Source organism: Flavobacterium sharifuzzamanii (genome assembly GCF_003254585.1).
Classification (GTDB): domain Bacteria; phylum Bacteroidota; class Bacteroidia; order Flavobacteriales; family Flavobacteriaceae; genus Flavobacterium; species Flavobacterium sharifuzzamanii.
The window spans coordinates 461,374-519,044 of sequence record NZ_QJGZ01000042.1; the positions used below are offsets into that span (position 1 = coordinate 461,374).

General features: G+C 33.4%; 51 protein-coding genes and 2 tRNA genes (1 of these 53 running past the window's edge). 29 read left to right on the plus strand and 24 right to left on the minus strand.

What is annotated here, in order from left to right; translation table 11 throughout:
- From trpA to DMA14_RS21740, 6 genes are all read left to right on the plus strand, one after another.
- A protein-coding gene (trpA, locus tag DMA14_RS21715) for a tryptophan synthase subunit alpha (RefSeq protein ID WP_111426575.1) crosses the window boundary here: on the plus strand, positions 1-722 show its 3' portion. 40 nt of this gene lie to the left of the window's left edge; the window shows 722 of its 762 coding nt (coding positions 41-762); its start codon lies off the left edge, out of view; it ends in the stop codon at positions 720-722.
- A 10-nt stretch (positions 723-732) separates the two neighbouring features.
- Complete coding sequence (locus DMA14_RS21720) at positions 733-1,089, plus strand: lipocalin family protein (RefSeq protein WP_111426576.1); 357 nt, start codon at positions 733-735, stop codon at positions 1,087-1,089.
- Positions 1,090-1,385: 296 nt separating this feature from the next.
- The gene (locus DMA14_RS21725; RefSeq protein ID WP_111426577.1) at positions 1,386-2,015 is read left to right on the plus strand and encodes a TetR/AcrR family transcriptional regulator; all 630 of its coding nucleotides are present in this window, start codon (positions 1,386-1,388) and stop codon (positions 2,013-2,015) included.
- Positions 2,005-3,324 (plus strand): TolC family protein, encoded by a 1,320-nt coding sequence (locus DMA14_RS21730; RefSeq protein ID WP_111426578.1) that lies wholly within the window; start codon positions 2,005-2,007, stop codon positions 3,322-3,324. Before DMA14_RS21725 ends, DMA14_RS21730 begins: the two co-directional genes overlap by 11 nt.
- A gap of 12 nt (positions 3,325-3,336) precedes the next feature.
- On the plus strand, positions 3,337-4,416 hold the full coding sequence (locus DMA14_RS21735; protein WP_111426579.1) for an HlyD family secretion protein: 1,080 nt from the start codon (positions 3,337-3,339) through the stop codon (positions 4,414-4,416).
- Between the two features lie 5 nt (positions 4,417-4,421).
- Positions 4,422-6,008 carry an MDR family MFS transporter gene (locus tag DMA14_RS21740; RefSeq protein WP_111426580.1) on the plus strand — a complete coding sequence of 529 codons (1,587 nt, stop codon included), beginning with the start codon at positions 4,422-4,424 and terminating at the stop codon, positions 6,006-6,008.
- Positions 6,009-6,255: 247 nt separating this feature from the next.
- Here the strand turns inward: DMA14_RS21740 and yaaA are convergent, their stop codons facing one another.
- On the minus strand, positions 6,256-7,014 hold the full coding sequence (gene yaaA, locus DMA14_RS21745) for a peroxide stress protein YaaA (RefSeq protein WP_111426581.1): 759 nt from the start codon (positions 7,012-7,014) through the stop codon (positions 6,256-6,258).
- Positions 7,015-7,419: 405 nt separating this feature from the next.
- Here yaaA and DMA14_RS21750 point away from each other — a divergent pair, with 405 nt between their 5' ends.
- Both DMA14_RS21750 and DMA14_RS21755 read left to right on the plus strand, forming a co-directional pair.
- The gene (locus DMA14_RS21750) at positions 7,420-8,910 is read left to right on the plus strand and encodes a CCA tRNA nucleotidyltransferase (protein WP_238990022.1); all 1,491 of its coding nucleotides are present in this window, start codon (positions 7,420-7,422) and stop codon (positions 8,908-8,910) included.
- Between the two features lie 15 nt (positions 8,911-8,925).
- Positions 8,926-9,951, plus strand: a complete 1,026-nt coding sequence (locus tag DMA14_RS21755) for a COX15/CtaA family protein (protein ID WP_111426582.1) — start codon at positions 8,926-8,928, stop codon at positions 9,949-9,951.
- 357 nt (positions 9,952-10,308) lie between these two features.
- Here the strand turns inward: DMA14_RS21755 and DMA14_RS21760 are convergent, their stop codons facing one another.
- The 9 genes from DMA14_RS21760 to DMA14_RS21800 all read right to left on the minus strand — a co-directional run bounded on the left by DMA14_RS21760 (position 10,309) and on the right by DMA14_RS21800 (position 17,470).
- Entirely contained in the window at positions 10,309-11,073 is a 765-nt protein-coding gene (locus DMA14_RS21760; RefSeq protein ID WP_111426583.1) for a LytR/AlgR family response regulator transcription factor, read from the minus strand.
- Between the two features lie 40 nt (positions 11,074-11,113).
- Positions 11,114-11,500, minus strand: coding sequence for a 2TM domain-containing protein (locus DMA14_RS21765; RefSeq protein ID WP_111426584.1), 387 nt, complete (start codon positions 11,498-11,500; stop codon positions 11,114-11,116).
- A 13-nt stretch (positions 11,501-11,513) separates the two neighbouring features.
- Entirely contained in the window at positions 11,514-11,831 is a 318-nt protein-coding gene (locus DMA14_RS21770) for a 2TM domain-containing protein (RefSeq protein WP_111426585.1), read from the minus strand.
- A complete protein-coding gene (locus tag DMA14_RS21775; RefSeq protein WP_111426586.1) occupies positions 11,822-12,151 on the minus strand; it encodes a 2TM domain-containing protein in 330 nt (109 codons plus the stop codon). Before DMA14_RS21775 ends, DMA14_RS21770 begins: the two co-directional genes overlap by 10 nt.
- The gene (locus DMA14_RS21780; RefSeq protein ID WP_111426587.1) at positions 12,132-12,455 is read right to left on the minus strand and encodes a 2TM domain-containing protein; all 324 of its coding nucleotides are present in this window, start codon (positions 12,453-12,455) and stop codon (positions 12,132-12,134) included. The genes DMA14_RS21775 and DMA14_RS21780 overlap by 20 nt, the downstream gene beginning before the upstream one ends.
- Positions 12,455-13,792: a 2TM domain-containing protein gene (locus DMA14_RS21785; RefSeq protein ID WP_111426588.1), complete on the minus strand. Its 1,338-nt coding sequence runs from the start codon at positions 13,790-13,792 to the stop codon at positions 12,455-12,457. The genes DMA14_RS21780 and DMA14_RS21785 overlap by 1 nt, the downstream gene beginning before the upstream one ends.
- Positions 13,793-13,811: 19 nt before the next feature.
- On the minus strand, positions 13,812-14,432 hold the full coding sequence (locus DMA14_RS21790) for a hypothetical protein (protein ID WP_111426589.1): 621 nt from the start codon (positions 14,430-14,432) through the stop codon (positions 13,812-13,814).
- 49 nt (positions 14,433-14,481) lie between these two features.
- Positions 14,482-14,889, minus strand: coding sequence for a DUF2141 domain-containing protein (locus DMA14_RS21795; protein WP_203418354.1), 408 nt, complete (start codon positions 14,887-14,889; stop codon positions 14,482-14,484).
- A gap of 415 nt (positions 14,890-15,304) precedes the next feature.
- Positions 15,305-17,470, minus strand: coding sequence for a TonB-dependent receptor (locus tag DMA14_RS21800; RefSeq protein ID WP_111426591.1), 2,166 nt, complete (start codon positions 17,468-17,470; stop codon positions 15,305-15,307).
- Between the two features lie 143 nt (positions 17,471-17,613).
- Between DMA14_RS21800 and DMA14_RS21805 the strand changes: the two genes are divergently transcribed.
- The 9 genes from DMA14_RS21805 to DMA14_RS21845 all read left to right on the plus strand — a co-directional run bounded on the left by DMA14_RS21805 (position 17,614) and on the right by DMA14_RS21845 (position 24,310).
- A complete protein-coding gene (locus tag DMA14_RS21805) occupies positions 17,614-18,072 on the plus strand; it encodes a DinB family protein (protein ID WP_111378292.1) in 459 nt (152 codons plus the stop codon).
- A 159-nt stretch (positions 18,073-18,231) separates the two neighbouring features.
- Positions 18,232-18,690, plus strand: coding sequence for a YciI family protein (locus DMA14_RS21810; RefSeq protein WP_111426592.1), 459 nt, complete (start codon positions 18,232-18,234; stop codon positions 18,688-18,690).
- 3 nt (positions 18,691-18,693) lie between these two features.
- Positions 18,694-19,269, plus strand: a complete 576-nt coding sequence (locus DMA14_RS21815; RefSeq protein WP_111426593.1) for a sugar O-acetyltransferase — start codon at positions 18,694-18,696, stop codon at positions 19,267-19,269.
- On the plus strand, positions 19,269-19,658 hold the full coding sequence (gloA2, locus tag DMA14_RS21820) for an SMU1112c/YaeR family gloxylase I-like metalloprotein (RefSeq protein ID WP_111426594.1): 390 nt from the start codon (positions 19,269-19,271) through the stop codon (positions 19,656-19,658). Before DMA14_RS21815 ends, gloA2 begins: the two co-directional genes overlap by 1 nt.
- Positions 19,659-20,009: 351 nt before the next feature.
- Positions 20,010-21,293 (plus strand): chloride channel protein, encoded by a 1,284-nt coding sequence (locus DMA14_RS21825; RefSeq protein ID WP_238990024.1) that lies wholly within the window; start codon positions 20,010-20,012, stop codon positions 21,291-21,293.
- A gap of 88 nt (positions 21,294-21,381) precedes the next feature.
- Positions 21,382-21,981 (plus strand): HPP family protein, encoded by a 600-nt coding sequence (locus tag DMA14_RS21830; protein ID WP_111426595.1) that lies wholly within the window; start codon positions 21,382-21,384, stop codon positions 21,979-21,981.
- A 211-nt stretch (positions 21,982-22,192) separates the two neighbouring features.
- Entirely contained in the window at positions 22,193-22,735 is a 543-nt protein-coding gene (locus tag DMA14_RS21835; protein WP_111378299.1) for an IS1096 element passenger TnpR family protein, read from the plus strand.
- Positions 22,736-22,848: 113 nt separating this feature from the next.
- Entirely contained in the window at positions 22,849-23,208 is a 360-nt protein-coding gene (locus DMA14_RS21840) for a four helix bundle protein (protein WP_111426596.1), read from the plus strand.
- Positions 23,209-23,251: 43 nt separating this feature from the next.
- Complete coding sequence (locus DMA14_RS21845) at positions 23,252-24,310, plus strand: nucleoid-associated protein (RefSeq protein WP_035647713.1); 1,059 nt, start codon at positions 23,252-23,254, stop codon at positions 24,308-24,310.
- 83 nt (positions 24,311-24,393) lie between these two features.
- On the opposite strand, the gene DMA14_RS21850 is transcribed toward DMA14_RS21845, so the two are convergent.
- Both DMA14_RS21850 and DMA14_RS21855 read right to left on the minus strand, forming a co-directional pair.
- Complete coding sequence (locus DMA14_RS21850) at positions 24,394-24,975, minus strand: TetR/AcrR family transcriptional regulator (protein WP_111426597.1); 582 nt, start codon at positions 24,973-24,975, stop codon at positions 24,394-24,396.
- A 71-nt stretch (positions 24,976-25,046) separates the two neighbouring features.
- The gene (locus DMA14_RS21855; protein ID WP_111426598.1) at positions 25,047-25,799 is read right to left on the minus strand and encodes an SDR family oxidoreductase; all 753 of its coding nucleotides are present in this window, start codon (positions 25,797-25,799) and stop codon (positions 25,047-25,049) included.
- Positions 25,800-26,025: 226 nt separating this feature from the next.
- Here DMA14_RS21855 and DMA14_RS21860 point away from each other — a divergent pair, with 226 nt between their 5' ends.
- Positions 26,026-28,395: a GAF domain-containing protein gene (locus DMA14_RS21860; RefSeq protein WP_111426599.1), complete on the plus strand. Its 2,370-nt coding sequence runs from the start codon at positions 26,026-26,028 to the stop codon at positions 28,393-28,395.
- 170 nt (positions 28,396-28,565) lie between these two features.
- Here DMA14_RS21860 and DMA14_RS21865 read toward each other — a convergent pair whose 3' ends face one another.
- Complete coding sequence (locus DMA14_RS21865; RefSeq protein WP_111426600.1) at positions 28,566-29,753, minus strand: Pycsar system effector family protein; 1,188 nt, start codon at positions 29,751-29,753, stop codon at positions 28,566-28,568.
- A gap of 26 nt (positions 29,754-29,779) precedes the next feature.
- On the opposite strand from DMA14_RS21865, the gene DMA14_RS21870 reads away from it, so the two are divergent.
- Complete coding sequence (locus DMA14_RS21870; protein WP_111426601.1) at positions 29,780-33,511, plus strand: metallophosphoesterase; 3,732 nt, start codon at positions 29,780-29,782, stop codon at positions 33,509-33,511.
- Positions 33,512-33,655: 144 nt separating this feature from the next.
- On the opposite strand, the gene DMA14_RS21875 is transcribed toward DMA14_RS21870, so the two are convergent.
- Both DMA14_RS21875 and DMA14_RS21880 read right to left on the minus strand, forming a co-directional pair.
- Positions 33,656-34,519, minus strand: coding sequence for an SdiA-regulated domain-containing protein (locus tag DMA14_RS21875; protein WP_111426602.1), 864 nt, complete (start codon positions 34,517-34,519; stop codon positions 33,656-33,658).
- 125 nt (positions 34,520-34,644) lie between these two features.
- Positions 34,645-35,697, minus strand: a complete 1,053-nt coding sequence (locus DMA14_RS21880; protein ID WP_111426603.1) for a hypothetical protein — start codon at positions 35,695-35,697, stop codon at positions 34,645-34,647.
- 106 nt (positions 35,698-35,803) lie between these two features.
- On the opposite strand from DMA14_RS21880, the gene DMA14_RS21885 reads away from it, so the two are divergent.
- The 3 genes from DMA14_RS21885 to DMA14_RS21895 are packed head-to-tail and all read left to right on the plus strand — an operon-like array spanning position 35,804 to position 39,923.
- Positions 35,804-36,715, plus strand: coding sequence for an ABC transporter ATP-binding protein (locus DMA14_RS21885; RefSeq protein WP_111426604.1), 912 nt, complete (start codon positions 35,804-35,806; stop codon positions 36,713-36,715).
- Between the two features lie 3 nt (positions 36,716-36,718).
- Positions 36,719-37,555, plus strand: a complete 837-nt coding sequence (locus DMA14_RS21890; protein ID WP_111426605.1) for an ABC transporter permease — start codon at positions 36,719-36,721, stop codon at positions 37,553-37,555.
- A 13-nt stretch (positions 37,556-37,568) separates the two neighbouring features.
- A complete protein-coding gene (locus DMA14_RS21895) occupies positions 37,569-39,923 on the plus strand; it encodes a T9SS type B sorting domain-containing protein (RefSeq protein WP_203418356.1) in 2,355 nt (784 codons plus the stop codon).
- Between the two features lie 147 nt (positions 39,924-40,070).
- Here DMA14_RS21895 and typA read toward each other — a convergent pair whose 3' ends face one another.
- Positions 40,071-41,867 carry a translational GTPase TypA gene (gene typA, locus DMA14_RS21900; RefSeq protein WP_111378311.1) on the minus strand — a complete coding sequence of 599 codons (1,797 nt, stop codon included), beginning with the start codon at positions 41,865-41,867 and terminating at the stop codon, positions 40,071-40,073.
- A gap of 168 nt (positions 41,868-42,035) precedes the next feature.
- Here typA and DMA14_RS21905 point away from each other — a divergent pair, with 168 nt between their 5' ends.
- Both DMA14_RS21905 and DMA14_RS21910 read left to right on the plus strand, forming a co-directional pair.
- A complete protein-coding gene (locus tag DMA14_RS21905; RefSeq protein WP_111426606.1) occupies positions 42,036-43,745 on the plus strand; it encodes a PAS domain-containing sensor histidine kinase in 1,710 nt (569 codons plus the stop codon).
- 5 nt (positions 43,746-43,750) lie between these two features.
- Entirely contained in the window at positions 43,751-44,158 is a 408-nt protein-coding gene (locus DMA14_RS21910) for a response regulator (protein ID WP_111378313.1), read from the plus strand.
- 224 nt (positions 44,159-44,382) lie between these two features.
- On the opposite strand, the gene rpsT is transcribed toward DMA14_RS21910, so the two are convergent.
- The 4 genes from rpsT to proS all read right to left on the minus strand — a co-directional run bounded on the left by rpsT (position 44,383) and on the right by proS (position 46,534).
- Positions 44,383-44,634, minus strand: a complete 252-nt coding sequence (gene rpsT / locus DMA14_RS21915) for a 30S ribosomal protein S20 (RefSeq protein ID WP_073417115.1) — start codon at positions 44,632-44,634, stop codon at positions 44,383-44,385.
- A gap of 154 nt (positions 44,635-44,788) precedes the next feature.
- Positions 44,789-44,860, minus strand: a tRNA-Glu gene (locus DMA14_RS21920).
- 45 nt (positions 44,861-44,905) lie between these two features.
- Positions 44,906-44,977 (minus strand) — tRNA-Glu (locus DMA14_RS21925).
- Between the two features lie 78 nt (positions 44,978-45,055).
- Entirely contained in the window at positions 45,056-46,534 is a 1,479-nt protein-coding gene (proS, locus tag DMA14_RS21930; protein WP_111426607.1) for a proline--tRNA ligase, read from the minus strand.
- A gap of 102 nt (positions 46,535-46,636) precedes the next feature.
- Here proS and DMA14_RS22810 point away from each other — a divergent pair, with 102 nt between their 5' ends.
- From DMA14_RS22810 to DMA14_RS21955, 5 genes are all read left to right on the plus strand, one after another.
- Positions 46,637-47,641 carry a hypothetical protein gene (locus DMA14_RS22810; RefSeq protein ID WP_157957754.1) on the plus strand — a complete coding sequence of 335 codons (1,005 nt, stop codon included), beginning with the start codon at positions 46,637-46,639 and terminating at the stop codon, positions 47,639-47,641.
- Between the two features lie 42 nt (positions 47,642-47,683).
- Positions 47,684-49,267 (plus strand): OmpP1/FadL family transporter, encoded by a 1,584-nt coding sequence (locus tag DMA14_RS21940; protein WP_111426609.1) that lies wholly within the window; start codon positions 47,684-47,686, stop codon positions 49,265-49,267.
- A 209-nt stretch (positions 49,268-49,476) separates the two neighbouring features.
- Positions 49,477-50,790 carry a 30S ribosomal protein S12 methylthiotransferase RimO gene (rimO, locus tag DMA14_RS21945; protein ID WP_111426610.1) on the plus strand — a complete coding sequence of 438 codons (1,314 nt, stop codon included), beginning with the start codon at positions 49,477-49,479 and terminating at the stop codon, positions 50,788-50,790.
- Between the two features lie 42 nt (positions 50,791-50,832).
- Positions 50,833-51,390, plus strand: a complete 558-nt coding sequence (locus DMA14_RS21950) for a hypothetical protein (RefSeq protein WP_111426766.1) — start codon at positions 50,833-50,835, stop codon at positions 51,388-51,390.
- A gap of 28 nt (positions 51,391-51,418) precedes the next feature.
- Positions 51,419-52,324: an N-acetylmuramoyl-L-alanine amidase gene (locus DMA14_RS21955; RefSeq protein WP_111426611.1), complete on the plus strand. Its 906-nt coding sequence runs from the start codon at positions 51,419-51,421 to the stop codon at positions 52,322-52,324.
- A gap of 307 nt (positions 52,325-52,631) precedes the next feature.
- On the opposite strand, the gene DMA14_RS21960 is transcribed toward DMA14_RS21955, so the two are convergent.
- From DMA14_RS21960 to DMA14_RS21975, 4 genes are all read right to left on the minus strand, one after another.
- The gene (locus DMA14_RS21960; RefSeq protein ID WP_111426612.1) at positions 52,632-53,723 is read right to left on the minus strand and encodes an outer membrane beta-barrel protein; all 1,092 of its coding nucleotides are present in this window, start codon (positions 53,721-53,723) and stop codon (positions 52,632-52,634) included.
- 597 nt (positions 53,724-54,320) lie between these two features.
- Entirely contained in the window at positions 54,321-55,286 is a 966-nt protein-coding gene (locus tag DMA14_RS21965) for a glycoside hydrolase family 5 protein (RefSeq protein ID WP_111426613.1), read from the minus strand.
- A 12-nt stretch (positions 55,287-55,298) separates the two neighbouring features.
- Positions 55,299-56,531: a glycoside hydrolase family 27 protein gene (locus DMA14_RS21970; RefSeq protein WP_111426767.1), complete on the minus strand. Its 1,233-nt coding sequence runs from the start codon at positions 56,529-56,531 to the stop codon at positions 55,299-55,301.
- Positions 56,532-56,622: 91 nt separating this feature from the next.
- Positions 56,623-57,660, minus strand: a complete 1,038-nt coding sequence (locus DMA14_RS21975; protein ID WP_111426614.1) for an IPT/TIG domain-containing protein — start codon at positions 57,658-57,660, stop codon at positions 56,623-56,625.
- Positions 57,661-57,671: the final 11 nt, after the last annotated feature.

The window sequence follows — 57,671 nt, forward strand, 5'->3', positions numbered from 1 at the left end:
TCCTTTCGATTTACTTTTCTGCAGGATATCCGAACTTAAATGATACTGTGCAGATTATTCAGGATTTAGAGAAAAACGGAGTTGATTTAATCGAAATCGGACTCCCTTTTAGCGATCCTTTGGCTGATGGACCAACCATTCAGGCGAGTTCTACTCAGGCGCTTCATAACGGAATGACAACTCAAATTCTTTTTGATCAGCTGAAAAACATTCGCGAAAGCGTAAAAATTCCGTTGATTATCATGGGATATTTTAATCCGATGTTACAATACGGAGTTGAAGCTTTTTGCCAGAAATGCGCTGAAATTGGAATTGACGGTTTAATTATTCCTGACCTTCCGGTTGATGTTTATGCTGACGAATACAAAGCGATTTTTGAAAAATATGGTTTGATCAATGTTTTCTTAATTACGCCTCAAACTTCAGACGAACGTATTCGTTTTATTGACAGCGTTTCAAACGGATTTATCTATATGGTAAGTTCTGCAAGTGTTACAGGATCTCAATCTGGTTTTGGAGATGTTCAGGAAAGCTATTTTGAAAGAATCTCTAATCTTAATTTGAAAAACCCTCAAATTGTAGGTTTCGGAATTTCAAATAAAGAAACTTTTAATCAGGCAACTAAATATGCCAAAGGTGCAATTATTGGAAGTGCTTTTATCAAACATTTGAGTGAAAAAGGAAGCGGAAAAATTGAGGAATTTGTTGGAGAAATTCGATAAATAGATTTAAATGAAAGTTGTAAAATATTCAGTAGCAATAATTCTTCTCATTTCAATAATTTCATGTCAAAAAGTCCAAACCGAAAAACTTATCGGAAGTTGGAAGATGAAGGATTTAGTAAATACGACTGGAAAAAATATAGAAGACAAAACGACTTTTACAAAAGATAGTTTATTGATTTTTGAATTAATATCGAATGGAAAAACTATTGACAAAGAAGTTGCTAATTATAGTTTAAAAAACAATATAATTACTGTAAAATTTAAGAATCAAAATCCATACGATTTTAAGGTCTTAAAACTGAATAATTCAGAAATGGAATTATTAAATCTCAAAGAAAAAAGAGCTTATAGGTATGTAAAATAAATATTAGAAATCTAATTTGTCATTTCGACGAAGGAGAAATCTTCGTTGCAAAATCGACAAAGATAGGATTTCACTTTACGGAGCTACTTGTAGAGATTTCTCCTTCGTCGAAATGACAAGATTGTGAAAAAAAGCCTGAAAAATAGAGTTTTCAGGCTTTTTTATTTTAACTAATTCAAGCACTATTTAACATAAATTATCGAAAACGCTTTATGTTAATATTATGTTAAAATAAAATTAAACAAGCGTTTAAATTAAACAAGTGTTTAATTTTGCATCCGATTAGAAACAATACCATGTCACACATCGAATTGAACGATAAAAAAATTCAGATTCTAAATGTTGCGGAAAGACTTTTTTCTGAGAAAGGATTTGAAGGTACATCGATAAGGGATATCTCCAAAGAGGCCAAAATTAACATTGCCATGGTCTCTTATTATTTCGGTTCAAAAGAAAGGCTTTTGGAAGCTCTTATTTTTCACAAAACCGTTGATTTAAAACTACAACTCGAAAATTTATTACAAGAAGACATCGAACCCCTTGAAAAAGTCAATAAATTAATCGAAATTTACATCAACAGAATTTGCCTTAACAAAGGGATTTACAGGGTTTTACATTTTGAACTTTATAATAAGAAGAGAGAAAAAAGCCTTCAAGCTTTTACTGAACTTAAAAAAGGAAATTTAAAATCGGTTGAAAGCATTATCAAACAAGGTCAAGCCCAAGGAGTTTTTAGAAAAGATGTTAATATCCAACTCATTACACCTACGATTATCGGAACCTTTTTTCACTTTCACATGAATCGCTCTTTCTTCGAAGAAATATTTGATTTGAAAACCGACGAAATGTTTAACAATTACATTAAAAACGATCTTACAAAGCACATTCAACAAACTATAAAAGCGCTACTTGTTTATGAAAATTAGTCAATTAATGCTCTTTGGAGTTTTCTTCATCGGAATATCTTCAATGGAAGCACAAGAGAAAACAAGTTTAACCTTGGGTGAGGCCGTACAAATGGCTTGGGAAAAGAGTAACGAAGTTACACTTGCCAATACTAAGGTAAACACAAAAAAATACGAATTAAAAACCGTAAAAAACAATCAATACCCAGATCTTAAAGTTTCTGGTCAATATCAGCGTCTTACAAAAGCATCGATTGATATGCCTAATCAAGGTGAAAGTGCTTCATTAGCTTCTCCAGACAGAGCAATGCTTGGAATGGCGAACTTAAGTCTTCCTATTTTTGCTGGATTTAAAATTCAAAACAGCATTGATGCATATGAAGGAATGTACGAAGCAGAAACTGCTAATGCTGAAAAAACTAAAGAAGATGTTGCTTTAAAAGCAATCACTTATTACACAGCATTATACAAGGCTCAAAAAACATTAGATGTTTTAAACGAAAATCAAAAAAGCGCAAAACAGCGTGTTACTGATTTCACAGAGTTGGAGAAAAACGGAATTATCCCGAGAAACGATTTATTGAAAGCGCAATTATTAGTTTCTAAAACGCAATTATCTATTGATGAAGCTAATAATAACATCAATAATATCAACTTCTATTTGACTACTTTGCTGAAATTAGATCCAAATGTAAAAATTCAGGTAAATGAAGAGGATTTCTTTAATCTTAAAACAAGCAATTCTATAACATCTGATGCTGTTGCACTTGAAAGCAGAAAAGATTTAGAAGCAATAAGATTACAAGGCAAAGCTTCAGAAGCTAATGTAAAAATTGCAAAAGCTGGATATTATCCTTCAATTTCACTTTTAGGCGGTTATACTGCATTTGACTTAAAAGACATTGTAACTGTAAAATATGCGATGAACTTTGGAATCGGATTATCTTATGATTTATCAGGAATTCTAAAAAATAATGTTCACGTAAAAGAAGCAGAAAGCAGAGCTTTGGAAGTGAAAAATACCGAAGCAATTATTACAGACCGCATTAAAGTAGAGGTTCAAAAATCTATTGAAGATTATGACCTAGCAATTAATCAAAGTGTAGTGTATGAAGAAGCATTACAGCAAGCAGCAGAAAACTACAGATTAGTAAAAGATAAATTTGACAATGGTTTATCTGACACTAATGATTTAGTAGAAGCAGATGTAGAGCATTTAAATGCCAAAATTCAAACTGCTTTATCTAAAGCAACCATTATTCAAAAATATTACGAATTACTTTCAGTATCAGGACAATTATCACAATCATTCAATCTTTCTAAAATATAATCGATAGCTCTCATGGAAAAGAAAAAAACAAATAAAAAATTCATCATCATACTTGCAGTTCTGATTTTAGGAGGCGGAACTTACGGAATATCTAAATACCTACACGGTCAAGCTCACGAAGAAACTGATGATGCTCAAATCGAGAAAAAAATGAACCCGATTATCCCGAGAGTTTCAGGATATATCAGCAAAGTTTATGTGAAAGATAATGATTATGTAAAAAAAGGAGATACTTTATTTACTATTGACAAGAGAGATTATCAATTAAAGATTGATGAAGCTAATGCTGCTTTATTAGGTGCTGAAGGTCAGTACGAAGCTGCAAAAGCGGATATTGGAAGTGCAAATGCAAGCATCTCAGTTTCTGATGCTCAAATGAAATCTGCAACAGGTTCTATCGAAAGTGCAAAAATTAGATTGAGACAGCTTACAAACGATTATAACCGTTACAATAACTTGTACAAAACTCATACAATTACAAAACAGCAGTATGAGCAAGCTTTGACAGCAAAAGAAGAAGCTGAAAATCAAGTACGTGTTTTAGAGCAACAGCAAAAAGCTAGTTCTTATCAAAAATCGGTTATTCAGTCAAAATCTAAAGTTTCTGACAAACAGACAGAAGTTGCCGCAGCAAACATCAAAAAAGCAAAAACAATGCTTGATGTGGCTCACTTAAACCTTTCTTATACTGTAGTTACTGCTGCAATTGACGGTCAGGTTTCTAAAGTTGATATTCAGCCAGGACAATTAGTTCAGCCAGGACAATCTTTATTTTATATCATCAACAATAATGAAGCTTGGGTTGTAGCTAACTTCAAAGAAACACAATTGAACAAAATGGTTGTGGGACAAAAAGTAAGCTTAAAAGTAGATGCATATCCAAACTATGAGTTTAAAGGAACTGTATCTTCTTTCTCTCCAGCAACAGGTTCTCGTTTTTCATTATTGCCTCCTGATAACGCAACAGGAAACTTCGTAAAAACAATTCAGAGATTACCAGTAAAAATTACCATAGACGAATCTAACGATCCTGAAAAAGTGAAACTTTTAAGACCAGGTATGAACGTTGACGTAGATGTACATTTGAAATAAAATAAATGGCTACAGCAGTACAAGACGACGATTTAGTAGAATACGGTTTCAGACGTGTTATCATTACGATTACAGCAGTGCTTTGTGCACTGTTGGAAATTGTAGATACTACGATTGTAAACGTAGCGCTGACAGACATGCGCGGAAGTCTTGGTGCAACCTTGACCGATGTGGCATGGGTAATTACAGCATACGCAATTGCGAATGTTATTGTAATTCCGATGACGAGCTGGCTATCGCAGCAATTTGGAAGACGTAATTATTTTGTGGCTTCCATTATAATATTTACAGTCTGTTCTTTTTTGTGTGGTAATGCCACAAATATTTGGGAACTTGTAGCTTTCCGTTTCGTACAAGGTATGGGTGGAGGAGCTTTACTAGTAACAGCCCAAACAATTATTACAGAAAGTTACCCAGTAGCAAAACGTGGAATGGCGCAAGCTATTTATGGTATGGGTGTAATTGTTGGTCCAACTCTAGGTCCGCCCTTGGGAGGATATTTAGTAGATAATTATTCTTGGCCTTATATTTTCTATATCAATATTCCGTTAGGAATTATTGCAACTATTTTGGCTTTAACATTTGTTAGAAGTCCTAAATATGGAGAAAAATTAAAAGCCAATCAGGTTGACTGGTGGGGAATTATATTGTTGACTGCCTTTATCGGTTCTTTACAGTTTGTATTAGAACACGGACAGCAAGATGACTGGTTTAATGATTCAACAATCGTGACCCTAAGTGTTGTAACTGTTCTTGGATTGGTTCTCTTTATTTGGAGAGAGCTTACCTACGAATATCCAATTGTAAACCTAAGTGTTTTAAAAGACGGAAACTTAAGAATTGGAACCATAATGTGTTTTATTCTTGGATTTGGTCTTTACGGTTCAACATTGATTATACCAATTTACACGCAATCTATTTTAGGATGGACAGCAACAGATGCCGGATTATTATTGATTCCGGGGTCTATTACAACGGCGATTATGATGCCTTTTGTTGGTAATATGATTCAGAAAGGTGTGCCACAGGGTTATATGGTTGGAGTAGGATTTTTAATTTTCTTCTTCTTTACCTTTATGATGTACAGCCGTATGACGCCTGACACGGGAGTTGAACACATGTATTGGCCATTAATTTTGAGAGGAATTGGTTTAGGATTGCTTTTCGTTCCTATTACAACACTTTCGCTTTCAACTTTAAAAGGAAAACAAATTGGTGAAGGAGCTGCATTCACGGGAATGATGCGTCAATTAGGCGGATCTTTCGGTATCGCAATTATCACTACTTTTATCACTCGTTTCAGCCAGTCTCACCGAGTAGATTTAATTAATAACCTAGACCCTGCCAAATTTGACGTGCAGCAGCGCATTGCAGGAATGCAGCACGCGTTTATGGCAAAAGGATATAGCGCCGATGTCGCTTTGAAAAAAGCATATCAAGCCATAGAATATTCAGTAATGAAACAAAGTACTGTAATGGCTTATATGGATATTTTCCTTTATCTAGGAATTATGTTTTTATGTTGCATACCGATTATTCTCTTTATCAAAAAAGGGAAGAACAAAATTAGTGCAGCCGACGCAATGCATTAATGATAATAGATTTATAATACGCAGAAACGCCGAATTCATCATTTAGAATTCGGCGTTTATTTTTTTTAAGACATTTTATTTAACCGCAAAGAGCGCAAAGAATTTTATTTCTAAGAAGCGTTAAAAAACGCAAAGTTCGCAAAGCTTTGTAAAAAAACTTTGTGAACTTTGCGTAAAACTTTGCGCTCTTTGCGGTTAAAAAAATCTTAGAACCTCAGCAACTTAGAATCTTAGCAACTTTAAAAATCTATCTTGTAAAAACCAAGTGATTTCCTTTAGAAAGATTCGCATCAAACTGATATCCTTCGTAATTGAAACCTTTTAAATCATCTATAGTCTCAGCATTAGTATCAATAATATAACGTACCATCATACCTCTCGCCTTTTTGGCAAAGAAACTGATCATTTTTAGTTTTCCGTCTTTATAATCTTTAAAGTCTGGCGTAATTACAGGAACTTTTAAAGCTTTAACATCAACTGCAGAAAAATATTCATTACTCGCTAAATTCACGAATAATTCTCCTTTTTTTAATTCTTTGTTTAAAGCTTTAGTAACAACAGGCTTCCAGAATTCGTGCAGATTTTTATATTCACCAACTGGCATTTTGGTTCCCATTTCCAAACGATAAGCTTGCATTAAATCAAGTGGTTTTAATAGTCCGTAAAGACCCGATAAAATTCTCAGTTTATCTTGCAAAACATCAAGTTTTTCTAATGGAATAGTATATGCATCTAAACCGGTATACACATCGCCATCAAAAGTATAAACAGCTGGGCGTGCATTTTCTGCTGTAAATGGTGTTTTCCATTCTTGATTGCGTTTCCAATTTAAATCGGCTAGTTTGTCTGAAATAGACATTAATTCTGATAATTCAGCTGGCTTTTTTGTTTTTACTACTTTATGAACCACTCTTGCTTCTTTTAAGAATGAAGGTTCAGTATATTGAGATGTTGGTAATTCTTTTTCGAAATTCAATGATTTCGCTGGAGATATAACAATTTTCATGTGTGCTTTTTTCTATGATTCAAAAATACAAATTGAATTTCTAAAAATTATTGTTTGTAATTGATTTGTTCTATTGTTCTATTTCTTTTTAGCCACGAATTGCACAAATTTCCACGAATTATTTATTTGACTTAGATTGCGAAGATTTTTTGCCACAGATTAAAATGATTTACACAGATTTTCTTAATCTATTACTATTTTTTTCTGCGACTAATTGCACAAATTTTCGCTAATTAAAAATCTTTTTAATCCTTTTAATCTGTGGCAGAAAAATAAACTCGTGGAAATTCGTGCAATTCGTGGCAAACCTTTCCCAATTCATAAAAATCGATGCTACAAAATGTGAAATTGTTCAAAAAAGTAAGCTCTAGATTATAATAGGCATTTTCTATGTTGTAAATTTGCATGCATTTTATTTCTACTAAAATTAAAAAATGCTTTTATTCAAAAATTAGTGAATTCGTGGCGATACAAACAAACTATAAAACTGCTTTACAAAACAAAATCTTCGATGTTATTTCGAAAGCTTCTCAGGAATTAAACGTTGACTCTTATGTGATAGGAGGATTCGTTCGTGATTTGCTTTTAAACCGAGGTTCTAAAAAAGACATTGATGTTGTTGCAGTTGGAAGCGGCATCGAATTGGCTCTTAAAGTTTCAGATTTACTTCCGAACAAACCAAAAGTTCAGGTTTTTAAAACATACGGAACCGCAATGCTTCGTTTTGAAGATACCGATATCGAATTTGTTGGTGCACGAAAAGAATCTTATACTCGAGATAGTCGAAATCCGATTGTTGAAAATGGAACTTTGCAAGACGACCAAAATCGTCGTGATTTTACCATCAATGCCTTAGCACTTTCTTTAAACCAAAATAATTTCGGAGATCTTTTAGACCCGTTTGACGGATTAACCGATTTAGAAAACAAAACGATCAAAACGCCTTTGGATCCAGATATTACGTATTCTGATGATCCTTTGAGAATGCTTCGCGCAATTCGTTTTGCCACTCAATTGAATTTCGAAATTGAAGAAAATTCACTAAACGCCATAACAAAAAATGCTGAACGCATTAAAATTATTTCTGGCGAAAGAATCGTTGATGAGTTAAACAAAATTCTCATGACCGATAAACCTTCAACAGGATTTTTACTTTTATACAAAACAGGACTTTTAGATTTAATCTTACCAGAATTAACAGCGTTGAATCAGGTGGAAGAAATTGAAGGTCATACACATAAAAACAATTTCTATCATACGTTGGAAGTTGTTGACAACATCTGCCCAAATACAGACGATGTTTGGTTAAGATGGTCGGCATTACTTCATGATATTGGAAAAGCACCAACAAAACGTTTTACAAAAAAACAAGGATGGACTTTTCACGGACACGAATTCTTGGGCGGAAAAATGGCAAAGAAAATCTTTGAACGTTTGCATATGCCGTTGAACCATAAAATGAAGTTCGTTCAGAAAATGGTTATTATGAGTTCACGTCCGATTGTTTTGGCGCAGGATATTGTGACTGACAGCGCGGTTCGCCGTTTGGTTTTTGATGCTGGTGAAGATGTAGAAAACTTGATGACTTTGTGCGAAGCGGATATTACAACCAAAAATCCGTCAAAATTCAAGAAATATCATAAAAATTTTGAACTCGTACGCAAGAAGATTGTTGAAGTAGAAGAACGCGATCATGTTCGTAATTTTCAGCCACCAATTACTGGAGAAGAAATTATGGAAATATTTGATTTAAAGCCTTCTCGTGAAATCGGAATTTTAAAAGAAGCAGTAAAGGAAGCTATTTTGGAAGGCGTTATACCGAATGAATATCAGGCCGCTTATGATTTTGTAATTAAGAGAGCTGAAAAATTAGGCTTAAAAAAAGTTGAGAAATAAGTATTATTTAATAAAATGAAAAAAGAGAATAAATCAGTAATTATTTGGTTACTATCAGGCTGTGTTTTATTATTTTTAATGGTTGTTGTAGGCGGTATTACCCGTTTAACCAATTCAGGTTTATCTATGACTGATTGGCATTTGGTAACCGATACCTTTCCACCTTTAACAGAAGCAAAATGGCAGGCTGCTTTTGACGAATATAAAAAATTTCCTGAGTATCAGAAAATCAATATTCACAATGATTTTCAGTTAGCCGATTATAAATTCATCTATTTCTGGGAATGGTTTCACCGATTTATTGGCCGTATTATTGGCTTGGTTTTCTTTGTACCGTTTGTTTACTTTTTAGCCAAAAAGAAATTAGATACTCCAACGATTAAAAAATGCGTAGTTCTTTTGGCAATGGGAGCTTTCCAAGGATTTTTAGGTTGGTTTATGGTAAGAAGCGGATTAATTGATAATCCAGATGTAAGCCACTTCAGACTTTCTCTACACTTAACATTTGCTTTCATAACATTTGCTTATACTCTTTGGGTAGCGCTAGATTTGATTTATCCAGAACGAAATATCAACAAGATTTTACCTCTAAGAAATATTGCGCGCTATGCTTTGGCAGCTCTTCTTATCCAGATTATTTATGGCGGATTTGTTGCTGGACTAAATGCTGGATTAATTCATAATCATTGGCCTTTAATGAGCGACGGAGAATTTATTCACGAATCGGTTTTTATTGAGCAGTCTTCTTTAATAAAAAACTTAATTGAAGGAAAAAGCGGTGTTCAGTTTGTACACAGAACTTTTGCTTATGTTGTCGTTGGTATTATTCTTTTCCTTTTCTTCAAAAGCAAAAAATATACGCTTACTCACACTCAAGCAAACGGAATCAAAACTTTAGTTGTTTTTGTTTTTATTCAGTTTTTATTGGGAGTTTTCACTTTATTATATAGTGTGCCATTGGCTTTAGGATTAATTCACCAAATTATGGCGTTCTTCCTTTTAAGTGCCATGACGTATACTTTGCACAGATTAAGCAAATAAGATTGAAATATATTAAAACATGAAAAGGCTGTCTCAAAAAGACAGCTTTTTTTTTGGAAGGAATATTATTTTTAAAATTTATTTTATATGAAAAACCCCAGCGGGGTGAAATATTTATAGAATTACATTAAGACAAATAAAAAGAGCTCTGGAGGAGCGACATATATGTAGACTTTACAAAAATATGTCGCTCCTCTGGAGCTTTATGTTGTACACGTTTATATTTTGCTATAAATATTTCGCTTCTCTGAAGCTTAAAAAAAGCTATCCTTTTGAGATAGCCTTTTTTATTATGATATCGATTTTAATCCGAAAAAATTAAAATCTGATGAATTTCTATTTTTATTATTTGGATTTTTATCCCAACCAAGCTTTAAAATCCTGCACTTTTTCTCGGCTTACAATTACCTCATCGTCTTTGTAACTTGGCAAAATAACCTTTAATCTCGAATTGGTATACACCTGAATTTCTTTAATTGCTTTTAGCGGAACTATAAATTTTCTGCTTACGCGAAAGAAATCTTTTTTGTCCAGTTCTTGTTCTAAGATTTCCAAAGTCGAATCGATCAGATAATCACGATTGTCATACGTATGAATATAAGTTCCTTTATTTTCGCTGAAAAAACATTCAATTTCTTCTGTAGTAATTACTTTTAAGTGCTGACCAATTTTAACTGTAAATCTCTTTTTATACGTTTTTTCAAAAGGATTGGACAGCATCTGACGAATCTGTTCAAAATCTAATTGCAGATTTGAACTTTCTGCAGCTTTTGGAAGACGGGATTTAAATTTTGAAACTGCCACTTCAAGATCATCTTCGTCAATAGGTTTTAAAAGATAATCAATACTATTTAATTTGAAAGCTTTTAAAGCGTACTCATCATACGCCGTAGTAAAAATGATAGCGCTTTTGATATCTATTTTTTCAAAAATCTCAAATGATAAACCGTCAGACAACTGGATATCCAAAAAAATCAAATCTGGATGCGGATTATTTTCAAACCATTGAACCGATTCTTCAACTGAGTGAAGCATGGTTTCTACAGTTACATCTAACTTTTCAAGTTTTCTTTGCAGCAATCTTGCTGCTGGTTTTTCGTCTTCTATAATTAATGTGATCATTTACTATAATGTGAAATTTGAAAAAATTATGAAGTCAAAGTTACTCCCATTTATTTTTATTTGCAGTATCTTTTTCCATGTATTTTTGGATTTTTCTTTTCTCCCAATCTGCACCAAAAAACCAATCAGCGCCAAAAACAGATAGTGCGTGAGCTAACAAGCCAATTCCCCAAAAAAATGCAGTCGAATAGGTATGCAATTCTGTTAAACCACTTAAATCCATCACCATTAGACCTGCAGATTTGTCACGAGTCAAACTTGATACAATAATGATAATATTTACAATGATGAAAATTTTCAAATGCGAGTAAAACCTTTTAAGTCTTTTTACCCTTCTATAAGCTGCATTGTAATTTGGATCGTCTGTATACTCTCCAAAATGCTGTCTTGTATAATCCTCGTACATTTCTCTTCTAAAACGTCCCATAGCTATATTTTAATTATTTCCACTTGTTTTTATTCTGTTTTTCCTTCTCCATAAACTCCTTGATTTTTCTTTCTTCCCATTCCTTGCCCATTCCTGGAAAAACCTCAAAAACTTTTAATCCATGAAAAACAACGCCAACTCCCCACCACAATAATGGCCAGAAAAACCATAAATAACTTGGTGATGTATATAAATTTATAAAAACCAAAATTGCATTTACTAATATGTACGCTAGAAGATTTCCGTAAAACCCTTTAATATTTTCAACCTTTTTTTTGGCTTGGATATATTTTTCCTCGTCGCTTAAATTCCTTTCCATAACTATTCCCATTTTTGTTTTTTATACTTTTTTTCTAAAATACTTTTTAGTTTTCTTTCTTCCCATTCTTGCCCAAAAATCTTGTAAGAAGCAAACAAATCTATTGCAGAACCCACAATTACAGCGGTCCAAATAATTACAATTATCCAATTGATATATTTAATTGGAAAAAATTGCAATGGCAGATTGGTATATTCTTTTAGAAGAAAAATTATCAGTGCAATGGTATAAATGAACAAATGCTTGTAAAAAGATTTCAGCTGAATTACTTTTTTTGTGGCTAATTCTTCTAGCATTACTTGTTCCTGATCATTATTCAAATTTGTTTCCATGACTACTTTCTAAACGTTGCTGATTTTCTTTTTCTAGAATTTCTCTTATTTTTTTCTCTTCCCATTTCTTATTGAAGAAAGGCGGAAGACTAAAAACTTTCAATCCATGCAAAACAATTGCTATTCCCCAGCCCATTACAGACCATATCCACCATAGATATTCCGGAGAAGTCATATAATTTACAACAATCACAATCGGGTTACATAAAACGTAGACAGTCAAATGCTCATAAAATCCTCTTATCTCTTTTACTTTTTTCTGAGCATCATAATAACGATCCGCTTCTGTGAAATCTTTTTCCATTACTTCCACGTTTTTTGCTTGTTGTCTTTTTCCAAAATCTCGCGAATTTTTCTTTCTTCCCAATCAGAGCTATATCCAAAAACTTTAAAAGCATGCATCGCAACTCCAAACCCCCAACCTAAAGCCGAAAACCAAAACCATTGAAATCCTGGTGAAAATTTTAAATTAATAAAGATCAAAAACGGAATTACACAGCAATATGAAATGATATTCCCATAAAATCCTTTCAGTTCTTCTACTCTTTTTTTAGCTCTATAATAAGCTTTTGCTTCATCGGTATATTCTGCACTCATTTCCATAACGGCAATTTGTTTTGTTAAAATTGGAATTCTAACTGTGAAATTCTTTCCATCCTCTTCAATCTTCACTTTTCTATCTGTTATAATTCCGTATCTGTTTACAATATTCTGCAGTCCGACACCTTGCCTATCCTGCAAAACTTCTTTTTTCTGAAGATCATTCTGAATTGCCAGATAATCTTTATCAATAAAAATTCTAATATGAAGCGGTTTTTGCTCGCTTACCACATTATGCTTTACGGTATTCTCCAGTAAAAGCTGTAAAGAAAGCGGTACTACTTTGGCCTCTGGATTGATGTTTTCTGTTGGCAATTCGTAAAACAAACTATTTTCGAAACGCATTTTCAGAAGATTCATATAGGTTTTTGCAAACGACAACTCGTCTTCAACCGAAACCAATTCTTTGTCTTTCTGTTCTAAAACATATCGGTAAATTTTAGACAATGAAGTAGTAAAACGCTGTGCATTATCTGGATTTTCTTCTATTAAAGAACTAAGAACATTTAAACTATTAAAAAGAAAATGCGGGTCGATCTGGTTTTTTAAGCTTTCGAATTTGGCATTTGCCGTACCCGCGATAATCTTTTGTTGTGTTACCTTGTTTTCCTGATAGAGTTTATAAAAATTAAGTCCGTGAAAAAACAGTAGAACAATAAAAGTCATTACTGCAGATTCTATGTAATTTTCAGCCTTTTCATTTGCTAAAAAACCAATAATTGTCTTATTCTCGATTATTACACTTGTAAACAAACGCAATACTCCAATTACAATCATCGATACTAAAAAAGAACTTGCAAAACCAATAAGTATTCTCTTTACTGAATATGGATTTTCTCTGAAGACCCTATCTAAAAAATCAAAAAGAACGACGTTTACGATATACAAAACCACACTGTAAAGCATGCAGTACAAGAAATAAATGTAAAGATTCTTATTAAAGACTGCTGTTCCTAAAGAAGCAAACCGAATTAGAAAAGAGAACAAAAAAACTATTCCTCCAACTAAGCATGCTTTTAACAAATTGGGTTTTAATATCATCATATTATAAACTACTGAATTATTTACAAGTTTTTTGAATTTCTAATGCTCTGTCCAATCCCCATTTTGGAGCGTAAGGCGTAGCTGGTTTAAAAGTATTAAAAAGTTCAATAGATTTATCAACTTGCGCGCACAAAGGTTTTGTATCTACTCCTGTCCATTTTGCTCCTCCTATTTGATAATCTGCTTCACCAAAAACTGCTCTCGGATTATTTGGATCTAATGCTTTAGCTTTTGCGTAAGCTTCCATCACTTTAGCAGAATATTTCATTCCGTTTGTCATCGGGTCTGCTACAACATATCCTGTGTAGATTAGCGCCTGCATTACATATAGTTCTGAGTTGGCTTGGTCTTTAATCAATTCGATATCTAATGCATCTTGCGCTTTTGTCAATAACAAATCGATTTTTGCTTTGTCTTTTTCTGTAAAAACGGCGGTTGCGTTGATCATAGCAACATAATAATTAGGCAAATAACTGTTTTTTTCAGCTGCCGCAATTCTTTCAAATAAAGCCGAAGCTTCAGTATTTTTCCCTTCTTTCCAAAGTCCGAACGCTTTATTCATTCCTTGTTCAAATTGCGTTTGTGCTGAACTTATTACTACTACAAATAGTGCGATTAAAGTGATGATTTTTTTCATTTTATAAGTTATTTAATGGTTTGTTTATATAGATTAGTTATTTGTTTATTTAGAATACAATTTCAATTTTTGAGTCTTTATTGACAATAAATTTAGCATCACTATACAAAGGAGGCCCCATAAATCCTTTTGCATTGTTTGAAGCTGCATATTCTTCTATTGGCATTCCCATTGAGTTTCTGTCAAGCTTTCCGTTGATGTTCTCATCATGATAGGTTGAAATTGCATATTCTCCAGCAGGAAGGTTATCAAAAGTTACAACCGCTTTATTGTCTTTAATTTCGGAAGCCAAACTTTTGTAAGTTGTTTTAAGGAAAGTTCCGTCTGAATTGTATAATCCTACTTTAACCACTCCTGTGTCATTTTTTAAGCCTGAAACAGCAACAGTTAATTTCACATTCTGTGCAGACATTAAACTGCAGATAAATAAGATAGTTATTGTAATAATTTTGGTCATGATTTCTTTTTTTAAGGTTCTGAGTTACTAAGGTTCTAAGTTTTTTTATTGATGATTAAAACTCTTTTTTTTAAGGTTCAAAGGTTCAGAGTTGCAAAGGTTCAGAGGTTTGTTTTTCTTATTACTAGTATTCAAAAAACTTTGAACCTTTGTCGCTTTGTTTCTTTGTTCCTTTTAATTTACACTTCAAAAGTATGCTGGTTTTTAGTCTTTTAAAATTAAATGATACTGAGTTGTTGATTTTGGTTACTGAATTGTTTTTTTCCGAGGTGCAGAGGGTCAGAGTTGCAAAGGCTCAAAGGTTTTTTCTTTCTAGATTCTGAAGAACAAATACAAAGATTTTAATATTTAAAACTTTTAACCATTCGAAGAAACCTCTGAACCTTTGCACCTTTGCACCTTTGTTCCTGAAAAACTACAAGTTTTTTAGCTGATTCTCATTCTTATTCTGGCTAATCGTCCAAAAGAAACCGATGAAAAAGAATCTGTCTGCTGTTGGAACCACGGCTTGTCTTTGATAAACACCGCTTGCATCTGGATTTTTTGCATAATCGTATCCGAAAATATTTTGAGTTCCTAAAACATTCGAAACTGAGAAATAAAGGATTTTTTGCGTTGTTAATAAATACGCCCAGCTGAAGCTTAAACTATTATACGATTTTGTTTTTCCGTTCATAAACTGTGTCTGATTCGGATCGTTGTACGGACGTCCTGAACTAAAGCTGTTTGTTAAACTAGCCTGAGATTTCCAATCTGTAATAAAATATTTTGCTACAACAGATAAGTTATGATTGGCAATAAAACTTGGAGTCGCCATGTTTGGGAAGTTTTTATATTGTCTTTCTGAATCGATATAAGAATATGAAATCCAATATTCTAGGTTTTTGTGCAAATTGCTGTCTCTCCAAAATAAATCCAATCCTTTTGCGTAACCAGATCCGTTGTTATTGAAAACCGAATTGTATTGAATATCTCTTGTGTTGTATTGTACTAAATTGCTGTAATCCTTATAATAAACCTCTGCTCTAAGTGTTTGACCTATTCTTGTAAACGTATAATTAAAAATATAATGACTTGCTTTTTCGCTTTCAAACTGATGGTATTTAGAAAATTTAATATAATCTACAACTGGTGTTTGAGAATAATCTCCATAAGCAAACGAGAACTGACTGTTTTTTGAAGCTTTATATCCTAATGAAGCTCTTGGCGCAATATTGTTTTCGTTTAAAAGACTGTTGTTTGAATATCTTAAACCAACTTTTAAAGCTAGTTTTTTAGAAAATAAAATATCCCCTTCTGTGTAAGCCGCAAAAATGTTAGAATCATATCCATTTGTAACATTAAGCGAAATATTATCGGCTACGTTTTCATCGTATTTTGTAATGAAATAATCACTTCCGAAAGACAATTTAAAAAAGTTTGAAAATTTCTTGCTTAATTTCAGCTTCAGCTGAGCGGCATTTTCTTGGTTTTCGATTCCGGTAATATCATATTTCAGTTTGTTTTTGCTGTAACCATAGCTCACTCCAGAAGTAATCTGCCATCCAGTTCCAAAACTTCCTTTGTAAGACGAATTCAAATAGAAGTTATTATTGTTCATGTCAGTTCGAATCGGATTTTCGAAATTGACGTTTTTCTGATTCAAATCAAACTTTTCAGAATCAAAAGAAGCATACAGCTTAAATATTCCGTTTGTAAAATTATATCTATAAACCGTCTCACCTCCAAGAGATTGATACGGATTATTCCACTCTACGTTTTGCGGAATAACAGCTTGATAAGGTGCTAAATTCACATACATCATATTTACACTAAGTGAACTTTTTTTGAATTTCTGTGTATTTCCTAAACTCAAACCAACCGTCATAAGCCCAATATCAGTTTTATCATGGTCTTCTTCGTCTTGTGTATTTAAAAGCAAAACACTTGACAAAGCTTCACCATATTCCGCAGAATAACCACCTGTAGAAAATGCGATTCCGCTAAACAAAAAAGGAGAAAAACGGCTTCTTGTAGGTAAGTTATTTGTAGTTGCGCCATAAGGCTGCGCTACACGGATTCCGTCAACAAAAGTCTGCGTTTCGCTTGCTTCACCTCCACGAACAAACAAACGTCCGTCTTCACCAACCGTTTGAGTTCCTGGTAAAGTCTGCAAAGCTGCAACAATATTTCCTGCAGAACCTGCCGTAGTTACAATATCTAAAGGTTTTAAAACCGAAACTCTCGATTTCTCTCCAGATTCCATAGTTCCAGCTGTAATAATAACGGCATCCAAATTATTAATATTCTCTGTTAATTTTACCGTTTGATTTTTATAATTAGCAACATCAATTTCTTGTTTGTAAGTTTCAAAAAGTAAAAAGCTTACTACTAAAAATTTATTTCCTGTTTCTGTAGTTTCAAAAGAAAAATCTCCAGTTTCAGAACTTGTTGCTCCGTCATAAGTTCCGTCAATATAAATATTAGCGCCAGCAACAGGTTTTCCTTTTGGGTCTACTACTTTTCCTGAAATCGTATTTTGAGCAAAAATTAAAGCCGTAAAAAATAAAAAGCTAATAGTAAAAAATAATTTGGTTTTCATGTCATCTTTGGTTTTTGATGAAGCAAATGTATTTTAACAATTCATGTTAAAAAATATATAATAACCCAATTGTAGATTTTCGAGGATGAGTTGTAAAATACTAATTTGTATCTTAGCTAACGTGTTTCTAAAAACTATTAACTATGTCAGAAAGTAAAAGAGTTTCGAATTTATATCAATCCATTTATAATGGAAATCCATGGCTTGAAGTTACCTTGGCAGATACTTTAAAAGATGTAACTGCAGCTCAGGCTTATAAAAAAATCAATCCTAACTTAAACACGATTTGGGAAATTGTCAATCACCTAATACAATGGAGAAGAAACATATTAAAGCGTGTTCAAGGAGAAATAATTACAACTCCCGATCATAATTATTTTGTGCCAATTTTAGATTCATCTGAACCCGCTTGGGAACAATCGCTGCAAAGTCTGGCAAAATCTCAGGAATTATGGAGTGCTTGTCTGAGTGATTTTAATGATGAGGATTTTGAGAAAATAGATCTAAATAATAATCATAATTTTTATGAAGATATTCACGGAATCATTCAGCATGACGTTTATCATTTAGGACAAATTGTTATTTTGAAAAAACTGCTTTAATTTTAGTTCTAACACATAGAAACATAGGTTTTGTAACTCAAAAAGAATATTTAGAAATCTAGATTTCACACATAGCTCTATGTGGAAATCTAAAAATGAAATGCCTTTACTACGTTTAAAAGCTATGTTTCTATGTGCTAAAATAAAAAATCATCGACTATGAAGAATATACTTTTTATGCTCGCATTATTATTGTTCAGTAGCATCGGCTTTTCACAAGAAACCGAAGTGAAATACGATGAAGCTCTAGCCAAATCTCTCCATGCCGACGAATACGGAATGAAGAAATATGTTTTTTGTCTTTTAAAATCTGGAAGCAATACAACCGCTTCTAAAGAAGAAACCAAAAAACTTTTTGAAGGTCATATGGCAAATATTGGAAAATTGGCCAAAGAAGGAAAACTCGCTGTTGCTGGACCTTTCATGAAAAACGACCGAAATTATCGTGGTATTTATATTTTTAATGTAGAAACCGTAGAAGAAGCCAAAGCTCTTGTTGCCACCGATCCTGCAATAAAAGCCAATTTGCTTGAAGCTGAATTAACGCCTTGGTATTGCACTGCAGCTTTGCAGGAAATTCCGAAAATGCATGAAAAAATTGCCAAGACGAAAATGTAAAATATGAAAACAGAAAAAGAAAAAATGATCTCTGGCGAATATTATAATGCCTTTGATCCTGAATTATTAAAAGGTCGTCGTGCGGCAAAAAACCTTTTACACAGCTTAAATGTAAAAGAATATAGAGTCACCAAAAAAGCAAAAGAGATTCTAAAAGAATTGATTCCGAACGCTGGATCTGGTCTTTATATTGAACCTCCTTTTCATTGTGATTACGGTTATAATATTTTTGCTGGCGAAAATGTTTATTTTAATGTGAATTGTGTGGTTTTGGATTGTGCGCCTGTAACCATCGGATCAAATGTGTTTATTGCACCGAATGTTCAGATTTATACCGCATCTCATCCGCTTGACGCTGAACTAAGAAAAACATTGGAAAATGCATATCCTGTAACAATTGGAGACGATTGCTGGATTGGCGGAAACTCTGTTATCTGCCCTGGCGTAACAATCGGAAAAGGTTGTGTTATTGGTGCTGGATCTGTCGTTACAAAAGATATTCCCGACAATTCGCTTGCTGTTGGAAATCCTGCAAAAGTTATTCGAAAATTAAATCAAGAACCTGAACCAAAAAAATAATGCTTACCCTTAACAAAGTTCATCATATTGCCATTTTATGTTCCGATTATGAAAAATCGAAATATTTCTACACTCAGATTTTAGGCTTAACAATTATTCGTGAAATTTACCGCGCAGAACGCCAATCTTATAAATTGGATTTGGCTTTGAATGGCTCTTATGTTGTCGAATTATTTTCATTTCCAAATCCGCCGCAAAGACCTTCAAGACCTGAGGCGGTTGGTTTAAGACATTTGGCTTTTGAAGTCATTAATCTGGAAGAAACAATTGCTTTTTTAACTTCAAAAAATATAGAATCAGAACCGATAAGAATTGATGAAACAACCGAAAAACGTTTCACTTTTATTGCTGATCCAGATTTGTTACCGATTGAGTTTTATGAACGTTAGGCTTTTTTTTTGCCACTAAGGCACTAAGACTCTAAGTTTTTTTTTCTCATTTTTTGTCATTTCGACGAAGGAGAAATCTCCACGAGAAGCTCTGCAAAGATTGGCGATTTTGATTGCGGAGTTACTTGTGGAGATTTCTCCTTCGTCGAAATGACAAACTGCCTGTTTAATCGTTGCCTTAAATAAAAAACCTTTGCGCCTTTGCGTCTTTGTGGCAAAAACAACATCGACAGAATTTTCCTATTTATATCCATTTTAACACACTAAAATAAAGATTTCCTAGAAAAAACCGAATTTGATACTTAATTTTGTAATCCGCAGAAAAAAAAATGCGGAATTCTCAAACTTATAATGATGAACAAAACGGCGCAAATCAAAAAAAATCATCAATTAATCAAACTCCGAAAATTAGTTATTGTTTCTATCTTAATTGGCTTTCTTTCTGCCTTTCTCGGAATTTCACTAAAAAAAATAACTGAATATTATGAAGAAATCTTCTTTCACGAAGTTTCAGTTCATCCCATATTTTATATCATATTCCCGGTTTTCGGTTTGTCGGTAATTTATTTCTTGAGGCAATACCTTTTTAAGAAAAAAGAAAACAAAGGAATCAAAGAAGTTTTTGAAAGCACTGCATCAAAATCTAAAAATCTGCCATCTTATAAAATTCCATCACATTTCATAAACGGATTACTAACTGTTATTTTTGGAGGTTCTACTGGAATCGAAGTTTCAACTGTTGTCGCTACAGCAACTATTGGTTCTGTTGCTCACGAAAAGGAAAATGTTTTCCGTCAATACAAAACCGAATTAATCTGTGCGGGTGTTGCGGCGGGAGTCACGGCTCTTTTCAGCAGTCCGATTGCGGGAGTTTTATTTGCTTTCGAAGTAATTTCTAGAAAAGTAACGCGAGCATTTATCATTTCAAATTTAATTGCCGTTTCTATCGCTTTTGGTTTGTTGACCATTTTAAAAGAAGAGCCATTATTTGCGGTTTCAATTACAACATGGAATTTAAAAGCGATTCCGTATTTTATTCTTTTAGGAATTTTAGCCGGAATGAATTCTGTTTATTTAACTCGTTGTGTTTTATTCTTCAAATCTCAATTTGGAAAAATCGATACGCATTATTATAAAATCATTTTAGGATCTGCTGTTTTAAGCCTTTCGTTATTCTTTTTTCCACAATTATACGGAGAAGGCTATCACGCTATTAAAGGAATTTTTGGAAATGCACACCAAGCCCAATTGACCATTACTTTAGCGCTGACTTTTATTGGAATTTTAATTCTAAAACCAATTGTAACTTCCATCACATTAGCTTCTGGCGGTGACGGCGGTGTTTTTGCGCCAAGTTTATTTATTGGAGCATTTTTAGGATTATTGCTGGCATCTATCTTAAACAGCTTTTTTCATGTAAATGTAATTCCGGTTAACTTTATGATTATCGGAATGGCTGCTGTTCTTAGCGCAAGTATTCATGCCCCTTTTACAGCGATATTCTTGGTTTGCGGTTTAACAAACGATTATACCTTGTTTTTTCCAATTCTTGTAGTTTGTTTAATTTCAAAATACACTGCAAAAACAATTTATCCGTATACAGTATACAGTTATTCTCCAAGCTTAGTTAAATAATTTCAGACTTAATTATACAATCTGAAGATTACAAACATACAGCAAAGTATATTTAAAAGCATAACGAGTAAAATATAATACCACAATAATGCCAACAGAAAAAATAAAAAGAAGCTACCGCAAAACACGTTACATTCTTTATAAAGAAACTTTAATCGATTATAAAGAGCACTTTTGGTCCTTTTTAGGTTCGTTTGTCGGAATTGGGATTCTTGCCTATCTTGAATCTTCACAATTTACAGGAAGTGATGTTGTGTATTTAATTGGCTCTTTTGGCGCTTCTAGTGTTTTGATTTACGGAATTATACAAAGTCCGTTTTCACAACCAAGAAATTTAATTGGAGGCCATCTTATTTCTGCCTTTATAGGTGTTACAGTAAATAAACTAGTGCCTGATATTGTCTGGATTTCAGCTCCGCTGGCTGTTTCTCTTTCAATTATTTTCATGCAGATTACAAAAACATTACATCCACCAGGAGGTGCAACAGCTTTAATTGCAGTTACGGGTTCAGCGCAAATAAAAGGTTTAGGCTATATGTATGTGATTTCACCTGTTCTTGTTGGTGTATTAATTTTATTTATAACTGCCTTATTTTTTAATAATATCACTTCAAGCAGAAGTTATCCAAGCCACAGCACTTACCATAAACACTATCATAAGATTAGAAAAAGACTGGCGAGAAAATAATTTTCGCTCTTCTCCTGCAAGGTTTTCAAAACCTTATAGGCATAAACTTCAGCATTAATAAGGCCTACGAGGTTTTGAGAACCTCGCAGGATCACAAAACAATTAAAACACAGAAAAACAAGAGACTAAAATCTTTTCAACAAATCGTAATTCATGATTCGAATTTCGTTTTTTATATTTTACCTTTGACCTCTCAATAAAAACAAAGATTATGGTTTATAAATTTAGAGTTATTCTAGACGCCGAAGAAGATATTTTTAGAGACATTGCTATTCTTGAGGAAGATACACTTGAGGATTTACACAATGCAATCTTCAATGCTTTTGGCTTTGACGGATCAGAAGTGGCTTCATTTTATACTTGTGATGATACATGGAATCAAGAAGATGAAATTCCGCTTTTTGATACAGGAGATGTTCCTGGCGAAATGAGAACCATGAATGATTATCCGTTATCTAGTATTTTAGATAAAGAAAACACAAAGATTATCTACGTTTACGATTTCATCAGTATGTGGACTTTCTTAGTTGAATTGGCTGCAATCGAAGATGAAGCTGTTGGAGCAACTTACCCAGAAACTTTATTTTCTCACGGTGAAATGCCAGACGAAGCTCACGAAAAAAACTTTGAAGCTGATGACATGCACGATGATATCTACGGAGAATTTGAAGACGACCTAGACGAAGACGATCTTGATATGTTCGAAGGCGACGACAGCTTCGAAGATTATGGATTTGAGGAGAATTGGAATTAGTTTTTGAGGTTCAAAGAGGCATAGGTACAAAGGTTCAGAGGTTTTCTTAAAATCTTACGATTTTAAATGTAATATTTTTCTTTATTTTTATGTTTTAATTCTTAAAATATAAAATGAAAACTTTTCGCGACCTTTTAATCTGGCAAAAATCTATGAATCTGGTAACTGAAATTTACCAATTAACAAATTCATTTCCAAAAGAAGAAATTTATGGACTATCTTCACAAATCAGAAGATGTTCAATATCAATACCAAGTAATATTGCGGAAGGATATGGCAGAGATGGAAATAGTGATTATTTGAGATTTTTAAATATTTCAATATCGTCATTATTTGAAATGCAGACTCAGCTTGAAATTTCATTCAATCTAAAATATATAACCGAGTACCAATTCAGTAAAATAAATGGAGAAAGCAGAGAATTAGAACGAATGTTAAGTTCTTTTATTCGAAGAATAAAAGACAGAAAATAACCTTTGTCCCTTTGAACCTCTGCAACTCTGAACCCATACACACATGATTAATCTTTTCAACACCCACATCGACACGCTGTCAATACACCGCGTAGGAAACAAAAGCCGTAACGAAGCAATTTTTTTATCGGAGCAGCCATTTAATTTAAATGACGAGATTGTTCCTTTGATAAAAGAATTCTTTTTTAAGCCTTTTAGAGAAAAAGAAGAAAACTATTATCAGTTTGCACACGAAGTGGACTTGGATTACAACGACATGTTTAAATATGCAACGGAGATTTTCGCTAATCCGTCAAATGTTCATGAGGTTTCTAAAAACATTACAAAACACTTATTTGAGCAATCGAATCATCCGCATATTAAAAACGGAGAGGTTTATGTAACGTATTTAACGAACTTAAGCATCGATAATAATGTAGTTGATGCCATTGGTATTTTTAAAAGCGAATTACAAGCAGACTTTTTACAGTTTGAAGAAAACGGAAGCAACCTTGAAATGATTTTACAGCAAGGAATTAACTTGAGTAAATTGGATAAAGGATGTTTAATCTTCAACTACAAAAAAGAAGAAGGATACAAAATCCTTACTGTAGACAGCAACCGTTATGACGCACGTTACTGGTTAGAGCACTTTTTATCTGTGGACGCTTTTGAAGATGAAAATTTCATCACAAAAAAATATTTAAAGTTCTGTCAAAACTTCGCAAAAGACGTGGTTTTGCCAGCAGAAGACAAGAAAGAGGAAGTAATGTTTATGAACCGATCTGTGAATTATTTCGCTAAAAATGATCAGTTTGAAGAGCAGAATTTCTTGAATGAAGTACTAGACAATCCTGATTTGATTCCTGAATTTAAAAACTATAAAGTTGATAAAGGAGAAAAATACAGCATCGAAGATGTAACCTCATTCCCTATTGCCAACGCAGCAGTTTCTGACGCTAGAAAATCGATTAAAAACGTAATTAATTTGGATACTCATATTCAGATTAAAATGGATTTCATCAATCCTGAAAGTGCAGAAAAATTTGTTGAAAAAGGCTGGGATGAAGAAAAACAAATGTATTACTACTTAGTTTACTTCAATAAAGAAGAAAAAAGCTAAGAAGTTTTCATTTTCTATTACTTACTTAATACAAAAAAAGGCAATTACAAATGTAATTGCCTTTTTTTATTGAAACTGATTTTCTAAAATAAAGCGAAAATCGATTTTAAAATATCGTCATAAACCTGTTTATCTTTTTCACCGGCACGAGCCAAAACTCGAATTCCAGAATAATTATTAAAGATAAATCGTGCCAATGATCTCGCCTCTTGTCTATCAGAAATCTGTCCTAAATCCTGCCCTTTTTTAACAGCAGCGCAAAAAATATCTTCTACTACCTTTTGGTTATCATGAACAATTTTTGCAATTTCAGGATCATGCATTGCTAATTCTACAGCAGAATTTACCATAAAACAGCCTTTTGTAATTCGATCCTGAAGACTTTCTATAACAGCTTGTTTGAATATTTCAGTTAAAGCAGTTTTGATATTTTCAGCATTTTCAAAAAGCTCATTAAGGCTATCTAGATTTTGCTTCTGATATCGTTTTAATGACTTTACAAAAAGCTTTTGCTTATCACCAAAAGTATCATACAGACTAGAACGGCTTAATCCTAAATGATTTACCAAATCCTGTGCAGAAGTTCCGTTGTAACCTTTGTGCCAAAAAATCTCGATTGCTTTATCTAAAGCCTGATCTTCATTAAATTCTTTCGTTCTAGCCATGATATTCCAATTAAATTCTTCAACAAAGATACAAAAATACGGAACAATCGTTCCTGAATTAGTCAAAAAAATTATAGCACTGTGTTTACAATAAGTCCGCCGTCAACCACAATTTCAGATCCAGTAATAAATGAAGCATCGTCTGAAGCTAAGAAACTAACTGTTTTAGCAACTTCAGCAGCTTGTCCAAAACGTTTCAACAAAATTTTCTCACCCAAAGCAGATCCTAAACCTTCTACTTCTTCTTTTTCTAAACCAACTTTTCCGTACAATGGTGTTTCGATTGGACCAGGAGAAACTGCATTTACTCTAATTTTTCTTAAAGCCAATTCTACGGCAAAAACTTTATTTAAAGATAAAACTGCTGCTTTACTCGCTGCATATACACTTGAATTTGGCATTCCCACATGAGCATTTACTGAAGTATTAAAGATAATTGAACCGCCATCATTTAAAATTGGAAGCACTTTTTGAACTGTAAAATAAACTCCTTTTACATTGACATTCATAATACTGTCGTAATGATCTTCTGAAGCTGAATCTAGTGGTGCAAAAGCTGCAATTCCAGCATTTAAAAATAGAATATCCACTTTCCCAAATTTTGATTTTACTTCTTCAACTAAACTGTCGATTGATTTTAAATCAGATTGATCAGCCACAATTCCAGTAACATTCAGTTCTTTTTCCGCTTTTGCCAAAGCTTCTTTGTTTCTTCCTGTTATAATTACTTTTGCTCCTTTTGCTGCTAAATCTGCTGCGGCTGCGTATCCAATTCCGCTGTTTCCACCTGTCACGATTGCTACTTTGTTTTCTAAATTTTTCATTTTATTATTTTTTAAGTTATTGATTATTCAATTATTATGATACAAAGATATAATAACGGAACGATCGTTCCGTTATTATTGATGTTAATTTTTTGTTAAAACAAAAATACTCCTCCTTGATGCCTTTATTTTAAAGGCAATCAGCTATTTAACTATAAGCGAAAGAAATGGCAAAATGTCGTACATTCTTAATTTATGCTTAATTTTGTATTAAAAAATAACTCAGATGGATATTCAATTTTTTAAAGAAAGTCCTTTTACCACTATAATTTCATTTCACAAGTTAATTGAATCTTTTGAAGAAATTGCCCAGTCAGATGTTGATTACAGATCAAATTATGCTAAGGCGATTTTAGAACAAATTGAATTAATTCCGGAACTTAGGACTGGAATCCAGGATTATTCAGTTATCAAAAACAATGAAGCTTTAATTAAAAATATATTAGCCGATTTATTTCCGACTGCCTTAACGCACAACGAAATAAAAGCGGTAACGATTCCATTTCAAAATATCTCCTTTAATTATACAGAGCGTTTCAAGAAAATCTTGAAAAATGCGGGAGATGAGTTTTATATGGAAATTCGTGACTTTAGTGACCATCAATTCTATATCAATAACTGTTGTTTAATTTTGAGCAGTTATTACAAACAGCATATTGATTTCAATCAGCCGTTTTTCTATGACATTCCAAATGAAAATGGAATTGAAAAACATTATCGCATTTTATACAATGCTGATTTTATGGAAATTACTCCAACCGAAAACGCTGTTCCACTAACTCAAGAAGATATTGATCAATTACTTGATAATTATAACGATATCAATTTATGGAAATCTAAATTCCCAAAAGGAAGCTGGATTTTACGAGGTTTTGGAATTGTTTCTTTATTTGATGCCACAACAGAAAGTGCTATTTCTATTCTGAAAAGCAGTTTGTTAAAACCTGGCCCAAAAACAGTTGCCACAGATGAGGAAGTTTCTAATATTTTTCAGTCGATTTTTAATCTCCCAAATCTAAAAGTCGGATTTATTATTTATAATCCAGAGGAAGAGAAATTTATGCGACCTGCAAAATACGAAAATCAGATGAAGAGTTTTTTACTTTCTGCCGATCAAGAAGTAGATTGCAAAAATGCTTTTTTCGGATGTTCTTTCGAAAATCTATTAGATAAAAAAGAACCTTTTGTAATTTCAAATGTCAGCAAGTTTACAGAAGAATCAACAAACAAAAGACTTGGCGAGCATTTACTGACGCAAGGCATTCAGAGCTGCATCTTTGCTCCTGTAATTAAAAGCGGGCATTTATTGGGCGTTGTCGAATTGGTCTCAGAAAATCCTAGAGATTTGAATAGCGTAAATGCTACAAAACTAGATTTGGTTCTACCGTATTTAACCGATACTATTGATCGCTATAATACTGATATGCAGCATCAAATTGAAGCGATTATTCAGCGTGAATATACTACGATTCACCCAAGTGTGTATTGGAAATTTAAAAGAGAATCTCAGAACTATTTTCAAAATATGAATCATACAAAAGATTATATTTTTAAAGAAATTGTTTTTAAAAATGTATATCCCCTGTATGGACAAATTGATATTAAAGGCTCTTCTGAACATCGTAATGAAACGGTGAAAATTGATCTGAAAAGTCAACTGACAGCTCTTATGGAAATTTTTGATAATCAAGAAGAAAACTCAAATCTAGTTCTCTTAGAGCAAAGAAAATTTGAATTGGAATCGCTTCGAAGCGAATTGGATTATCCACTAAAAGCAGATACAGAACAGCACATTCAGCGATATATTGAAGAAGAAATTCATCCGATACTGAAAAACACTAAAAGTAATGCCAAATCTGAAAAATTAGAGCAACTGTACTTTGATAGTTTGGATGAAAAAACAGGAATGTTTTATCAGGAAAGAAAGAAGTTTGACAATGCCATGTCAATTATCAATAAAAGGCTGGCAACAGTTTTAGACAGAAAACAAGTTGAAGCCCAACAGATTTATCCGCATTATTACGAACGTTTTAAAACGGATGGTGTAGAACATAATTTGTATATTGGAGCTTCGATTTCGCCAACAAAACCTTTCGATATTATGTATTTGCATAATCTTCGTTTATGGCAATTGCAAACTTTATGCGAAATGGAACTGGAACATCATGAACTTAAAGAATCTCTGCCTTACGAATTGGATGTTACTTCGTTAATTCTTGTTTTCAGTTCTGCTCTTTCAATCCGTTTCAGAATGGACGAAAAACGTTTTGATGTTGACGGAACTTACAATGCAAGATATGAAGTCGTTAAAAAACGTATTGACAAATCGCATATTAAAGGAACAAACGAAAGAATTACTGAAAAAGAGAAAATCACAATTGTTTACTCTCAAAATAGTGAAGAAGCAGAATATTTAAAATACATTAAATATTTACAGCACAAAAAAATTCTTGAACCATCAATCGAGCAATTTGAAGTCGAAGATCTTCAGGGAGTTTCTGGTTTGAGAGCGATTCGTGTGAAAGTAATCAACAATAATTCGAACCCTGGAATTAAGAAAATAACTTATCAGGATTTATTAGACGAGCTCAACTAAATAGTTGAGCTTTTTTTATTATTGGCCAAATAATTGAACACGGATAAAACGGATTCGCTATCGCGAAAACGCGGATAAAACGGATTTTTAATCTAAAAATAAATTAAAAAAGAATCTGTGTTCATCCGCGTTTTCGCGATAGCGAATCCGTAAAATCAACGTCTAAAATTTTAAATAGATTTAAAAGCAATTACAAACGCAATAACGGTTATGATAATTCCGAACATAAAAAAGTTATAGGCAATTCGGAGTAAATTATATTTTCGCTGAAGAACCAATCCCAAGTAATACAAATCTTTGATCATCGTCGAGTACAAATAATCACGGTCTTTCATCATTTCATTCATTGCCCAGTCATAATCTTCGAGAGGCATTTTATAGAAATTTCCAAAAAACATTAAATTCACTTTTTTGGCTTCAACATCATCTCGTGTAAAAAATCCTGATGTTACTTTTGGACGTGTAGAAAGAATCGCAAAAATAATCGTAATTACACTCGACATCAGCATAATAAACGTCGGCACAACCAAATGCGCATTTTTCGGACTATCCAGTTTTGGAATAATAGATGATAATGCAATCGAGATAATAATCGCATTTACAGACAATAAGATATTTGCTTTGCTATCTGCAATGCCACTTAAACGGGTATGGTTTCCGAGAGTGACACGGAATAAAGTATCAATTCCACGATCAGGTTTTTCTGCTTTTTCAGCTTTCTCTCTCTTTTTATTTTCTTCTTCGAGTGCGGCGGCAGCTTTCAATTCCTGTTTGTTTATTTTTTTCTGAATCAATAAAAGATTTTTTTCTTTCAGAGGTTGCCATTTTCTCAAGGCATAGTCTGTGTAGAATCTGTGTTTATTCAATAAAAAATTAAGATTTTCTCTAGTCCATTCTTCATTAGAAAAGCTTACAATTCCAGCATTTTTTAATTCCAAACGAAGTAATTCGCAAGTTGTCGCATATTCAGCTCCCATTAAATGGGCGTAATCTGCGTCTCTAATAATTTTTTCAAGATGCGTTTTAGGCTCATATTCTTTAACTGTAGCCAAAATTAAACTCGCTACAAGTGCGATAAAGTCTTCCGATTTTCCTTTCTCGCGCAAAAAGTCAGCAGCTATTTCAGTACTTTTCTTTTCATGATTTTCATACCCTTCAATATATCCAGTGTCGTGAAACCACGCAGCCACCAAAAGCGCTTCCTTATCCTCACCGCTTACATCCTCTTTTTTGCAAAGCTCTTTTACTGCTGTAACAACCGTAAAAGTATGATTAAAATTATGGTAAGAATATAAATTAGAAAGTTTATCTTTGAGTAAATTACCGACAAAATCCTCGGATTGTTCTATTAGATTCATAAAGAATATTTTTATACCACTAAATTATGAAATTGTTTTTGGATAATCATTTTATTGCCAAGATTAAAAACTATTTATTAGCAATAATAGCACTATTCATCGTTTATTCCTGCGCAACACGCAAACCTCAATACGGAAAAAATGTTAGTGCCAACGAAACAGAAAACGCAACAGATACCATAAAAATTGCACATACTTTTTTCCTTGTTGGCGATGCTGGAAATGCCGATGAAGAACAGGCACAGCAAACGCTAGAACTATTGCATCAAAAGCTTAAAAAAGCGAGTAAAAAATCTACTCTTCTTTTCTTAGGCGACAACATCTATCCGAAAGGTTTTCCGAGTGACAAACATCCTGAAGATAAGGCCTTAGCAGAAACTAAATTGACCAATCAATTAAAATTGACTGAAGGTTATAAAGGAAAAACGGTCGTAATTCCAGGAAATCATGATTGGTACAGTGGTATCAAAGGTCTAGAACGTCAGGCTGATTTTGTAACGAAATATTTGAATGATAAAAAAGGTTTTCTTCCGAGAAAATCCTGTCCAATCGAAAACGTAAAAATTGACAGCACCACTACTTTGATAGCTGTTGATAGTGAATGGTTTCTTGAAGATTGGAATGATCATCCCACTATCAATGATAATTGTGAAATTAAAACCAGAGAAGCTTTTTTTGAAGAGCTCGAAGGTATTTTAAACAAAAATCAAGAAAAGACAGTTGTTTTAGCTATTCATCATCCGTTATTAAGCAACGGAACACATGGCGGACAATTTTCATTAGAAAAACAACTATTTCCTTTAGAGCAAAAAATTCCGCTTCCAATAATTGGTTCATTTATTAATTTATTGCGAAAAACATCTGGTGTAAGTCCACAGGATATTCAAAACAAACAATATACGATTTATACTAAAAGAATTAAAACGCTTTTACAAAAGCAGAAAAATGTAATTGTAGTTTCGGGTCACGATCATAACCTGCAATATATAAGCAAAGAAAATATCCAACAGATTATCAGCGGTGCTGGATCAAAATCGGAAGCTGCGAGAGCTATTAGTCCGTATGACTTTTCATATGGCGGAAATGGTTATGCAACACTAACGATGTTTAAAAGCGGAGATGCAAAAGTTTCTTTTTATGGAAATGAAAACGGCAAAGAAAAGCTGCTTTTTGAACGTGAAATCATAAAAGCTAAAGAAATTAACTGGGCTTCTGATATTCCAAATAAGTTTCCAGCAAAAGTGACCACTTCGATTTATTCTCCAAAGATGACTCAAAAAGGTGCATTTCACAGGTTTTTATTCGGTCAGCATTATAGAAAATATTACAGTATGCCAATTGAAGCCACAACTGCTACCGTTGACACTTTAAAAGGCGGATTGAAACCAATTCGCGAAGGCGGAGGACATCAGTCAATTTCATTAAGAATGTCGGATCCTCAAGGGCGTGAGTACGTGATGCGTGCTATGAAAAAAAGTGCAACAACATTTTTGCAATCTGTAGCTTTTAAAGATCAATATGTGGTAAATGAATTTGAAAAAACATACGCCGAAGATTTCTTATTTGATTTTTATACGACTTCTCATCCTTATTCTTCTTTCGCTATAGGAAGCATGTCTGATCAAATCGGACTAAGACATACTAATCCAATTTTATATTATATTCCGAAGCAAAATGGTTTGGGCGAATTTAATGCGAGTTTTGGTGATCAATTATATATGGTTGAAGAAAGACCTGCTGACAATCATCTTGATGGGAAAAATTTTGGAAAACCAAGCAACATCATCGGAACTGATGATATGATGCTAAACCTTCATAAAGACGAAAAATATACGGTTGATGAAAAAGAATATATCAAGGCGCGTTTGTTTGATATTCTTTTAGGCGATTGGGACCGTCACAGTGATCAATGGCGTTGGGCTGAATATAAAGAAGATGGAAAAGTGATTTACAGACCTATTCCGAGAGATCGTGATCAAGCTTTTGTAAAATATGATGGTGCTTTGCTTTCACTTATTATGAATATGCCTCCTCTTCGCCATATGCGAACTTTTAAAGGTGACCGAATCAATGCAAAATGGCTTGGAAGAGAACCTTACCCAATGGATTTGGCATTTCTAAAAACTGCTGGAGAAAAAGAATGGGTTGAACAAGCCAAATACATTCAGGAAAACTTAACAGATGCTGATATCGATTTGGCTTTTAAAAATATGCCAAAAGAAGTTCAAGACGAAACGGTTGATGAAATCAAAGCAAAGCTAAAAAGCAGAAAAAAAGATCTTCAGAAATATGCGCGTGAGTATTCTGAAGTGTTAGATAGAACTGTTATGATTGCGGGAACAGACAAAAAAGACAAGTTTGTTTTAAATCATAATGTAAAGAAAGGAATTGAAATTCAGGTTTTCAGAATTAAAAAAGAAGGTGATGAATTGCTTTATACCAAAAATGTAACCGATGATAAAACCAAAAATCTTTGGATTTACGGATTAGACGATAATGATGTTTTTGAAGTAAAAGGAAACGAAAAATCTAGCATTAAAATTCGTTTGATTGGAGGTCAGAATAATGACACTTATAATATTGAAAACGGAAGAAAGGTTATTGTTTACGATTTCAAATCAAAAGAAAACACCTATAACTTAGATTCTAAAACACAAACACAGCTTACAGATGATTACGAAGTTAACGCCTATAATTACGAAAAACCAAAATATAATGTAGTTTCTGGTCTTCCAAATATTGGATATAATCCAGACGATGGTGTAAAAGTAGGAGTTAGTGTAAATTATACGGTTAACAATTTTAAACAAAATCCGTACACGCAAAGACATATTTTTAATGCTTTCTACTATTTTGCCACTGGTGGTTTAGAGTTCAACTATGCTGCACACTTCCCAGGTTTATTAGGAAAATGGGTAATTGATGTGGAATCATTATATACGACTCCGAATTTTGCCATGAACTATTTTGGCTATGGAAATGAATCGCAATACGACGATGATTTAGGAATGGATTACAACCGTGTTCGCATAAGAAAGTTTAATGCTTCGGGCGCTATTCGTCACGTTGGAAGATATGGAAGTGAATTTAGCATTCAACCTATTTTCCAAAGAATGACAGTTGAAAACACTGAGAACAGATACATTAATATTCCAGGCATTGTAAATCCGGATGTATTTGATAGTCAAAATTACGGAAGTTTAAAAGTAAAATATCAGTTTAAAAATTCAGATTTCGCAGCAAAACCAACTTTAGGAATGGCATTTATGATTGCCGCAACATGGACAGCTAATCTGGATGATACAAAGAAAAATTTCCCGACTCTGGAAAGTTTCTTAGGTTTTACTCATAAAATTGATCATAACGGAAAATTGATTTTAGCAACTTACGTTAAAGGAAAAGCTATTTTTAATAATAATTACGAATTCTATCAAGGTGCTTCTTTAGGTGGCGATACCGATTTGCGTGGTTATAGAAATGAGCGTTTCTTAGGAAGTTCATATTTCTCTCAAAGCTCTGATTTGCGTTTAAGTATCGGAAAAATCCGCAAAACGATTGTGCCTTTTACGTACGGAATTTTAGGCGGTTTCGACTACGGAAGAGTCTGGCTTGATGGTGAAGAATCAAGAAAATGGCACCAAGATTATGGAGGCGGGCTTTGGTTGAATGCCATAAATGTTATTACAGCTAGAATCTCATATTTTAAATCTCCTGATGAAGTTGGAAGATTGATTTTTGGAGCTGCATATAGTTTTTAAAAAAGGTGCTAAGGTACTGAGACGCTAAGGTTCTAAGGTTTTCTCTACTCTGAGTAAAAAAACAGCCACGAATTCATGAATAATTTAATTAAAATTCGTGAATTCGTGGCTAATCTTTTCTTAGTATCTCAGTACCTTAGCACCTTAGCGACTTAGAAGAAACTCATAAACCTTTCCTCCTATTTTATTTGTTTTTTCATCAGCTATAAGTAAGGTGTTGTTGTCTTTAAAAACGATAGCTTCTTTTTGTGAGAAGTGATTTAAGTTTAATTCTGTTTGAGTTCCTTTATGGAATAAATCTCCTTTAAATCCTTTAAATAAAAGCACTTTGTCATGACTTAATAAAGCTACTTTTTTCCCATCAGGACTTATTGTGGCACTCGTAAGAACGCAATGATTATAATTACTGCACGTTTTAAATTCTCCTATTTTAACTGCTTTTTGAGTTCCCGCAGCATTTTTGATTTTGTAGATAAAAGCTGTTCCATCAAAACCTTTGCTTCTGTTTTTGGTAAAAAGATAGAAATAACCGCCTTGTTCAAAGAAACCTTCAACATCGTAAAACATTTCTTTTTTCTTTGGAGGAAATTCTGTTTGTTCAGGATACGAAAATGAAATTTTATATTCAGCTTTAGCTACATCATTATTCAATTGATTTTTTGCTACTTTATAAATGCACAAATCTCTTCTTTCGTTATCATTGTTTCCAAAATCTCCGATATAAATATTCCCTGATTTGTCTTTTGTAATATCTTCCCAATCGACATTTGTAGCATTTGAAATCGTGATTGTTTTAGCTAATTTTCCTTTAGAATCAATTGCGTAAATAGCATTTTTATTTCCGCTGTCTTCTAAAGTATAAAGTGTTTGGGTTTCTGGAAAATAAGTTATTCCAGAGACTTCTTTTAATTTTTTAGGAAGCGAATAAAGTTCTTTTAAATCAGAACCAGATTGTTTCTGGCAAGCTAATAAAACAATTGAACAGATAACTAAAAAAGATTTTTTCATGATATTATTTTTATTTTTTTGTCATCCTGAGGAACGAAGGATCACACTAGAGATTGCGTAAAGTAATTCTCCAATCTTTGTAGAGTTACTTGTGTAATCCTTCGTTCCTCAGGATGACAATAATTCTAAACTAAGTTAGTGTTTTTAAAATTACGAGTAATAAACTCAAAAGCGGCATGCATAACATGTCCCATTGATTTTGCGTTTTTGAATTTCATATCGTTTGTATAACGATACAACTCCATTTTTAATTGCATAAGATGTTCGTGAGTCGAAATGGTATCGTGGCACATAATATTCAGCAATTTTTTGATTCTGGTTTCGGCAGAATGAATACGTTTGGCCAAAATCGCTCTTTCTTCGTCTTTATATTGAATGATCGAACGCTCTTCTAATTTCTCTTTAATCAATTGAATCATTGGAAAGTTTTCCTTGAAAAACTGCGGACGATACACTTTAAAATTTCCTTCGTAACATTGCTGGTCAAAATCGATCGGACGAATTTTATATACTACTTGATCAAAATCGTGAATCGGGACAATCACATAATTATAAGCACGCATATCTCCCAAAAGACGAATCATGCAACGTTCGTTAAATTTGACAAACTCTTTCGCAATCTGAGCTTTTTCCATTTCGCTGCATTTATCAAGGAGCGTATCCATAAAAACATCACCCGGAATTCCGATAATATGTTCTTCGATCAAAGTGTCTTTATAAACCAAAAAGTTGATTTTATCTGGCGAAAGAATATCTTCGAGTTCTAATCCGTAAATACGGGAAGCATCTGCTTTTTTGATATAAAAATGGACATAGTTATCGTTGAGAATATTTCGGACTTTAATTCTAAAAGGTTTCGAATTTCCGAAAGTACAATAGTCAATGGCATCAACATTCAAATATTGAATAATTTCACTATTACCATCAGAATGCAGAAGCGAATATATTTTCTTTAGATTTAGATCAATTTCATTACGCTCAAATTCGCCGTAATATACCCGAATCCAAAGCGTGTCTGTATCATTCTTATCATAAACATTTATAGAACCCGAAAAACGAAGCAAGTCATCATAAAACACAGAAACTTTAGAAATACGCTCGTATCGTTCTAAATAACTTAAAAGTGGCTGTGTTAAAGGGTAAGACGGTTTTTTTAAAACCATTAAAGGCTCGCTCATTTTGAATATCTTTATTACAAATTTACGTCAATACGATTTAAAGTTAGAATTTAAAGTAACAAAAATCAACTTGGCTCGTCATACTAAAAACTAAAACCAGAAAAATTTGGAAACCATATTAACCATTGAGAATTTAAGCAAAAGATATGGCCGTATTCAGGCTCTGAAAAATGTATCTTTTCAAATACAAAAAGGTCGCGTTTATGGCATTCTAGGGCCAAACGGCAGCGGAAAATCGACTACATTAGGAATTGTATTGAGTGTTGTCAATAAATCGTCTGGCAGTTATCGCTGGTTTGATGGCAATGTCGAAACTCATGATGCCCTTAAAAAAGTGGGAGCCATTATAGAAAGACCCAATTTCTATCCGTACATGACGGCCGAGCAAAACTTAAAATTGGTTTGCAAAATTAAAAACATCAACTATTCTAAAGTCAATGAAAAATTAGAATTAGTAGGTTTAAGCGAAAGAAAAGACAGTAAGTTTAGCACTTTTTCATTGGGTATGAAACAGCGTCTGGCAATCGCATCGGCACTTTTAAACGATCCCGAAATTTTAATTTTAGATGAACCAACCAACGGATTAGATCCTCAGGGAATTCATCAAATTCGTGATATTATCAAAAAAATTGCTTCGCAAGGAACGACTATTCTGCTTGCTTCTCATTTATTGGATGAAGTAGAAAAAGTATGTTCACAAGTAATTGTTTTAAGAAAAGGTGAAGTTTTATATTCTGGTCCTGTTGATGGAATGTCTTCTAACGAAGGTTTCTTTGAGCTACAAGCCGATAATAATTTAGTTTTAAAAAGTGTTTTAGCCGAACATCCAGCTGTTGATAGAATTGCTGAAGAACATGATAAGGTTTTAGTTTACTTAAATTCTAACTTATCTGCTTCAGAATTAAATCAGTTTTTGTTTTCTAAAAACATTGTTTTAAGTCATTTAGTAAAACGTAAAAACAGTCTGGAAGCACAATTTTTAGAATTAACCAAAAACGCTATCGCACAAAAAAACTAAACCATGAAAAGACTTCTCTCTATAGAATTGCAAAAAATCTGGATGAACAAAGCCAGTAAAATATTAACTCTAACTTATTTTATATTACTTTCTTTTATAGCCTTAATCGCAGCAATAAAATTTGATATAGGTCCTTTCAAATTTCATTTGGCAGAAATGGGAATTTTTAATTTTCCTTTTATCTGGCATTTCAACACTTACGTTGCCGCTTGGATGAAATTCTTTTTAGCCATTGTAATTGTTTCGATGATGGCTAATGAATATAGCTACGGAACTTTAAAGCAAAATTTAATTGATGGCCTTAGCAAAAAAGAATTTATTCTATCTAAATTTTTAACCGTAGTTTTATTTGCTTTTGCATCTACTGTTTTTGTTTTTGCAATGAGTTTAATTTTAGGGCTATGCTTTTCTTCTTACACAGAATTTGGCATTATCTTTAGCGATTTAGATTATCTTTTGGCCTTTTTTGTAAAATTGACAGGATTCTTTTCTTTCTGTTTATTTTTAGGAATCTTAGTAAAACGTTCTGCTTTTGCTTTAGGTTTTCTTTTAGTTTGGAATATTCTTGAAGGTATTATTAAAGGTATTTTAGCATTTAAAGTTTTTCCTGACAGCAACACTAATCAGAAAATCATGCAGTTTTTCCCATTAGAATCAATGTCAAATTTAATTGTCAATCCAGGCCCAAGATTATCTGTAGTTAAAAATATTGGCACGCAAATGGGAATAGAAACTGAAACTGATTTTAGCGTTGATTATTTAGCCGTATTTATTGTTTTAATCTGGACTTTTCTATTTATATATTTTTCTTACAAATTATTAAAAAATAGAGATTTATAGTATATTTGTTACTATGAGTCCTTCTAGAGTTTTATTTTTCATTTTCATTTTGTGCTGCTTTTGTAATCAAATCAGCGCACAGAATATTTCTGTCAACTCCACAATAGCGCCTGGAGATTTAATTCAGAATGTTTTAATAAATAGCTCTTGTATCGAAACTAATAGTGTAAATGCAACAGGAAACCCAACTCCAAATGCACAGAGCTATGGTTCTTTTACAGCGGGTGCAAACTTTCCGTTTTCAAGTGGAATAGTGTTAAGCACTTCACCAAGTAAAAATGCGGAGGGCCCTTTTGTTCAGCAAAACTCTAAAGGCGTTCAAGTGCAAGGTTGGAATGGTGACCCTGACCTTAATCAAGCTTTGGGAATTAACAACAGTACACAAGCTACAGTTTTGGAATTTGATTTCGTAGCTCTAACTAATTCAATAAGCTTCAATTATATTTTTGCTTCAAATGAGTATCAAAATAATTTCCCTTGTATTTATTCAGATGGATTTGCTTTCTTGATTAAAGAAACGGGAAGCAGTGAAAGCTACAAAAATCTTGCAGTTTTGCCCAATTCTACGACAGCTGTTTCAGCCACGACTGTTCATCCAAAAATTAATACAGTAAATGGCAGTGGCGGAGAACCCGTAGTTGGCTGCGAGGCTGTTAATGAAAACTATTTTAACGGATATAATACAGCCTCAAGCCCTATTAACTACGCTGGTCAAACTGTAGTAATGAATGCTTCTACAGATGTTATTCCTAACAAACAATATCATTTAAAACTAGTTGTTGCTGATGATGTTACTAGACAATATAACTCGGCAGTTTTTATTGAAGCAGGTAGTTTTGTAACGAAAATAAATTTTGGTGAAGATAGGACTGTAGCAAATAATAATCCTGTTTGTTTTGGCGAAAATTATGTTTTAGACACCAAACTAGATCCAACAAAATACAGCTTTAAATGGTTTACTAAAGACTCTTCAAACAATTATGTACAAATTTCAGGAGCAACATCTTCCTCGTATGCTGTTCTTGCCACGGGAACATATAAAGTAGAAGCCACTTTAGGAAGTACAACATGCGTATCAATTGGAGAAATCACAGTCGAATTTTCACCAGAAATTCCATCAACAGATACTTCTTTATTGCAATGTGATGATGATACAGATGGCATTACCATTTTTGATTTGACTAAAGTTGCTAATATTGTGAAAAACAATAATCCGCAGATCACCAACCAAGGATATTACGAAACTTTGGCAGATGCACAAGCAAAAACAAATCCAATTTCAAATCCTCAACGTTATACTAACAAAGCGCCAAATCAAATCGTTTTTGCTAGAATTGAAAATACTTTTGGTTGCAGTAAGATAGCTCAAATCACACTGAACATTTCTAATAGTGTCATTCCAAATCAATCTCCAATAGAAACTTGTGATGGAGATGCAACGCAAGACGGTTTATATCAATTTGACTTAGCTACAGAAGCAACTCCTCAAATTTTATTGGGACAACCTTCTGGATTGGTAGTCACTTACTTTTTGACAGCTTCTGATGCAGTTACAGAGACAAATCAGCTGCCAAATATTTTCAAAAATACAACACCAAATAGTCAAACTATTTATGCTCGTGCAGTAAATGGTTCCGATTGTTATGATATCACTCCTATAGAATTGATTGTGCATACTTTTGACCCTCCTAATTTTGAAGATAAAACAGAATATCTTTGCAAAGGAAGCGAAATAACATTATCTGTAGCAGCTGGTTTTAACAGTTATACTTGGTCTAATAACTTAGGCACAACAAATTCAATCCAAGTTAGCACCCCAGGTGATTACTCGGTAACCGTAACAGATGCAAATGGGTGCCCAAAAACTAAAAATTTCAAAGTAATTCTATCTGAACCAGCAACAATTACAGGAGCAGATGTAAAAGATTTTTCTGGAGTAGACAATTCCGTAAAAATTCTGTATACCGGAGTTGGAAATTATGAGTTTTCTCTTGACGGCACCGTTTTTCAAGATGACCCTACTTTTACGCAAATAAGCCCAGGAATCTACAATGCAATTGCTATAGACAAAAACGGTTGTGGCCCGTCTAATGTATTCCAAATATATGTTTTAGACTATCCTCGTTTCTTTACTCCAAATGGAGATGGCTATAATGATTTATGGGTAATTAAAAACATTGATCAGATGCCAGATTACACCATCTCTATTTTTGATCGCTACGGAAAATTATTAAAGCAAATGAATCAGAATGGATCAGGTTGGAATGGAATTTTTAACGGAAGAGAAATGCCTTCAGATGATTATTGGTTTACTCTTCTTTTTGTTAATGGAAAAAATGTGAAAGGGCATTTTTCATTAAAAAGATAATATTTTAAATTCCAAATACCGAAATTCCAATACTTGTCAAGAGTTCCAAATTTTAAATTCCTTCCAATAAAAAAATAATACACAAAAAAGAATCCCAAACTCCATGAAATTGGAATTTGGGATTTTTTATATTGAAAGTTAAACTAATTAGATTTTGTATCTTTTTCTATCAGTTTCACTTAAGTAAATCTTTCTTAAACGTAAAGATTTTGGAGTAACTTCAACATACTCATCTTTTTGGATATACTCTAAAGCTTCCTCTAATGAGAATTTGATAGCCGGAATAATTCTAGCTTTATCATCAGCTCCAGAAGAACGTACGTTAGAAAGTTTTTTCGTTTTAGTAACGTTAACAGTCATATCGTCGCTACGAGTGTTTTCTCCAATTACCTGACCTTCATAGATATCCTCGTTTGGATCAACGAAGAATTTACCACGATCTTGTAATTTATCGATAGAGTAAGGAATAGCTTTTCCGTTTTCCATTGAGATTAATGAACCATTGTTACGTCCAGGAATTTCTCCTTTGTATGGTTCGTACCCGATGAAACGGTGTGCCATAATAGCTTCACCAGCAGTAGCAGTAAGCAATTGATTTCTTAAACCGATAATTCCACGAGATGGAATGTTAAATTTAATAATCATACGCTCTCCTTTACCTTCCATAGAAAGCATTTCTCCTTTACGAATTGTTACGAATTCAACTGCTCTACCTGAAAGGTTTTCTGGCAAGTCAATCGTTAATTCCTCAATTGGCTCACATTTAACACCATCAACTTCTTTGATGATAACTTGCGGCTGACCAATTTGAAGCTCGTACCCTTCTCTTCTCATTGTTTCGATAAGAACAGATAAGTGAAGTACACCACGACCAAAAACCATAAATTTATCAGCAGAATCAGTTTCTCCAACTTTCATCGCTAAGTTTTTCTCAAGCTCTTTTGTCAATCTTTCGCGGATATGACGAGAAGTAACAAATTTACCTTCTTTACCAAAGAAAGGAGAATCGTTAATTGTAAACAACATACTCATTGTTGGCTCATCGATAGCAATAGTTTGTAAAGCTTCTGGGTTTTCAAAATCAGCAATAGTATCACCAATTTCGAAACCTTCAATACCTACAACCGCACAAATATCTCCAGCAACTACTTCTTCTACTTTTCTACGGCCTAAACCTTCAAAAGTGTGTAATTCTTTAATTCTAGATTTGATGATTTTACCATCTCTTTTTACCAAAGAAATTGGCATTCCTTCTTTTAAAGTTCCTCTTTCAAGACGTCCGATAGCGATACGACCTGTAAATGAAGAGAAGTCTAAAGATGTAATCAACATTTGAGGAGTTCCTTCAGAAACTTTAGGAGCTGGAACATTAGCAATAACCATGTCTAATAATGGCTCAATGTTTTCTGTTTGATTTTTCCAATCATCAGACATCCAGTTGTTTTTAGCAGAACCGTAAACAGCTGGGAAATCTAACTGCTCTTCAGTAGCTCCTAATTCAAACATTAGGTCAAAAACTTTTTCGTGAACTTCTTCTGGAGTACAGTTTTCTTTATCTACTTTGTTGATAACCACACAAGGCTTCAATCCTAAATCGATCGCTTTTTGCAAAACGAAACGAGTTTGAGGCATTGGTCCTTCAAAAGCATCAACTAGCAAACATACACCATCGGCCATGTTCAATACACGTTCTACTTCACCTCCAAAATCGGCGTGGCCAGGAGTGTCGATAATATTGATTTTTGTTCCTTTATATTGAACAGATACGTTTTTAGAAGTAATTGTAATACCTCTCTCGCGCTCTAAATCATTATTATCTAAGATTAAATCACCTGTGTTTTCGTTCTCACGAAATAACTGACAGTGATACATAATTTTATCAACCAAAGTTGTTTTACCGTGATCGACGTGGGCAATAATTGCAATGTTTCTAATAGATTCCATCTGTGATTTTTAATGGGCGCAAAGGTACACTTTATTTTTTAAAAAAAAATGTTTCTGCCATAGTTTGCGTATATACAATCAATTAGTTAATACAAATCATAAAAATATCGTTTTCAAAATGACATTAAGATACGTTCTGTTATAGTTAAATTAACTATATTTGAGGTGATGAAAAGTAAAACTCTCCAAATTACTCTTATTTATACCATCATCTCGATAATTATGGCGGTCTTATGTCATAAATTACTCATAAACTACTTTTCTTCTTCAGAATACTTATACCTCTCTTTAATAAAAGACGTAATATTTATTCTAATTACAGTATTGGTTTTCAGTCTTATTCTTTCAAAAAACGAAAGACGAAACATAACCATTTTTGAAAAATTAAACAAAACCAACGAAGAAATAAAAGAATCTAATGAGAAATATGACATTGTAGCGAAAGCGACAAGCGATACGATTTGGGACTGGAAAATTCAAGAGGACAGTATTAATTGGAACAAAGGAATTGAAGGTGTTTTTGGTTATGACCCAAAAGAAGTGGGCAAAACTTCTAAATGGTGGTTTGACAAAATTCACCCTGAAGACAGCATCCGAATGTCAATAAAGCTATATTCTTTTATAGAACAAAAAACAGAAAAATGGCAGGATCAATACCGTTTTAGATGTGCAGACGGATCATACAAATATGTTTTGGATCGAGGTTTTTTATTGAAAGATGAAAATGGTAGAGCCATCAGAATGATTGGAGCTATTCAAGATATTACGAAGCAAAAAGAAGAAGAGCAGCGATTAAAACTTTTAGAAACTGTAATTACGCAATCTAAAGATTCTATTTTAATTACCGAGGCTAATTCTTCCGAAAGAAAAATACCGAAAATAGTTTACGTGAATCCTGCATTTTCTCAAATGTCAGGTTATCAGTCGAATGAAATTATTGGAAAATCGCCAAACATTTTTAAAGGCCCTAACTCGGATTCTGACGAATTAAAGAAACTTTTAAGAGCGATAAAAAACGAGGAAGAATGCCTAATTGAAACTATCACTTACACCAAAAGCAAAGAAGAATACTGGGTACGTTTTTCTATGATTCCTATCTTTAATAATGAAGGTATAATTTCTCACTGGATCTCAATACAGAGGGACATTACAGATGAGAAAAAACTTGAAACAGAAAAAGAGCATCTTATTCGAGAATTAACCCAAAATAATAAAGATTTAAAACAATTTTCTTATATCACATCACACAATCTTAGAGCTCCTCTTTCTAATTTGATTGGACTTTTAAATTTAATAGAAGACATACCTATAGAAAATGAAGAGCTTGAAGAAATATTAGCCGGTTTTACAAAATCAACACATTTGCTAAATGAAACCATCAATGACTTAGTAAAAGTTATTATCATCAAAGATAACCCTTCTATGCAGAAAGAAGAAGTATCTTTAAAAGAAGTTTTTGAAAACGTATTTAGTCAATTATCTTTTCAAATCGAGTTACACAAACCAATAATTAAGCTTAAATTTGATAAAGTGCCTGAACTTATTACAAATAAGGCTTATATTGAAAGCATCTTATTAAATCTGTTAACCAACTCTATAAAATACAAATCAGAAAACAGGAAACTAAAAATATCTATAATAGCAGAACAAATTGAACAAAGAACAATCTTAACCTTTAAAGATAACGGAATCGGAATTGACCTTGAACGAAATCGCGACAAAGTATTTGGCCTTTATCAAAGATTTCATAATTACCCTGACAGCAAAGGCTTAGGATTATATCTTGTAAAATCGCAGGTAGAAACAATGGGAGGCACAATCTCTATTGATAGTGAAGTTAATAAAGGAACTACATTTACGATAACATTTAAAAATTAATTATTATGCTTGAGCAGATTTTATGCATTGATGATGACCCAATAACATTAATGCTATGCAAAAAGGTAATTTCAAAATCTTCATTTTCACATGAAGTTGTTACAGCTCAAAACGGTGAAGAAGCCCTTCATCATTTCAATGTCTTAAAATACACAAAGGACAAAACAAAAAAAAGGCCCGAATTAATTTTTTTAGATTTAAATATGCCAATTATGGGAGGATGGGAATTTCTAGATCATTTCACCTCTTCAGATTACAAAGAGTTTAATACTGTTCCAGTAATCGTATTATCTTCTACTATTGATCCCGAAGATCTTGCCAAAGCAAAAAAATATCCAATTATAATAGATTTCCTTTCCAAACCAATTACACAGCCAATGCTAGAATACCTTAAAAAGAAAATTGATTTATAAAATTTCAAAATCCTAATATTTTAAATTCCAAATAACGAACCCCACAATACACAAAATCAATCAAGGTTTAAATTTTTAAATCTCTCAAATAACAAAATTCCAAATTCCAATCTATTTATAAAATTGGGATTTGGAATTTATTTTTTATTGGAATCTTATTTTAATTTTAAAACAAAAAAAGTCCTCTTTTGGAGGACTTTTATATTTTTAGTAAATTGTTTTAATTACAATTTAGCAACGTGTTTTGTTAATTTAGACTTCAAGTTAGAAGCTTTATTATCATGAATGATGTTCTTTTTAGCTAATTTATCAATCATAGAGATTACAGTTGATAATTTTGCAGTAGCATCAGCTTTATCAGTAGCTAATCTTAACGCTTTAATAGCATTACGAGTAGTTTTATGCTGATATCTGTTAAGAACTCTTCTTTTTTCGTTACTTCTGATTCTTTTTAATGCTGACTTATGATTTGCCATTTTCTTTTAATTTTAGATGTAATAATTATTATAAATACTAGTTAAAAAAGAAAAACCTCCCACAACTGTAAAACAATCACTTTGGTTTTAACTAATAAAACAAAAACCGAGACACCAATCTTTGTTTTACAAAACTTATTTACAACTAATTTTGTAGTCCGTAGGGGAATCGAACCCCTGTTACCAGGATGAAAACCTGGCGTCCTAACCCCTAGACGAACGGACCAATATTCTCCTAAGTTGGAAACTTTTCAATATGTAATATAACTTGTAGTCCGTGGGGGAATCGAACCCCCCTTACCAGGATGAAAACCTGGCGTCCTAACCGATAGACGAACGGACCGCGCTTCTGTATTGCGGATGCAAAGATACATCTATTTTTTATTTGCGCAACACCTAATGCAAAAAAATATATATTTTTTTAATATGCCTTAGCAAAAAGCACTCTTTTAGACGATGGTTTCCCAGTAAACACACAGGTTCCCGCCTCTTCAACAGCATCCAAAGGAATGCAACGAATTGTCGCTTTTGTCAATTCTTTTATCTTTTCTTCTGTCTCAGCAGTTCCATCCCAATGAGCAGATAAAAAGCCTCCCTTTCCTTCTAAAACTTCTTTAAATTCCTCAAAACTATTTACTTCCGTAATATGAGTATTACGATAATCTAATGCTTTAGTAAATAAGTCCGTTTGAATCTGTTCTAAAAGATCATTTACATGTTCAACGATTTTTTCGCTAGCAACAACCTCTTTTGTCAAATTATCGCGTCTTGCCACCTCAAAAGTTCCGTTTTCCAAATCTTTCGGACCAACCGCAATTCGAACAGGAACTCCTTTTAATTCCCATTCTGCAAATTTAAATCCTGGTTTTTGAGTTGTTCTGTCATCAAATTTAACCGTGATTTTTAATTTTCTCAATTTAGCCGTAAGATCTTTTACTGCTTCTGTAATTTGAGCCAACTGTTCATCTGTCTTATATATAGGCACGATAACCACTTGAATTGGAGCCAAATTTGGAGGCAATACCAATCCCTGATCATCAGAATGCGTCATAATTAGCGCTCCCATCAAACGTGTAGATACTCCCCAAGAAGTTCCCCAAACGTGTTCTTGTTTTCCTTCAGCATTAGCAAACTTAACATCAAATGCTTTTGCAAAGTTCTGACCCAAAAAGTGAGATGTACCAGCCTGCAACGCTTTTCCGTCTTGCATTAACGCTTCAATACAATACGTCTCATCAGCACCAGCAAAACGTTCTGTTTCGGTTTTAAAACCTTTAACAACTGGAATTGCCATAAAGTTCTCAGCAAAATCAGCATAAACATTCATCATTTTTTCAGACTCCTCAATAGCTTCTGCTTTTGTAGCATGAGCAGTATGCCCTTCTTGCCACAAAAACTCAGCAGTTCTTAAGAACAAACGCGTACGCATTTCCCATCGAACCACATTAGCCCATTGATTGATCAATAAAGGCAAATCTCTATATGACTGTACCCATCCTTTATATGTAGACCAAATAATAGCTTCACTTGTTGGACGAACAATAAGCTCCTCCTCTAATCTTGCATTCGGATCAACCATTAATTTACCAGGTCTTTCCTCATCATTTTTTAATCTATAATGCGTTACAACCGCACATTCTTTTGCAAATCCCTCAGCATTCTTCTCCTCAGCCTCAAACATGCTTTTCGGCACAAACAAAGGGAAATACGCATTTTGATGTCCAGTTTCTTTGAACATACGATCTAACTCAGCTTGCATTTTTTCCCAAATAGCATATCCGTATGGTTTAATTACCATACATCCTCTAACTCCTGAATTTTCAGCTAGATCTGCCTTTACAACCAGTTCGTTATACCATTTCGAATAATCTTCTGATCTTGTAGTAAGGTTCTTACTCATATTATATTTTTTGGCACAAATTTTGTTTTAAACAATTTTAACTAAATAGTTTGACAAAACTAACTAATTTTGTAATGTGCAACAATAAAAAACACCACAGATATGAAAACTTACCTTTCACTCCGCCAAAACTCTAATCATTTTTACTTAATTGGATTATTGAGTTTATTGCTAGCATCGTGTGGTTCTTACCAAAATTCCTCTTATTATGATAATGATGGAGTTTATGGTGGTTCATCTGTTAAATATGTAGCAAATGGAACAAACAACCAATACAAGGAATATTTCAGATCACTACAAGATGACAATCAGCCAACTGAAATTTTTACTGACGTTGACAATTATACTAATTATTCTGACAGTACTCAAACTGCATCTGTAGCTTATCCGGCATGGGGAAGCAGCAGTTCTGACGTTTCTGTAAACTTCTACACTACCCCAACATGGTCATTCGGATTTGGATGGGGCTATCCTTATTATGGCTACGGCTATTATGGATGGGGATACCCTTATTATGGATGGGGATATCCAGGATGGGGATACCCTGGCTGGGGTTATCCAGGATGGGGATATCCATATTACGGTTATGGATATAACTACTCTTACAACTATGGAAGAAGAGGTTCTGCAGCTTATTATGGAGACAGAAACTATGCTTACAATAGAAATTATAGCACAAATAGAACATACACAACCAACAGAAATTACACAACTAATAGAGGATACACAACCAACAGGGGAGATTACACAACAAACAGAAATTATACCACAAACAGATCTAACAGCTATACTGACTTTAGAAGAACTTCTACTTTAAACAGAGGAACAACCAGTCCTACATTTACTAATAGAGGAAATTACAACAACGGCTCTAATTACAACTATAGCAACAGAAGATCTTACGACAACAGCGGAAATACCACAACAAACAGAAGCTACACACCTAACTACAACAGTGGCTCTTCTAGAAGCTATACACCAAGCAACAGTAGCTCATCAAGAAGCTACTCTCCTAGCATGGGAGGCGGTGGCAGCTCTAGATCATACAGCGGCGGTGGCGGCGGTGGCGGAATGAGATCTGGTGGCGGTGGCGGAGGAAGAAGATAACCTTTCCTCGGCACACTTAAATTCGAACTAAAACTTATCAAAATGAAAAAAATACTTTTCCTATTTATAACAGGACTAACTATCAGCGCGTCATATTCTCAAGAAGTCTCAGATGCATTGCGTTATTCTCAAGAAAATCTTACTGGTACTGCACGTTTTAGAGCCATGAGCGGTGCCTTTGGAGCTGTCGGAGGAGACATCTCCGCTTTGAGTATAAACCCAGCTGGATCTGCAATTTTCAATAGCAATCAAGTTGGAGTATCCTTTAGCAATCAAAATATTAAAAACAATTCTAACTACAAGGGAACTCAAACATCAGACAAAGAAAACTCCTTTATTTTAAATCAAGCAGGAGGTGTTTTTGTATTTAAAAATCATAACCCTAATGTTGGATGGAATAAAATCTCAATTGGCGCAACTTACGAGAACACGAACAATTTCAATAATGAAGTTTTTTCAGCAGGAACAAACCTAAACCATTCAGTTGACGCATATTTCTTAGATTATGGAAACTATAGCAATGGAGGCGTACCTGTTCCCCATGAACTTGTCAACACGCAAGGTAACGAAACTGTTTCTGACTTATATCATTATCTAGGATCCAATTTTCCAAATGGACAGTACCCTAACTTAAGTGGTTTTTCAGCTCAACAAGCTTTATTAGGATATCAGGGATACATTATGAATATTGATGATGTAAATAATCCTAATAGTCCATATTCAACAAATGTTCCAAAAGGCCAAAACACAAACTATTACCAAACTAACGACATTTACTCAAGAGGTTATAATAGTAAAGTAAGTTTCAATATCGCCACATCTTACAAAGACCGACTATATTTAGGAGCTAATTTAAATGTTCACGTCACAGACTATAGAAGATCAACAAGTTTTTACGAAACGAATAATGGTCTGCTCACTTCAAACGAAACAATATCTAGCATAAGATTCAATAATGATTTATACACTTATGGCAACGGATTTTCTTTCCAGCTTGGAGCAATAGGAAAAGTAACTGATAATTTTAGACTTGGCGTAGCATACGAATCTAACACTTGGTATGAATTGTACGACGAGCTTTCACAAAGTTTATACACAACGAGACAAGCCGCAGGCGGACCAATTGTCAATGCTAATGTAGCTCCTAATGTTGTAAACGTATACGAATCTTATACTTTACAAACACCTGACAGATGGACTTTTAGTGCCGCTTACATATTTGGCAAATCTGGATTATTAAGCATTGATTACGGCATAAGAAATTACGGAAACGCTAAATTCAAACCAAGCAATGCAGGCTTTGGCGGCATTAACAATGAGATAGACAATAGTCTAGCGAGTACTGGAGAGCTTCGTATTGGTGCCGAATACAAAATCAAGCAATTAAGTTTAAGAGGCGGATACCGTTACGAAGGAAGTCCTTATAAAAACGGAATTACAGTTGGAGAATTAAACAGCTATTCTGCTGGTTTGGGTTATAATTTCGGATCTACAAAATTAGACCTAGCTTACTCTTATTTAGAAAGAGATTCAAATCAAGGTTTCTTTACAAGAGGATTCACTGACGGAGCTAACATTACTTCGAAATTAAACAATGTTACTATGACTTTATTATTTGAATTGTAATTAGAAATCAAAATAGATGATTGAAATTTCCGTCAGGTTTTTATCTGGCGGATTTTTTTTACTCTTGAAAAAAACTACTTATTTTAAATTCAACTCAAAAAACACAAGCAACCAAACTGGTTAACTTCATAAAAAACAGCTAAAACAAACTGCAAACTAGTGTGGTTTGAATAAAAAAAGTGTAATTTTGCACTCCAATTTATAAAAGTATGAGAACCAAGTCTTTAAAAAAGAACAAAATTAACGTAATCACTCTTGGGTGTTCAAAAAATGTTTATGATAGTGAAGTCCTAATGGGACAGCTTCGCGCGAATGGAAAAGAAGTTGAACATGAAGCTCCTGCAGAAAAAGAAGGAAATATTATTGTAATTAATACTTGCGGATTTATTGATAATGCAAAAGCAGAATCAGTAAATATGATTTTGGAATATGCAGATAAAAAAGATAAAGGACTTGTTGACAAAGTTTTTGTAACAGGATGTTTGTCTGAACGTTACAGACCTGATTTAGAAAAAGAAATTCCGAACGTTGACCAATATTTTGGAACAACAGAATTACCTCAGCTATTAAAAGCTCTTGGAGCCGATTATAAACACGAATTACTTGGAGAGCGTTTAACTACAACTCCAAAAAATTACGCTTATTTAAAAATCGCAGAAGGATGTGACAGACCTTGCAGTTTTTGTGCAATTCCTCTAATGAGAGGTTCTCACGTTTCTCAACCAATTGAAAAATTGGTTAAAGAAGCAGAAGGTTTGGCTAAAAATGGGGTTAAAGAATTAATCTTAATTGCTCAAGACTTAACTTATTACGGTCTTGATCTTTATAAAAAAAGAAATCTAGCAGAACTTCTAGAAGCTTTAGTAAAAGTAGAAGGAATTGAATGGATTCGTTTACATTATGCTTTCCCTACAGGTTTCCCCATGGATGTTTTGGAAGTAATGAAACGTGAACCTAAAATCTGTAACTATATTGATATTCCGCTGCAACACATTTCAGATTCAATTTTGAAATCAATGCGTCGCGGTACAACTCAGGCTAAAACCACTCAGTTATTGAAAGACTTCCGTGCTGCAGTTCCTGGAATGGCAATTAGAACTACACTAATTGTTGGATATCCTGGTGAAACTCAAGAAGATTTTGAAATTTTAAAAGATTTTGTTCAGGAAATGAAATTTGACAGAATGGGATGTTTCGCTTATTCTCATGAAGAAAACACTCATGCTTATTTATTAGAAGATGATGTTCCAGATGATGTAAAGCAAGCTAGAGCAAATGAAATAATGGAACTTCAATCTCAAATTTCTTGGGATTTGAATCAAGAAAAAGTCGGTAAGGTATTTAAATGTATCATTGACAGAAAAGAAGGTGCTCATTTTGTAGGGCGTACAGAATTTGATAGTCCAGATGTTGATAATGAAGTTCTAATTGATGCTTCTAAACATTATGTAAAAACAGGAGAATTTGTTAATATCAAGATAATTGAAGCAACAGAATTTGATTTATACGGGGAACCTGCTTAAATTTACGCTGAACAATTGTTAATCACAGATAAAAATACTTTTATGAAACCTTTTCAAACTTTATTTATTTTAGTTTTTGGCTTATTTACTTTTACTGTTTCTGCTCAATATGGAGGAGGATACAATAATGGCTATGGTGGTGGTTATGGTAATGGTTACGGAAGAGGAGGCGGAATGGGTATGGACAGAAGCATGATGGCTGGACAACAGCAGGGTTCTCAAAGCAAACCTAAAGAAACTCCACCTGAAGAGACTGCAGCATATATTGTTGAGCAAATGAAACCGCAAGTAAACTTAGATGAATTACAAGCAATTGCAATCACAAATGTTTTAGCGGATAGCGTGAGAGAACAAGGTATTTTATTAAAAAACGAAAGCAGCAACCAAGAGCAAAAAATTGAACAGATAAAAGCTTTACGTGAAAGCACTGATAAAAAAATCACTTCTTTTTTAAATCCAGATCAAATTGAGAAGTACAAAACTTTCATGGACACTTTAAAAGACATCAAAAAAACAAAATCTAAAAAGAAAAAAGATAAAGATTCTAAAGACTCAAAAGAAGTAAAAGAGACTCCAGCGGATACGAAAATTTCAGAATAATCGTTATTAACCTTTAAAACAACGAATTATGACAAAAAAACTTTTTTGTTATCTTATTTTAGCTGTTATTATCAGTGCTTGTTCTACAAATCCGTACAAGAATACTGAAAAAGCTTATGATCAGCAGCTAAAAAATTTGGAGAACCAAATTACAAGTAAAGAAGCCAAACCAATTCCAGCAGTTTCACCTGTTGTTATTGACACTTCGTATGCACAACAGCTGAGAATTGTAAAAGACACTTTATCTAAAACAAATTCAACTTATTTACAAAACGGAATTAACACCGAATGGATTGGTACTGTAAATTTCAATTTACGAAAACCAAGCTTCGTTATTATTCATCACACCGCTCAAGATTCTCTTCAGCAGACGATTAATACCTTTACAAAAACCAAGACTCAGGTAAGCGCACACTATATCATTTCTGAAAACGGAAAAGTAGTGCAAATGCTGAATGATTATTTAAGAGCTTGGCATGCTGGAAATTCTACTTGGGGAAAAACAACAGATTTAAACTCTTGCTCTATTGGCATTGAGTTAGACAATAATGGTTTTAAGCCTTTTACTGAAGCTCAGATTAGTAGTTTGGTGGCTTTATTGACCAAATTGAAAAAGGACTACAACATTCCGACACAAAACTTTTTAGGTCACGCAGATATTGCTCCTGGAAGAAAACAAGATCCAAGCGCTTTATTTCCATGGAAGACTCTAGCAGAAAAAGGATTCGGAATCTGGCCTGATGAAGTTTTAGAACCTGCCCCGTTTGATTTTAAAATTGAACCTGCATTGAGAATTATCGGTTATAACACTAAAAATTTGACCGCGGCAATTCAAGCATTTAAACTGCATTATATTCAAACTGACGCAACTTCAGTCTTAGACAGAAAAACAATTGATGCTATATATTCGATTTATAAAAAACAGGTTCAATAAAACCTCAACAATTAAATAAAAAAAGCGTTTCTGTATTTTTTACGGAAGCGCTTTTTTTTATGGTTTATTATGAAAGATTTCTTGTTTTCGAACCTACAAATCAAACGTTCCTACGGAACGTATAACCACGCGGCAATCAATTCAATTCTACCAACAAAACATTCCTACGGAATGATTATCGACTATTTAACTTCGAACCTGAAACCTGAAACCTGAAACTTGAAACTTGAAACAAATAAAAAAGCTGCCAAAACAATAATATGTTTCGACAGCTCCAAAAAAAAAAAAAAAATATCAATCTTTATCTCTAGAAAGAGTATGTTGTTGCAATTAAGGCATAGAAACTTCCGCCTGTTGGTAATGCATCTTTATCTAAGAATATATCTTCAGACGCTGCATCGTATCTTAGCTCAGGAATTATAGTCAATTTTCCAACTTTGTAGTTTAAAGAAACTGTATTAGCAAATACATTTGATCCTGACAAAGTTCCTAAACTTGGAGCTGCATTTTTAGCGTCAAAATATTCCATTCTATAAGCTAAAAGCAATGCTGGCTTGAAAGTGTAAGTAGCATATCCTACTAAAGAAAACCAATCTCCATCTAAATTACTGTCAAAATCATTTGTTGTTTTAGCATAAGTTGCATTTAAACCAAGTGAAAAACTATCTGAAATTGCTTTAGAAGCTGTTAAATCAAACTGCGTTTTGTTTTCATCTGAAACCGGAATTGTACTTCCTGGTATAGGGTTAGTACTTCCTGTCGTAAAATTCAAATAAGCACTTCCTGTATCACCTATATATCCTACTTGACCAATGAACGTTTTTTGATATGAACCTGCATCCATAGCCGATTTAAAGTCTGTTGGGTTGGTTAATCCTAACATGGCTGTAAATTTACCCGAAGTATATTGCGCTTTAACCCCTGTATTGAAAAACGGCCCATAAGAAAACGCATAAGACATACTGTAGTTTTTGTTATCTACGGCATCTAACACCTCATAACCAATATGGGTTCCGAAACTACCCGCTACTACTTTAAATTCATCAGTCAAATTGTATGTAAAGAATAATTGTTTAATCATAAATTTTGCACTTGCATCTTTATCTGGTGTTTCGTTATATGAAAATTCTGCTGCTCTCTTTCCGAAACCTAAGTCTACAAAAACTGAAGCTTTTCCAAAAGTATGACTCGCTTCAATCGACGCCATTCCTAATTCGAATGAATTCTGTGAGTTGGTGAAGCTCGTTAATCCATTCATTTGTTTTGAAAAATCATATTTATAGTACGCATCTGCAGAACCTCCCCATGTGGTTGCTGGGGGAGCTGCTGCTTCATCTTCTTGGGCAAAGGCAAAAGAACTTGTTAACATCGCGGCTAAAATGTGAAATGCTTTTTTCATGTTTTAATTTGGTTTTTAGTTATTAATTGATTCTGGTTAGTTAATCTTTTATATATCTATTTAATAGCATAAGTCATTTCTAAAACCTTTCATGCGCCCTTCAAATCATCATCATTTTCATTAGCGAATTTATTAACTTTTGTATGAGTAGAATAATTCAAAACTGCTTTTTTGACGTTTTAGACGAAGAATTATGGATTACAAAAATTAAGTCACCAATAATCGTGATTTGACATTTATAGATAATTCTTTTTGAAAATTCAATAATACATTTTGTATCAATTTTTAAAATTTTACACAGGTAAAAGTAAAAAATACTACAAAAACAAAACACAAAACATCTTAAAACATGTTTTCAAAAACAATACCCCCATAAAAAACAGGGGTACATTATAAAATATCAAAAAAGCATTCAAAATTAAATCCATAAAAAACGCAAGCCAAAAATCATTCCACATCAAAACAAATTCTTACAAAACAACACCTTACAAAACACTTCTCTCTTAAGATCAGAAAGTCATTGTGACCATATATAAAAAATAAAAAAAAGCCCGTTCATTTAAATGAACGGGCTTTTATATAAACGACTCGAATAATCTATTCTTCTTTATTGTATTTTCTTAAATACTCACGGACTTTAATTCCAGAATCTTTTAAATCCTCATCTCTCCATTTTCCATCCGATTTAGCCGATTTTTTCAAAATAGAACAAGTTTCATCTTTATCAGATACTGACCAAGTTATCCAACTTAATTTTCGAGCTTCCATCCAATCTATATATTCCTGCCAAGCTTTATAATTTAAAGATCCGTCTCCGGAAGCTTCCATTCCAGCAGATTCTGAAATAAAAACAGGCAAACCTCTCTTGATAGCCAAATCTGTTCTATCTCTCAATTCTTTACCATGAGTTGCCGCATAAAAATGCATGGTATACATTATATTAGTATAACCTCTTATCGGGTCTTCGGCAGGAAGATCGATATCTTGATCCCAATGCGGACAACCTACTAGAATAATATTATTAGGATCGTTTTCACGAATAACTCTAATAACTTCTTCTGCATAATTTTTCACTTCCCACCAAGTTTCATAATCTGGCTCATTAAATACTTCATATATAATATTAGGATACTTGGCATACTTTTTTGACATCTCCCCAAAAAACTGTTTGGCTTCTTTCAAATTTATATTATGGCTATGCCAATCTATAACGACATAGATATCAGATTTTATAGCGCCATTTACAACTGCTTCCATTTTCTCTTTAGAAAATTCTGGATCCTTTATATAGGAGTAATCACCAAGTTCGATTCCCATTGCAGCACGAACGACATTACAATTAAAATCCTTTTTTAACCAGCTTACTGCTTTTTCATTATAAAATCTCGGCCACATGCTATGCCAACCAAAACTTAATCCGCGAAGCACAACCGGATTATTATCTTTATCTACGAGTTGAGTTCCAAGAATACTTAATTGACCATGTTTTTTAACAAATTGCGCTTTTGAAACATTTACAATCAGTAAAAGCAAAATAGCAGCATAACAGAACTTTGATTTCATAACATATTAGTTTTAAGGAATTAGTTTTAGGGTAACAACATCATGTGAAGCAATTTCTGCACTAAAAGTTTTCTTGGTATTTCCCGCTTCTTTATTTTTCCAAAGGTCTTTTATTTTGAAGATTGTTTTGCTAAAATCAGCTTCATAACCAAAATCTACGTCTTTTAAATTATTTTTACTCCAATCGAAATTGATCTTTTTTGAAGAGTCTGTTCTGTTTACAAAGCTAACTGCCCAAGCTCCATCCGAAAGTGGTTTTACCCACACTTCTACTCCATCTAAAACCACATATTTAAAACCTTGAACTCCTAATTTATCTTGATTTACAGAAAGCAATTCCTTATTCGTTAAAATAGCCAAAGTCTCTTTTGACATTTTTCGATAGTCATTTCCAGTAAATAACGGCGATGAAAGCATACACCACATTGCAAAATGAGTTTTATCTTCGGTATTATTCATTTCATTTCCAACTTCCATCATATCAAAATCATTCCAATGATCTGGGCCTGAATATTTACGAATATCTTTTCTCATATCGGCAATTTTCATGAATCCCCAAGATGACCAATTTTCTGGGTGTTTGAATTCGCAATCAAAACATGGATAAATATCTCCCGAAATTCTCCAAAGATTTCCAATAGGTTTCCCCCATTCCCACGGCTGATTGTCTCCCCATTCGCAAAGACTGAAAACAATTGGTCTACCAGCTATTTTTAGTGCATTGCTCATTGTTGTGTAGGCTTCTTTTGCAGTAATTCCTTCGGTATTACACCAATCATATTTTAAAAAATCTATTCCGATTTTCGCATAAAATCTAGCATCTTGATATTCATAACCTCTTGTTCCTGGATAACCTGCGCAGGTTTTGGTTCCTGCACAATTGTACAAACCAAATTTCAGACCTTTATTATGCACATAATCGATAAGAGCTTTCATTCCGCTTGGAAATTTTTCTGGATCAGGTACTAGATCACCATTTGCATCGCGCTCATGCGTCATCCAACCATCATCTAAGACAATATAATTGTATCCCGCGGCTGCCAAACCAGAAGAAACCATAATATCTGCCGTTTCCTTTACTAATTTTTCATCAATATTGGTTGCAAAAGTATTCCACGAATTCCAGCCCATTGGCGGAGTCATTGCCAGCCCTTCGTATTTCCCACCCGTTTGTGTATGCGTATTTCCCTGACCGAAACTGAAAACTGAAAAGTACAGAGAGAACAATAAAATTATTTTTTTCATCATATTAAATTTAAATGTATCACAAAAAAATATTCCCTAATTGAGTAGATTAGGGAATATTTAAACAAAACTAAAACCAATAAAATGATCTTTATTTTAAAACAAATCCCATATCATCCATAAGAATTGTATTTCCTCCAAAATTTCCAGATTCTTGAAGAGTCAGCTGATCAAATGTTGTTGGATTTCCGATGTCAGAAAATGGAATTTCGATAGTCGTCCATTTGTTAGTTAACGGCTTTTTAATTTGATAAGCCCATCCACCAAAAACAAATATCACACTAGCATCTGTATTAGTAGAAACACTTTTTACTTTTACTCTAAAAGCTTTATATTTAGAAACATCTCTTGAGTTAAACTTCATATCAGCTCCATTCCATCCGCCAAAAACAAATTTAATCGCTGCTTGGCCTTGCACTACATCATCTTTAAAATTAGTATCAAAAGTATCGCTTCCGCTCCACATCCAATGTCCTGCATCACCTTGAAGAACATCATCATATAAAGCTGACCCAACTGCTTCTTCAGATGTCGTAGTTCCTGAGATATTAGTAACACTTACATATTTATCTGCCGAACTTGCAGGCATTTTAAATTTAATCTCTGTTAATGACGAAGAAACTATTTCTGCTTGTGCAGTTCCAACCTTAACTATAGGATCAAGGAAATAATCTCCATAAATGGTAACCACATCACCAGCTGCAGCATTTATCGGATTATAACTTCCAAATTTTGGCGTTGGAGGCGCTATAACAAAATCGTACAAAACCGTTCCTTGTTTTGTAACCAATTTCAATTTATTGCTTGCATCTGCATAAGGTGTTTTTTCATCAATTAAAACAAAAATTGCAGTATCGGTAACCAGCGTAGGATTAAAATAGGTATCAAAATCATTAAAGTAAATTTTTGTAACACTAGAAAGCCCTTGCCCTTGAATAATATAATAATTCTTAGGATCTCCAATTGTAACAGGAACCAAATCGCCTTCAACAGATTTTGCTATACTTGTAATGACTGGCGCTCCAGAACTTCCTGAAGAATCATCATTATCACATGATGAAAACACGCTCAGTACCATAAATGACATTGCAATGAAAGGCAAAAGGTATTTTATTTTTATATTTTTCATATTAGTCTAAT

What these genes read in the sequence shown, in the direction of transcription:
- DMA14_RS21720 (WP_111426576.1), top strand. Translation starts at nt 733, where the DNA reads ATGAAAGTTGTAAAATATTCAGTAGCAATAATTCTTCTCATTTCAATA.
- DMA14_RS21725 (WP_111426577.1), top strand. Translation starts at nt 1,386, where the DNA reads ATGTCACACATCGAATTGAACGATAAAAAAATTCAGATTCTAAATGTT.
- DMA14_RS21730 (WP_111426578.1), top strand. Translation starts at nt 2,005, where the DNA reads ATGAAAATTAGTCAATTAATGCTCTTTGGAGTTTTCTTCATCGGAATA.
- DMA14_RS21735 (WP_111426579.1), top strand. Translation starts at nt 3,337, where the DNA reads ATGGAAAAGAAAAAAACAAATAAAAAATTCATCATCATACTTGCAGTT.
- DMA14_RS21740 (WP_111426580.1), top strand. Translation starts at nt 4,422, where the DNA reads ATGGCTACAGCAGTACAAGACGACGATTTAGTAGAATACGGTTTCAGA.
- yaaA (WP_111426581.1), bottom strand. Translation starts at nt 7,014, where the DNA reads ATGAAAATTGTTATATCTCCAGCGAAATCATTGAATTTCGAAAAAGAA.
- DMA14_RS21750 (WP_238990022.1), top strand. Translation starts at nt 7,420, where the DNA reads ATGCATTTTATTTCTACTAAAATTAAAAAATGCTTTTATTCAAAAATT.
- DMA14_RS21755 (WP_111426582.1), top strand. Translation starts at nt 8,926, where the DNA reads ATGAAAAAAGAGAATAAATCAGTAATTATTTGGTTACTATCAGGCTGT.
- DMA14_RS21760 (WP_111426583.1), bottom strand. Translation starts at nt 11,073, where the DNA reads ATGATCACATTAATTATAGAAGACGAAAAACCAGCAGCAAGATTGCTG.
- DMA14_RS21765 (WP_111426584.1), bottom strand. Translation starts at nt 11,500, where the DNA reads ATGGGACGTTTTAGAAGAGAAATGTACGAGGATTATACAAGACAGCAT.
- DMA14_RS21770 (WP_111426585.1), bottom strand. Translation starts at nt 11,831, where the DNA reads ATGGGAATAGTTATGGAAAGGAATTTAAGCGACGAGGAAAAATATATC.
- DMA14_RS21775 (WP_111426586.1), bottom strand. Translation starts at nt 12,151, where the DNA reads ATGGAAACAAATTTGAATAATGATCAGGAACAAGTAATGCTAGAAGAA.
- DMA14_RS21780 (WP_111426587.1), bottom strand. Translation starts at nt 12,455, where the DNA reads ATGGAAAAAGATTTCACAGAAGCGGATCGTTATTATGATGCTCAGAAA.
- DMA14_RS21785 (WP_111426588.1), bottom strand. Translation starts at nt 13,792, where the DNA reads ATGATATTAAAACCCAATTTGTTAAAAGCATGCTTAGTTGGAGGAATA.
- DMA14_RS21790 (WP_111426589.1), bottom strand. Translation starts at nt 14,432, where the DNA reads ATGAAAAAAATCATCACTTTAATCGCACTATTTGTAGTAGTAATAAGT.
- DMA14_RS21795 (WP_203418354.1), bottom strand. Translation starts at nt 14,889, where the DNA reads ATGACCAAAATTATTACAATAACTATCTTATTTATCTGCAGTTTAATG.
- DMA14_RS21800 (WP_111426591.1), bottom strand. Translation starts at nt 17,470, where the DNA reads ATGAAAACCAAATTATTTTTTACTATTAGCTTTTTATTTTTTACGGCT.
- DMA14_RS21805 (WP_111378292.1), top strand. Translation starts at nt 17,614, where the DNA reads ATGTCAGAAAGTAAAAGAGTTTCGAATTTATATCAATCCATTTATAAT.
- DMA14_RS21810 (WP_111426592.1), top strand. Translation starts at nt 18,232, where the DNA reads ATGAAGAATATACTTTTTATGCTCGCATTATTATTGTTCAGTAGCATC.
- DMA14_RS21815 (WP_111426593.1), top strand. Translation starts at nt 18,694, where the DNA reads ATGAAAACAGAAAAAGAAAAAATGATCTCTGGCGAATATTATAATGCC.
- gloA2 (WP_111426594.1), top strand. Translation starts at nt 19,269, where the DNA reads ATGCTTACCCTTAACAAAGTTCATCATATTGCCATTTTATGTTCCGAT.
- DMA14_RS21825 (WP_238990024.1), top strand. Translation starts at nt 20,010, where the DNA reads ATGATGAACAAAACGGCGCAAATCAAAAAAAATCATCAATTAATCAAA.
- DMA14_RS21830 (WP_111426595.1), top strand. Translation starts at nt 21,382, where the DNA reads ATGCCAACAGAAAAAATAAAAAGAAGCTACCGCAAAACACGTTACATT.
- DMA14_RS21835 (WP_111378299.1), top strand. Translation starts at nt 22,193, where the DNA reads ATGGTTTATAAATTTAGAGTTATTCTAGACGCCGAAGAAGATATTTTT.
- DMA14_RS21840 (WP_111426596.1), top strand. Translation starts at nt 22,849, where the DNA reads ATGAAAACTTTTCGCGACCTTTTAATCTGGCAAAAATCTATGAATCTG.
- DMA14_RS21845 (WP_035647713.1), top strand. Translation starts at nt 23,252, where the DNA reads ATGATTAATCTTTTCAACACCCACATCGACACGCTGTCAATACACCGC.
- DMA14_RS21850 (WP_111426597.1), bottom strand. Translation starts at nt 24,975, where the DNA reads ATGGCTAGAACGAAAGAATTTAATGAAGATCAGGCTTTAGATAAAGCA.
- DMA14_RS21855 (WP_111426598.1), bottom strand. Translation starts at nt 25,799, where the DNA reads ATGAAAAATTTAGAAAACAAAGTAGCAATCGTGACAGGTGGAAACAGC.
- DMA14_RS21860 (WP_111426599.1), top strand. Translation starts at nt 26,026, where the DNA reads ATGGATATTCAATTTTTTAAAGAAAGTCCTTTTACCACTATAATTTCA.
- DMA14_RS21865 (WP_111426600.1), bottom strand. Translation starts at nt 29,753, where the DNA reads ATGAATCTAATAGAACAATCCGAGGATTTTGTCGGTAATTTACTCAAA.
- DMA14_RS21870 (WP_111426601.1), top strand. Translation starts at nt 29,780, where the DNA reads ATGAAATTGTTTTTGGATAATCATTTTATTGCCAAGATTAAAAACTAT.
- DMA14_RS21875 (WP_111426602.1), bottom strand. Translation starts at nt 34,519, where the DNA reads ATGAAAAAATCTTTTTTAGTTATCTGTTCAATTGTTTTATTAGCTTGC.
- DMA14_RS21880 (WP_111426603.1), bottom strand. Translation starts at nt 35,697, where the DNA reads ATGAGCGAGCCTTTAATGGTTTTAAAAAAACCGTCTTACCCTTTAACA.
- DMA14_RS21890 (WP_111426605.1), top strand. Translation starts at nt 36,719, where the DNA reads ATGAAAAGACTTCTCTCTATAGAATTGCAAAAAATCTGGATGAACAAA.
- DMA14_RS21895 (WP_203418356.1), top strand. Translation starts at nt 37,569, where the DNA reads ATGAGTCCTTCTAGAGTTTTATTTTTCATTTTCATTTTGTGCTGCTTT.
- typA (WP_111378311.1), bottom strand. Translation starts at nt 41,867, where the DNA reads ATGGAATCTATTAGAAACATTGCAATTATTGCCCACGTCGATCACGGT.
- DMA14_RS21905 (WP_111426606.1), top strand. Translation starts at nt 42,036, where the DNA reads ATGAAAAGTAAAACTCTCCAAATTACTCTTATTTATACCATCATCTCG.
- DMA14_RS21910 (WP_111378313.1), top strand. Translation starts at nt 43,751, where the DNA reads ATGCTTGAGCAGATTTTATGCATTGATGATGACCCAATAACATTAATG.
- rpsT (WP_073417115.1), bottom strand. Translation starts at nt 44,634, where the DNA reads ATGGCAAATCATAAGTCAGCATTAAAAAGAATCAGAAGTAACGAAAAA.
- proS (WP_111426607.1), bottom strand. Translation starts at nt 46,534, where the DNA reads ATGAGTAAGAACCTTACTACAAGATCAGAAGATTATTCGAAATGGTAT.
- DMA14_RS22810 (WP_157957754.1), top strand. Translation starts at nt 46,637, where the DNA reads ATGAAAACTTACCTTTCACTCCGCCAAAACTCTAATCATTTTTACTTA.
- DMA14_RS21940 (WP_111426609.1), top strand. Translation starts at nt 47,684, where the DNA reads ATGAAAAAAATACTTTTCCTATTTATAACAGGACTAACTATCAGCGCG.
- rimO (WP_111426610.1), top strand. Translation starts at nt 49,477, where the DNA reads ATGAGAACCAAGTCTTTAAAAAAGAACAAAATTAACGTAATCACTCTT.
- DMA14_RS21950 (WP_111426766.1), top strand. Translation starts at nt 50,833, where the DNA reads ATGAAACCTTTTCAAACTTTATTTATTTTAGTTTTTGGCTTATTTACT.
- DMA14_RS21955 (WP_111426611.1), top strand. Translation starts at nt 51,419, where the DNA reads ATGACAAAAAAACTTTTTTGTTATCTTATTTTAGCTGTTATTATCAGT.
- DMA14_RS21960 (WP_111426612.1), bottom strand. Translation starts at nt 53,723, where the DNA reads ATGAAAAAAGCATTTCACATTTTAGCCGCGATGTTAACAAGTTCTTTT.
- DMA14_RS21965 (WP_111426613.1), bottom strand. Translation starts at nt 55,286, where the DNA reads ATGAAATCAAAGTTCTGTTATGCTGCTATTTTGCTTTTACTGATTGTA.
- DMA14_RS21970 (WP_111426767.1), bottom strand. Translation starts at nt 56,531, where the DNA reads ATGAAAAAAATAATTTTATTGTTCTCTCTGTACTTTTCAGTTTTCAGT.
- DMA14_RS21975 (WP_111426614.1), bottom strand. Translation starts at nt 57,660, where the DNA reads ATGAAAAATATAAAAATAAAATACCTTTTGCCTTTCATTGCAATGTCA.